The 57,671-nt window shown below is 35.1% G+C and carries 42 protein-coding genes and 1 tRNA gene (1 of these 43 only partly in view); 17 read left to right on the top strand and 26 right to left on the bottom strand.

The features are described 5' to 3' along the window. Nucleotides 1-39 precede the first annotated feature (39 nt). The 4 genes from ACTB0X_RS11255 to ACTB0X_RS11240 all read left to right on the top strand — a co-directional run bounded on the left by ACTB0X_RS11255 (nucleotide 40) and on the right by ACTB0X_RS11240 (nucleotide 8,163). Nucleotides 40-4,047 (top strand): T9SS type A sorting domain-containing protein, encoded by a 4,008-nt coding sequence (locus tag ACTB0X_RS11255; protein ID WP_463025121.1) that lies wholly within the window; start codon nucleotides 40-42, stop codon nucleotides 4,045-4,047. Next, nucleotides 4,048-5,844, top strand: coding sequence for a T9SS type B sorting domain-containing protein (locus tag ACTB0X_RS11250; RefSeq protein WP_463025120.1), 1,797 nt, complete (start codon nucleotides 4,048-4,050; stop codon nucleotides 5,842-5,844). Nucleotides 5,845-6,189: 345 nt separating this feature from the next. After that, nucleotides 6,190-6,369 carry a T9SS type A sorting domain-containing protein gene (locus tag ACTB0X_RS11245; protein WP_463025119.1) on the top strand — a complete coding sequence of 60 codons (180 nt, stop codon included), beginning with the start codon at nucleotides 6,190-6,192 and terminating at the stop codon, nucleotides 6,367-6,369. Further along, nucleotides 6,370-8,163, top strand: coding sequence for a T9SS type B sorting domain-containing protein (locus ACTB0X_RS11240; RefSeq protein WP_463025118.1), 1,794 nt, complete (start codon nucleotides 6,370-6,372; stop codon nucleotides 8,161-8,163). A gap of 130 nt (nucleotides 8,164-8,293) precedes the next feature. Here ACTB0X_RS11240 and ACTB0X_RS11235 read toward each other — a convergent pair whose 3' ends face one another. After that, nucleotides 8,294-9,823 carry a SulP family inorganic anion transporter gene (locus ACTB0X_RS11235; protein WP_463025117.1) on the bottom strand — a complete coding sequence of 510 codons (1,530 nt, stop codon included), beginning with the start codon at nucleotides 9,821-9,823 and terminating at the stop codon, nucleotides 8,294-8,296. 266 nt (nucleotides 9,824-10,089) lie between these two features. Here ACTB0X_RS11235 and ACTB0X_RS11230 point away from each other — a divergent pair, with 266 nt between their 5' ends. Both ACTB0X_RS11230 and smpB read left to right on the top strand, forming a co-directional pair. Beyond that, the gene (locus ACTB0X_RS11230) at nucleotides 10,090-11,280 is read left to right on the top strand and encodes an aspartate aminotransferase family protein (protein WP_463025116.1); all 1,191 of its coding nucleotides are present in this window, start codon (nucleotides 10,090-10,092) and stop codon (nucleotides 11,278-11,280) included. 21 nt (nucleotides 11,281-11,301) lie between these two features. Next, the gene (gene smpB, locus ACTB0X_RS11225; RefSeq protein WP_463025115.1) at nucleotides 11,302-11,766 is read left to right on the top strand and encodes an SsrA-binding protein SmpB; all 465 of its coding nucleotides are present in this window, start codon (nucleotides 11,302-11,304) and stop codon (nucleotides 11,764-11,766) included. A gap of 252 nt (nucleotides 11,767-12,018) precedes the next feature. On the opposite strand, the gene alaS is transcribed toward smpB, so the two are convergent. Next, nucleotides 12,019-14,628 (bottom strand): alanine--tRNA ligase, encoded by a 2,610-nt coding sequence (gene alaS / locus ACTB0X_RS11220; protein ID WP_463025114.1) that lies wholly within the window; start codon nucleotides 14,626-14,628, stop codon nucleotides 12,019-12,021. 148 nt (nucleotides 14,629-14,776) lie between these two features. On the opposite strand from alaS, the gene ACTB0X_RS11215 reads away from it, so the two are divergent. Then, on the top strand, nucleotides 14,777-15,748 hold the full coding sequence (locus ACTB0X_RS11215; protein WP_463025113.1) for a peptidoglycan DD-metalloendopeptidase family protein: 972 nt from the start codon (nucleotides 14,777-14,779) through the stop codon (nucleotides 15,746-15,748). A 10-nt stretch (nucleotides 15,749-15,758) separates the two neighbouring features. Beyond that, nucleotides 15,759-16,091: a MerR family transcriptional regulator gene (locus ACTB0X_RS11210; RefSeq protein ID WP_463025112.1), complete on the top strand. Its 333-nt coding sequence runs from the start codon at nucleotides 15,759-15,761 to the stop codon at nucleotides 16,089-16,091. An 80-nt stretch (nucleotides 16,092-16,171) separates the two neighbouring features. On the opposite strand, the gene ACTB0X_RS11205 is transcribed toward ACTB0X_RS11210, so the two are convergent. The 13 genes from ACTB0X_RS11205 to ACTB0X_RS11145 form a co-directional block, all read right to left on the bottom strand. Continuing rightward, entirely contained in the window at nucleotides 16,172-17,908 is a 1,737-nt protein-coding gene (locus ACTB0X_RS11205) for a hypothetical protein (protein WP_463025111.1), read from the bottom strand. Nucleotides 17,909-17,911: 3 nt separating this feature from the next. Beyond that, complete coding sequence (gene rfaD / locus ACTB0X_RS11200) at nucleotides 17,912-18,877, bottom strand: ADP-glyceromanno-heptose 6-epimerase (RefSeq protein ID WP_463025110.1); 966 nt, start codon at nucleotides 18,875-18,877, stop codon at nucleotides 17,912-17,914. 1 nt (nucleotide 18,878) lies between these two features. After that, nucleotides 18,879-19,724 carry a menaquinone biosynthesis family protein gene (locus ACTB0X_RS11195; protein WP_463025109.1) on the bottom strand — a complete coding sequence of 282 codons (846 nt, stop codon included), beginning with the start codon at nucleotides 19,722-19,724 and terminating at the stop codon, nucleotides 18,879-18,881. After that, nucleotides 19,724-20,380, bottom strand: coding sequence for a futalosine hydrolase (mqnB, locus tag ACTB0X_RS11190; protein WP_463025108.1), 657 nt, complete (start codon nucleotides 20,378-20,380; stop codon nucleotides 19,724-19,726). Before mqnB ends, ACTB0X_RS11195 begins: the two co-directional genes overlap by 1 nt. After that, nucleotides 20,377-21,177: a DUF2797 domain-containing protein gene (locus tag ACTB0X_RS11185; RefSeq protein ID WP_463025107.1), complete on the bottom strand. Its 801-nt coding sequence runs from the start codon at nucleotides 21,175-21,177 to the stop codon at nucleotides 20,377-20,379. The genes mqnB and ACTB0X_RS11185 overlap by 4 nt, the downstream gene beginning before the upstream one ends. 170 nt (nucleotides 21,178-21,347) lie before the next feature. After that, nucleotides 21,348-21,421 (bottom strand) — tRNA-Asp (locus ACTB0X_RS11180). Nucleotides 21,422-21,513: 92 nt separating this feature from the next. Then, the gene (locus ACTB0X_RS11175; protein ID WP_463025106.1) at nucleotides 21,514-22,440 is read right to left on the bottom strand and encodes a DUF58 domain-containing protein; all 927 of its coding nucleotides are present in this window, start codon (nucleotides 22,438-22,440) and stop codon (nucleotides 21,514-21,516) included. Between the two features lie 167 nt (nucleotides 22,441-22,607). Beyond that, a complete protein-coding gene (gene trxA, locus ACTB0X_RS11170; protein WP_463025105.1) occupies nucleotides 22,608-22,925 on the bottom strand; it encodes a thioredoxin in 318 nt (105 codons plus the stop codon). 94 nt (nucleotides 22,926-23,019) lie between these two features. Beyond that, nucleotides 23,020-26,565 carry a DNA polymerase III subunit alpha gene (dnaE, locus tag ACTB0X_RS11165; RefSeq protein WP_463025104.1) on the bottom strand — a complete coding sequence of 1,182 codons (3,546 nt, stop codon included), beginning with the start codon at nucleotides 26,563-26,565 and terminating at the stop codon, nucleotides 23,020-23,022. A 240-nt stretch (nucleotides 26,566-26,805) separates the two neighbouring features. Further along, complete coding sequence (locus tag ACTB0X_RS11160) at nucleotides 26,806-28,398, bottom strand: fused MFS/spermidine synthase (RefSeq protein ID WP_463025103.1); 1,593 nt, start codon at nucleotides 28,396-28,398, stop codon at nucleotides 26,806-26,808. Nucleotides 28,399-28,555: 157 nt separating this feature from the next. Beyond that, nucleotides 28,556-29,659: a T9SS type A sorting domain-containing protein gene (locus ACTB0X_RS11155; RefSeq protein WP_463025102.1), complete on the bottom strand. Its 1,104-nt coding sequence runs from the start codon at nucleotides 29,657-29,659 to the stop codon at nucleotides 28,556-28,558. A gap of 47 nt (nucleotides 29,660-29,706) precedes the next feature. Continuing rightward, nucleotides 29,707-30,285 carry a non-canonical purine NTP diphosphatase gene (locus ACTB0X_RS11150; RefSeq protein WP_463025101.1) on the bottom strand — a complete coding sequence of 193 codons (579 nt, stop codon included), beginning with the start codon at nucleotides 30,283-30,285 and terminating at the stop codon, nucleotides 29,707-29,709. A 9-nt stretch (nucleotides 30,286-30,294) separates the two neighbouring features. Continuing rightward, entirely contained in the window at nucleotides 30,295-33,726 is a 3,432-nt protein-coding gene (locus tag ACTB0X_RS11145; protein WP_463025100.1) for a PKD domain-containing protein, read from the bottom strand. A gap of 142 nt (nucleotides 33,727-33,868) precedes the next feature. Between ACTB0X_RS11145 and ACTB0X_RS11140 the strand changes: the two genes are divergently transcribed. Beyond that, nucleotides 33,869-35,329, top strand: coding sequence for a lipopolysaccharide biosynthesis protein (locus ACTB0X_RS11140; RefSeq protein WP_463025099.1), 1,461 nt, complete (start codon nucleotides 33,869-33,871; stop codon nucleotides 35,327-35,329). Here ACTB0X_RS11140 and ACTB0X_RS11135 read toward each other — a convergent pair. Further along, a complete protein-coding gene (locus ACTB0X_RS11135; protein ID WP_463025098.1) occupies nucleotides 35,319-36,236 on the bottom strand; it encodes a class I SAM-dependent methyltransferase in 918 nt (305 codons plus the stop codon). The genes ACTB0X_RS11140 and ACTB0X_RS11135 overlap by 11 nt on opposite strands. A 116-nt stretch (nucleotides 36,237-36,352) precedes the next feature. On the opposite strand from ACTB0X_RS11135, the gene ACTB0X_RS11130 reads away from it, so the two are divergent. The 3 genes from ACTB0X_RS11130 (at nucleotide 36,353) to ACTB0X_RS11120 (ending at nucleotide 39,874) form a co-directional block, all read left to right on the top strand. Beyond that, nucleotides 36,353-37,504 (top strand): glycosyltransferase family 4 protein, encoded by a 1,152-nt coding sequence (locus tag ACTB0X_RS11130; RefSeq protein ID WP_463025097.1) that lies wholly within the window; start codon nucleotides 36,353-36,355, stop codon nucleotides 37,502-37,504. A gap of 157 nt (nucleotides 37,505-37,661) precedes the next feature. Continuing rightward, complete coding sequence (locus tag ACTB0X_RS11125) at nucleotides 37,662-38,750, top strand: glycosyltransferase family 4 protein (RefSeq protein ID WP_463025096.1); 1,089 nt, start codon at nucleotides 37,662-37,664, stop codon at nucleotides 38,748-38,750. A 200-nt stretch (nucleotides 38,751-38,950) separates the two neighbouring features. After that, nucleotides 38,951-39,874 (top strand): glycosyltransferase, encoded by a 924-nt coding sequence (locus ACTB0X_RS11120; protein ID WP_463025095.1) that lies wholly within the window; start codon nucleotides 38,951-38,953, stop codon nucleotides 39,872-39,874. A 72-nt stretch (nucleotides 39,875-39,946) separates the two neighbouring features. Here the strand turns inward: ACTB0X_RS11120 and asnB are convergent, their stop codons facing one another. The 6 genes from asnB to ACTB0X_RS11090 all read right to left on the bottom strand — a co-directional run bounded on the left by asnB (nucleotide 39,947) and on the right by ACTB0X_RS11090 (nucleotide 48,385). Beyond that, nucleotides 39,947-41,800 carry an asparagine synthase (glutamine-hydrolyzing) gene (asnB, locus tag ACTB0X_RS11115; RefSeq protein ID WP_463025094.1) on the bottom strand — a complete coding sequence of 618 codons (1,854 nt, stop codon included), beginning with the start codon at nucleotides 41,798-41,800 and terminating at the stop codon, nucleotides 39,947-39,949. 1 nt (nucleotide 41,801) lies between these two features. Continuing rightward, the gene (locus tag ACTB0X_RS11110) at nucleotides 41,802-42,668 is read right to left on the bottom strand and encodes a glycosyltransferase family 2 protein (protein ID WP_463025093.1); all 867 of its coding nucleotides are present in this window, start codon (nucleotides 42,666-42,668) and stop codon (nucleotides 41,802-41,804) included. After that, entirely contained in the window at nucleotides 42,665-43,402 is a 738-nt protein-coding gene (locus ACTB0X_RS11105) for a class I SAM-dependent methyltransferase (protein WP_463025092.1), read from the bottom strand. The genes ACTB0X_RS11110 and ACTB0X_RS11105 overlap by 4 nt, the downstream gene beginning before the upstream one ends. A gap of 267 nt (nucleotides 43,403-43,669) precedes the next feature. Then, on the bottom strand, nucleotides 43,670-45,904 hold the full coding sequence (locus tag ACTB0X_RS11100) for a sulfatase-like hydrolase/transferase (protein WP_463025091.1): 2,235 nt from the start codon (nucleotides 45,902-45,904) through the stop codon (nucleotides 43,670-43,672). An 82-nt stretch (nucleotides 45,905-45,986) separates the two neighbouring features. Continuing rightward, on the bottom strand, nucleotides 45,987-47,060 hold the full coding sequence (locus ACTB0X_RS11095; RefSeq protein WP_463025090.1) for an acyltransferase family protein: 1,074 nt from the start codon (nucleotides 47,058-47,060) through the stop codon (nucleotides 45,987-45,989). Then, complete coding sequence (locus ACTB0X_RS11090; protein ID WP_463025089.1) at nucleotides 47,060-48,385, bottom strand: hypothetical protein; 1,326 nt, start codon at nucleotides 48,383-48,385, stop codon at nucleotides 47,060-47,062. Before ACTB0X_RS11090 ends, ACTB0X_RS11095 begins: the two co-directional genes overlap by 1 nt. A 244-nt stretch (nucleotides 48,386-48,629) precedes the next feature. Here ACTB0X_RS11090 and pckA point away from each other — a divergent pair, with 244 nt between their 5' ends. Then, nucleotides 48,630-50,243 (top strand): phosphoenolpyruvate carboxykinase (ATP), encoded by a 1,614-nt coding sequence (gene pckA / locus ACTB0X_RS11085; protein ID WP_463025088.1) that lies wholly within the window; start codon nucleotides 48,630-48,632, stop codon nucleotides 50,241-50,243. A gap of 91 nt (nucleotides 50,244-50,334) precedes the next feature. On the opposite strand, the gene ACTB0X_RS11080 is transcribed toward pckA, so the two are convergent. The 4 genes from ACTB0X_RS11080 to ACTB0X_RS11065 all read right to left on the bottom strand — a co-directional run bounded on the left by ACTB0X_RS11080 (nucleotide 50,335) and on the right by ACTB0X_RS11065 (nucleotide 53,697). Next, nucleotides 50,335-51,123, bottom strand: a complete 789-nt coding sequence (locus ACTB0X_RS11080) for an acyltransferase (protein WP_463025086.1) — start codon at nucleotides 51,121-51,123, stop codon at nucleotides 50,335-50,337. A 1-nt stretch (nucleotide 51,124) separates the two neighbouring features. Continuing rightward, the gene (locus ACTB0X_RS11075; RefSeq protein ID WP_463025085.1) at nucleotides 51,125-52,042 is read right to left on the bottom strand and encodes a glycosyltransferase family 2 protein; all 918 of its coding nucleotides are present in this window, start codon (nucleotides 52,040-52,042) and stop codon (nucleotides 51,125-51,127) included. After that, entirely contained in the window at nucleotides 52,039-53,181 is a 1,143-nt protein-coding gene (gene rffA / locus ACTB0X_RS11070; protein WP_463025084.1) for a dTDP-4-amino-4,6-dideoxygalactose transaminase, read from the bottom strand. The genes ACTB0X_RS11075 and rffA overlap by 4 nt, the downstream gene beginning before the upstream one ends. Nucleotides 53,182-53,271: 90 nt before the next feature. Beyond that, entirely contained in the window at nucleotides 53,272-53,697 is a 426-nt protein-coding gene (locus tag ACTB0X_RS11065) for a GNAT family N-acetyltransferase (protein WP_463025083.1), read from the bottom strand. A 133-nt stretch (nucleotides 53,698-53,830) separates the two neighbouring features. Between ACTB0X_RS11065 and ACTB0X_RS11060 the strand changes: the two genes are divergently transcribed. The 4 genes from ACTB0X_RS11060 to ACTB0X_RS11045 form a co-directional block, all read left to right on the top strand. Continuing rightward, entirely contained in the window at nucleotides 53,831-54,868 is a 1,038-nt protein-coding gene (locus ACTB0X_RS11060) for an AAA family ATPase (RefSeq protein WP_463025082.1), read from the top strand. Nucleotides 54,869-55,050: 182 nt separating this feature from the next. Then, nucleotides 55,051-55,929, top strand: a complete 879-nt coding sequence (locus ACTB0X_RS11055) for a DUF58 domain-containing protein (protein WP_463025081.1) — start codon at nucleotides 55,051-55,053, stop codon at nucleotides 55,927-55,929. After that, the gene (locus ACTB0X_RS11050; RefSeq protein ID WP_463025080.1) at nucleotides 55,929-56,888 is read left to right on the top strand and encodes a hypothetical protein; all 960 of its coding nucleotides are present in this window, start codon (nucleotides 55,929-55,931) and stop codon (nucleotides 56,886-56,888) included. The genes ACTB0X_RS11055 and ACTB0X_RS11050 overlap by 1 nt, the downstream gene beginning before the upstream one ends. Further along, on the top strand, nucleotides 56,885-57,671 hold the 5' portion of the coding sequence (locus tag ACTB0X_RS11045) for a vWA domain-containing protein (RefSeq protein ID WP_463025079.1). It continues 221 nt past the right edge of the window; only the first 787 of its 1,008 coding nucleotides appear in the window; its start codon is at nucleotides 56,885-56,887; its stop codon lies off the right edge, out of view. Before ACTB0X_RS11050 ends, ACTB0X_RS11045 begins: the two co-directional genes overlap by 4 nt.

The following is a 57,671-nucleotide window of genomic DNA, read 5'->3' as shown; positions in this document are numbered from 1 at the left end:
CTCTTTTGATATTATTAAATAGAACCAATACCTTAAAACATGAAAAACAAAATACTACTAAACATCTTGTTATTACTAACGAGTTCGTTTAGTCTCTTTGCTTCTAATACAGGCGAAGAATGTGATAACCCTTATTATTATGGAGAAGAAGAAATAGAAGCACAATTTCAAGAAGATCAACAAAATTTATTCATGCAATTTTCCGCCAGTAGCGACTCTATGCTCATTGAATTTTTCTCAACTGGAGACCCATTGGAATTTGAGAAAGTATACCTCTATCAATTTGAAGATTGCGGCAATTTGTCATTAGTTGATTCTGTCATTAGCACAAATGGCTTTCCTGCGGCATATTTACTTTCTGAAAATTTAAGCATAGGTGTAGATTATATGATTGAAATCATAAGATTTGCAGACAAAACGCCACAATTGGACTTTATTGCAAAAGTTGTAATGGCGGTTCCAAATCCCTGCCCAACCAGCTATAACAACTGCATGGAGTTAGTAAAAAACGGAAATTTTAGTTTCGCAAGTATTGCTTCACCTGATGCACTTAATGCCTTCTCACTAGGTGAGGTTTGTGAATGGAAAAGTTACTCAACTCCTACTTGGTATGTTTATAGAGGAACCGATATCCATTATAATAATCAGTTACCTAATAACAATCCTTTTGCGGAGCTTTATGATGTATATGTTAGTGATCCACTAGTACAATCGACATATCATGACGGTGGTTCAATAGGAATTGATTTAGATATAAAAAGTGGCAAAGAGTATTTTCTTTCGTTTTCGTTGCAACGAACTTCTTGGACTGCATACTCTAAATTTGAAACTTTTAAAGCTTGGTTTATTAATGAAGCCACTTTGTTAGCTTGTCCTAGCAATATGATACTTCTCGATTATTTATTAACGTTAAGCCCTTCAGATTATCAAGAAGTAGGTATAATAACTGCAAGTCAATATAGTGCGACCAAATCAACTTTTAAATTTTGTCGAACTGCGAATAATAATTTTGACCGATTGATATTTATGGGATATTCGTCTACAGCAGGCAGTGGGACAATTGCAAACGAAGGCGCTGCAAACCTAGACGATGTAAGTTTATTGCATTTAGATGCAGGTCCTGATGTAACTCCTAGCTATTGCAAAAGTACTGTAATTGGGCCTAGTTGCACGTTACCCGGAGCTACCTATTCTTGGAGCCCAACAACAGGGTTGGACAATCCTAATGCTGCAAGAACTGCTGTCAACACCTTTAATGTTGCTACTACATACACCTTAACCATGACCATTCCTAATTCTGGAGGTTGTACCGTTTCGGATCAAGTGGTAGTAAATTCTGGAATACCTGATATTAAAATTACAAATGAAAATATTACGACTGTAAAGAGTAATAATGTGTTTGATTGGACTATTATAAGTGATGCTCCTTGGCTACCTTTTTATACTGCTCCGATAACAAAAAGCTTTACCCTTTTTGAGAATAAGCTTATTGAAATAAATGGAACTTTAACAATAAATGAAAATGTCATTTTTAGAGATTGTCTTATTATGATGGGCGAGAATGCTAAGATTGATGTTGTTGGTGGGCACTTAACCATAGATGGACATAATAACCAATCTACACCGCTTGGTCCTACTTTCATACGTACAATTAGAACATGTGATCCTTCTAAATTTTGGGATGGTATTTATGTTAATGGTCAAAACCCAAATTCAGCTTTGACAATTTATTCCGATCCTGATTTTTTTGGTACAGGTTCAAATTTTTCCAATAGTTTCAATGGTATTGTAGGTTTAAATGATCCAATAATTTATGTTGATAATGTAACCTTTGACCGTAACAATCGAGTATTTACTGCGAAATCATACACAGCAAATTCCAATGCTTCAAAATTCACCCATATATATGTAAAGTGTACAACTCCATTAATATCTGCCTCAATTGGCGAATATTATCCTGAAACTGCAATACTCATCGAGGATTTAAAAGATGCAGGTTTATATAGTCCATTAACAACTACATTATGTAATTTCTATGGAAGCGGTGGAAAAGTTAAAATAATAAATTCTGATTACATTTCAGACACTGATGTTTTTAAAGACTTTTATAATCATCCCTTTTTTACAACATTTCCTGTTTCAGAAGTTGCTATAGATATCTTGGGTTCTAAGGATGTTACCCCTAAAGAAGTAGTTATTGATGATGCTAAATTTATATCTAATAAATTTAGTATTAATTCTGAAGATGATGTAAATCTCACAATTAATGGTGGTGCTGTTAATCATTTTGCATCATTAAATACTTATTACCCTTTAATTCCTGAGTCTAAGTTTTTGAAAGTCATAGACAACCTGTATTTTGTTCATGTTGTTTCAACTAAAATCTACAACGTTCAAACTGGTATACAATTTCTTGATTGTATAAATGCAACTGTAGAAGGAGTAGAAATGGATTTAGAATATCAAGGAGATGGAGTGAATAGTTTTACAACTAAAACCAATACTAACAGTTGCGGGATTACAATGAATAACTATAGTATAGAGATGTACTACATTCCTTATGCTTCAAAGTTTGTAAATAACACCATCAAACATGCAAAGTATGGTATACTTGCTTATAATGGTCAAGTGGATATTACGGACAATACCATATTGGATTTGAATGACAATACAGCAGGGAATCCGTTTTGTTTCCCATTTCCTTGTCCTGCAACTCCAAGTTGGGGGATAAGAACCGATAACGTTCAAACCAAAATTACAGGTAATAAGGTATATAACGACCCGAACAACTATTTAACTACACCACGAACCAATACCTTAGTTACAGGAATTGAAGTAGTAAATGGCGGATTCGGATTGCCTAAAGTTAATTGCAACAATGTAGAAAATACTGGGAATGGATTAACTTTCAGAGGATATAACGGTGGTGCTCAAGTCTATAATAACGACATGAAAGACCACACTTTTGGTTTTGTGTTATCATACAATGGTGTGATAGGTGCAGTTGGTGATTTGCTCAATAGCGATGTAGACACCGCCTCTGAAAATAGGTGGATTGGTGATTTTAGCACTGGAAGCCATACCATGTCCATTAGCTCTAATGGAGGCGCTTCTAAATTGTTTGTTATGAATGGAACGGAGACTAATCCTACCATACTTAATTCACATAGGTCAGGTAGTGGTGCCACAATTTTAGCAAAGGACAATTCATTGAATCAAAACTTGTATCCAGCGTTTTGCACCACTAGAACCAGAATTAGAAACAATGCAACTGCTTCAGCAGCTCCTGGTTTGGGCAACTTTAGAATGGGAAAAAGTACTAGAGGCAACCAACCTCATATGGTGCATGCCATTGACAGTGCCAGCCAATTTAACGAACAGCTGTTGTTTTTCAATTTGTCGAAAGATTCTGCTTTGATGAATAGCGCCACTTGGAAGCAATTTTCTGATTCCATGCGAACTACACCCATCGGAAAAGCAGTGGGCAAACCATTGAATACCGCAGGAAGAAGTGCAATATCAGTAGGAACTCCTACTAATTTTGATGCCAACCTAGCGTTAATAAATCCCATTGCGGAACACTATAAAAACGGAGTGGCATTGACTAAATTGGAAATGTCTCAATTGCAAACGATGGCAGCTAAATGTCCAGATTACGATGGACTAGCAGTGTATCAAGCAAGGGCCATCACCACTGCTTTGGGCGGAAACGAAGTGTTCAACACTTGCGAAATGGTAAACTATACCCCTGCATCATCAATAGGAGGAGCTAGTAAACGATTGAAGGACGAAAGTACTCAACAATTTCCTTTTGCCATTTATCCAAACCCAGCGAAGGAAATGATTTTCCTTAACTTTGAAGTGGGTGACCAAGAAAACGTTATATTTGAGTTGTACGATGTGTTGGGCAAGCAGCAGTTAATCAAACGACTGAATGCAACCAACAGTCATCAAATAAAATTAAATGCCGTGCAACCAGGCATCTATTTTTATCGTATAGTTTCTAATGATGCTTCAATGGAAGCTGGTAAATTAATTATAGAATAAGTGAAATTAAGTTTAACCATTATTATTTTGTTTTGGGCGGTGCAATGCACCGCCCAAAATTTAATCCCCAATCCGTCTTTTGAGGATACGGCCAAAATAGTAAATGGTTATGATTGGCCAGACAAATGGCAAATGGCTGGCGGGATAAACACTGGTCCAGAATATTACAATCCATTTCAAGATACATTATGGACTGTCCCTCAGAGCTTTTTTGGTTATCAGTATGCTCAAGAAGGGAATGGATATTTAGGGATGGCTATGTATATTTTAGTTGAGTTTGCAAAGCCACAAAGAGATTATCTACAATGTAGTTTAAGCCGGCCATTAATTGCGGATACCACTTATTGTTTTCGGATTCATGTGAATCTACCTGACTCAGTAACACATGCTTCTCGCAACCAATTGGGCATTTATTTATCCAACAATCGAGTATCTTCTAATTCTAATTTAAATTTACCCTATATTCCTCAAATAATAGTTTCACCTACGGAATACATTGCTGAAAAAAAGAATTGGTTGGCTTTTAATCATACCTATAAAGCAGTGGGGGGAGAAAAGGTACTGACGATGGGAAACTTCAATGATACTACAGGTATTGATACTTTCTTTACTGGCGTAAAGTCGAAAGAACTAAATTATTACGGTACTTACTATTTTATCGACAACCTGTATTTAGGGAGTTGTGCCACTTTGCCATTGAGTTATGATGGCGGCCTTGTTTCTGTGCAGTTTGATAGCGCCTTGTGTTATACGAGCCCTGTAGATGCCACGCTCAACTACACCAATACAGGAGAAGAATGGTTGGATTTTACGCAAGATACCTTGCACATTACGACTACAGTTAAACGCAATGGATTTGTGGTGCAAACCATAAATCAAGAAGTCAGTTCTAATATATATAACCCCATTCCTACTGAAGCATTGTTTGGAGGTAGCACGGCAAAAATTCCAATCCAAGGGTTGGATTTTACTACTTTAGGTGCCAATTATGAGTTGATTGTAACCGCTACTTTTAATCGGGATGAAGTGAGCGCTAACAATCAATGGGACACTACTTTTGTGCCCAATCATTCGGTGGGTTCTGTTGCTGTTTCAGCAGATACCATTTGCAAAGGAGAAAGTGTGAATTTGTATAGCAGCAATTCCAACGGCACCACTCAATGGCAATACAGCAGTAATCAAACCATTTGGGATAACATTACAACAGGAGATTCTGCCAATCATATTCCTACAGCTAGTCCGATGTATTATCGGTTGAGCGTGTGCAATGCCTTGTTTTCAGATACATTTGAAGTGGTTCAAAACATTCCTCCGAAACTAAAAGATTCTATAGTTAGTTTCTGTCAAAACACCACACAAACCATTGTTCCTCAGTTTTTAGAGCCCATTACTGCATTGAATTGGTACAATTCTCCAACAGCAACTATCCCATTTTTTCAAGGGCTTACTTATTCCTTTAAAGTTAAAAACAACCAAACGTTCTTTTTAGAAACGGAAGTAGATAGCTGTGTTGCGCAACAAAAAAGAAGTAAAATAGAAGTACTAGTAGAACCGTGTGCGCTAATCATTCCCAACATTTTCACCCCCAACGGCGATGGAAATAATGATACTTGGGAATTGGGCAATACCAAAGGTTTGCCATTAGACATTACTGTTTTTAATATATGGGGCATAAAAGTCGCACATTGGAAAAACAGTCCGTCATGGGACGGCGATAACTTAGCCACTGCAGTGTATTTCTACATCATCAAACACGATGGAGAAACGTATAAAGGGACTTTGAGTTTGTATAGGTAGGGAATAGTTTAATTGTCTTAGACTTCACTTCGGCAAATGCTCAGTGAGCTCTAAAGCCTGTTTTGAGCCAAGCTATAACCGAAATGCTCATTCTGACAAAGAAATGAGCACATATAATAAGCGAAGGAAAATGGATTAAACAATCAAATGTCCATCGTGAATTTGTCCTTGAGAAAAATGAATTCTTGATCAAAATGAAACTTTAGAGAGGCGGAGAAGTTCCGATTTTAAGAGGAAATCACTTCGCCGAAGTTAAGTTTTGTAAAGAGGAAGAATTTATTTTTCTCAAAGACTTGACTTTTTGTTTCATTTTGGGTCAAGCCAAAAGAAAAAGGATTAAAAAAGATGAAAGATAACGTTACATTTGAGCTATACGATGTATTGGGCAAGCAGCAAGTGTTTAGCCGTTTGAATACTACCAATACTCATCAAATTAAATTGAATAACATACAACCAGGCATTTATTTTTACCGTCTGGTTAATAACGATGCTTCAATGGAAGCAGGTAAATTAATTATAGAATAAGTGAAATTAAGTTTAACCATTATTATTTTGTTTTGGGCGGTGCGGTGCACCGCCCAAAATTTAATCCCCAATCCTTCTTTTGAAGATACTGCCAAAATAATTAATGGGTTTGATTGGCCGGATAAATGGCGATTAGCTGGGGGCGGAAATACCCAACCAGAATACTATAATGAATTTCATGATACTTTATGGACAATTCCGAAAAATTATTCAGGTTTTCAGTATCCACAAAATGGAAGTAATTATTTAGGAATGAGAATGTATCTTTTGTATCAATTTTTTAAATCAACTCGTGACTACATCCAATGTGATTTAAAACAAGTATTAATTGCCGATACGACCTATTGTTTTCAGATTCATGTTAATTTAGCAGATTCCTTTTCTCATGCCTCTCGCAACCAATTGGGCATCTATTTGTCCAATGGTCAGGTGTCTTCAACTTCTAATGAGAATTTACCTTATACGCCTCAAATTATAGTTTCTCCCACAGAATACATTTCGGAAACTAAAAATTGGACTGTGTACAATCACACCTACAAAGCTGTGGGTGGAGAAAAGGTACTCACGATGGGAAATTTTAACGATACCACAGCAATTGACACCTTTTACATGGGTTACAATAGGAATAATTTCGAATACTTCGGCACGTACTATTTTATCGACAACCTTTATTTGGGGAGTTGTGCTACTTTGCCGTTGAGTTATGATGGTAATCTTGTTTCCGTGCAGTTTGATAGTGCTTTGTGCTATACGAGCCCAGTAAATGCCACTATTAACTATACAAATAGCGGCGAAGAATGGTTGGATTTTACACAAGATACGATGCGCATTACAGCTACGGTTAAACGAAATGGATTTGTGGTGCAAACCATAAATCAAGCAATCAGTTCCAATAGTTATAATCCCATTCCTACGGAATCATTGTTTGGAGGCAGCACGGCAAAAATTCCAATCCAAGGGTTGGATTTTACCACTTTGGGCGCCAATTATGAGTTGATTGTAACCGCTACTTTTAATCGTGATGAAGTGAGCGCTAACAATCAATGGGACACTACTTTTGTGCCCAATCATGCTGTGGGTTCTGTTGCTGTTTCAGCAGATACCATTTGCAAAGGAGAAAGTGTGAATTTGTATAGCAGCAATTCCAACGGCACCACTCAATGGCAATACAGTACGAATAACACCATTTGGGACAATATCACCGCAGGAGATTCAGCCAATCATATTCCTACAGCTAGTCCGATGTATTATCGGTTGAGCGTTTGCAATGCCTTGTATTCAGATACATTTGAAGTGGTTCAAAACATTCCACCCAGATTAAAAGATTCTGTAGTGAGTTTTTGTCAAAACACTACCCAAACCATTGCGCCCAATTTTTCAGAACGCATTTCTGCATTGAATTGGTACAATTCTCCAACGGCAACCAATCCGTTTTTTCAAGGATTTGGGTATTCCTTTAAAGTAAAAAATAACCAAACCTTTTATTTAGAAACAGAAATAGAAAATTGTGTTGCAGAGGAGAGAAGCAAAATAATGGTGCAAGTAGAGCCTTGTGCGTTAATTATTCCCAACATTTTTACCCCCAATGGCGATGGCAATAATGATACCTGGGAGCTAGGCAATACCAAAGGCTTGCCATTAGACATTACTGTTTTTAATGTATGGGGCATGAAAGTCGCCCATTGGAAAAACAGTCCGTCATGGGATGGCGATAACTTAGCCACTGCAGTGTATTTCTACATCATCAAACACGATGGAGAAACGTACAAAGGGACGTTGAGTTTGTTGAGGTAAAGAACATTCAGTTTGCGATTAACTCTCGAAGGGTTAGTAAGCTATTAAATACTAACCCTCCGAGAGTTCGCTTTACTTTTCAGCATACTGAATTAAACATTTTGAAGATTATCAATCTATTCTTAAAAGGTTAAACTTTATCCACCGCCAATTTATAAGTTGGATCTTCCAATACATTGACATCAATAATTTCATCTGCATTTTCCAATAAAACTCTGCAGTCGGCACTTAAGTGTTTCAAATGAACCTTCTTCCCTACTTTGAGGTAGCGCTCTGTAATTTTATTCAAAGCTTCTATAGCAGACATGTCTACAATTCTACTTTCAGCAAAATCAATGATAATCTCATCAGGGTCATTTAAAATATCAAACTTTTCTCCGAAGGCGGCTGTAGAACCAAAAAACAGTGGTCCATAGATCTCGTAGTGTTTTACCCCATTCTCATCGATATGCTTTCTTGCCCGAATTCGTTTGGCGTTGTCCCATGCAAAAACCAAAGCAGCGATGATAACACCAATCAATACTGCTAATGCTAAATTATGCAATATGGCTGTCACTAACGTCACCAATACCATTACAAAAATATCTGATTTGGGCATTCGTTTGAAGGTCTTTAAACTCGCCCATTCGAACGTTCCAATAGAAACCATAATCATCAAACCAGTTAATGCAGCCATTGGCAGCATTTCAATCAATCCTGCTCCAAACATGATAAACACCAACAACATCACTGCTGCGACTATCCCTGAAAGACGTGCTCTAGCACCTGAAGAAATATTGATTAAACTCTGCCCAATCATGGCGCATCCACCCATTCCTGAGAACACGCCTGAAAGTACGTTTGCCAATCCTTGAGCAACTGCTTCTTTATTTCCTCTCCCTCTCGTTTCCGTGATTTCATCGATGATATTCAACGTCAATAAACTTTCAATTAGTCCTACACCAGCCATGATGGCAGCATAAGGAAAAATAACATATAAAGTCTCTAACGTAAATGGAACTTCAGGAAAGTGAAACGGTGGAAATCCACCAGAAATAGAAGCCATATCGCCCACTGTTTTGGTGTCCACTCCAAAAGCGACAACGATTCCGAAAACACTTAAAATAGCTACTAAAGAGGCCGGAACCACCTTTGTCAACTTCGGCAATCCCCAAATAATCAACATCGTAACCAACACCAATCCCAACATTATAAACAATGGCGTTCCAGTCAACCATGCTCCAGAAGCATCTTTAAACTGTGCCATTTGCGACATGAAAATAATGATCGCTAGGCCATTTACAAATCCGAAAATAACAGGATGTGGCACCAATCGCATCAACTTTCCCAATTTCAAAAAGCCGGCTGACATTTGTAATAATCCGGCTAAAACTACCGTCGCAAAAATATATTCAATGCCATGTGTTTTAGCTAAAACCACTAAAACTACAGCCACAGCACCTGTAGCTCCGGAAATCATTCCTGGTCGTCCACCTAAAATAGAAGTCACTAAACCCATCATAAATGCGGCATACAAACCTGTCAATGGTGGCAACCCTGCAATTAATGCAAAAGCCACTGCTTCAGGAATTAAAGCCATGGCCACAGTTAATCCAGAAAGCACTTCAGTTTTGTAATTGACTTTCATCGAAAGGTCGAAAAGGTTCAAATATTTCTTCATTTATTACTCTTGAAAATGGTTGATTTTTATTTTGAGGGTGCAAAAGTAAGGATTTACTGGGGAAGTCAATCGGTCAATCAGTGAATCAGTTAATTTGTGAATCAGTCAATCAATGAATAGGTGAATCAGTGAATTGATTAATCAGTTCAAACATAGTGATACTGATTAATTATTAAATTAACTTAATGATTCATTGTTAAATTGATCCATTGACTTATTGATACATTGATCCATTGTTATAATGAAGTATTGATTAATTTTGCCTCATGTCAAAAAGCACCGATATTTTTTACCAGAACTTAGCCCAAACTACCCCATTTGCATTGGGTTATGAAATTAGTCATGCATCAGGCTCCACCATTTATACCACTGACGGAAGAGCCATTTTAGACTTTATATCAGGGATTGGAGTCAGTAGTTTAGGCCACGGTCATCCTGCCATCAAAAAAGCTGTCATTGATCAGGTAGAAAAACACATGCATGTAATGGTTTATGGCGAATTTATTCAAGAATCTCAATCTCGTTTGGGCGAGGAGTTGCGATTGGCATTACCAAAAGAGTTGGATAGTTACTACTTTGTAAATTCAGGAACAGAGGCCATCGAGGGCGCATTAAAATTAGCAAAAAGAGCCACTGGAAGACAGCAGATCATTGCATTTGAAAAGGCATATCACGGAAGTACACACGGAGCTTTAAGTGTGAGTGGCAATAAAATCAAACAAGCACCTTTCCTTCCATTGCTACCCAACATCGATCGTATTCAGTTAAATAACCTTTCGGATTTAGATAAAATCACCACCCAAACGGCTTGTGTTATTTTAGAAACAATTCAAGGAGATGCTGGTGTCCGGATTCCTGATTACGATTACATGCAAGCCCTTCGGACTAAATGTTCGGCTGTTGGCGCATTATTAATTTTGGACGAAATTCAGAGTGGCATCGGACGTACAGGAAAATTCATGGCGTTTGAGCACTTTGATATTGTACCAGATATTTTAACCATGGGAAAAGCACTGGGCGGCGGTATGCCAATTGGTTGTTTTGCTTCTCGAAAAGAGCTGATGGAACAATTAAGCGACAACCCAATGTTGGGACACATCACCACTTTTGGAGGTCATCCTGTGGTTTGTGCGGCAGCGGCAGCAGGACTCAAGGTTATTCGTGACGAAAACCTAATTGAAGGAGTTCAAGCTAAAGCAGATAAAATAGCCTCTCTTTTGGTGCATCCGTTTATTAATGAGGTGCGTTATAAAGGGCTGATGATTGCTGTAGATTTAGACTCTGAGGATAGAGTGCAGAAAGTGGTTGAAGATTGTTTAGCCAATGGGCTATTGACTTTTTGGTTTTTATCTACCCCTCATTCCTTCCGTTTGGCACCACCATTAAATATTTCTGATGAAGACATTGAGAAAGGCTGTGCAATAATTTTGGCGTCAATTGAGAAAACTGCAACCTAGAATAGTTAATTTCGCTGATGTATGGCTAAGGAAACAAAACAACCAAACGTAACTATTAAGAACAAAAAAGCAACTTTTGAGTATGAATTTATTGATACTTATGAAGCTGGCATGCAATTGATGGGCACCGAAATCAAATCGATTCGTGACTCCAAAGCCAGTATTAAAGAAGGCTACTGTGTTTTTAAAAAAGGTGAATTGTACGTTAAAAACATACACATTTCAGAGTACAAAGAAGGGAGCTACAACAATCACGAACCCAAAAGAGATCGAAAACTATTGCTCCACAAGCGTGAATTGGAAAAACTCTCTAAAAAGAAAATTGATGTTGGTTTGACGATTATTCCTGTAAAGATGTACATCAACTCTAAAGGATTGGCAAAAATGCAAATTACACTAGCCAAAGGTAAAAAGATGCACGACAAACGTGAGAGCCTAAAAGCCAAAGACGATAAGCGAGCAATGGATCGGGCGATGAAGATCTAGGTTTAGTAATTAATGGTGGTTTACTTCCCAGAATGACATTAAACCTATCGATTAAATATTTACTTGCATTTTCAAATACAGTTCCCTCAAAACTTAAAGGTTGAGTATTCAACTTCTTATTTAACTTTGAAGGTTTTGACAGCCCAACGGAATATATACTGAAAAATCAAACCACTTCAACACTCAACAATTCAGCAAAAAAAAATCCCCTTGACACCGCCAAGAGGATTCTATAATAATTTCAAATAAATTCTATTTCAAATACGCTTTTGCTTTTTCCAAAGCTGAAGCCATTCCATTTGGGTTTTTCCCTCCTGCTGTGGCAAAAAACGGTTGGCCACCGCCACCGCCGCCGATTTCTTTGGCCAAGTCTCTAACCATATTCCCTGCGTGTAAATCGTGCGTTTTTACCAATTCCTCAGCCACCAATATCGTTAAGGTTACTTTGCCGTCCACATTTGAAGCCAATACCAAGAATAAATTCTCTATTTCTGCTTTCAACTGAAACGCTAAATCTTTGATCGAACCAGCATCCAAATCCACCTCTTCGATAATCGCATTGATTCCTCCAATGGTTTGAACTTTACCTTTCAATTCTCCTTTTACACTTCCTGCTGCAGCTCGCTTAAATTCTTCTACTTGCTTCTGCAATTCTGAGTTTTGCTTTTGCAATGCTGTAATCGATTGCATCACATCTTTTGGATGTTTCAACGCTTCATTTATTGCATCCAACAACGTCAATTTATCTTCAAAATATTGATCTGCTTTTTCAGCAGTTATGGCTTCAATTCTTCTTACTCCTGCCGCCACAGCCGATTCACTCAAAATCTTAAATTGTCCAATTCTAGCTGTCGAAGAAACATGCGTTCCCCCACACAATTCAATGGAATCGCCAAACTTGATTAAACGTACTACATCGCCGTACTTCTCCCCAAACAACGCCATAGCGCCCATTTCTTTGGCTTCGTTAATTGGTATTGCTCGTCGCTCATCCAATTGAATATTCTCTCTAATATTCTGATTCACGATGGTTTCTATTTGCTTGATTTCTTCGTCGGTTACTTTATGAAAATGAGAAAAGTCAAATCGCAAATGATCCGCATTTACCAATGATCCTTTCTGCTCTACGTGCTCGCCCAAAACGGTGCGCAATGCATGGTGCATCAAATGAGTGGCTGAATGGTTATTTTCTGATAACGTTCGTTTCTTTTGATTGACTACCGCTTGAAATTTCAAGTGGATATTTTCTGGCAACCGGTCGGTATAATGAACAATTAGGTTGTTTTCCTTCTTAGTATCAGTGATAAAATAGTCTTTTCCGTTGGCAGATATCTTCCCAGTATCACCCACTTGTCCACCACCTTCAGGGTAAAATGGAGTCATGTTAAACACCAACTGATACAATTCTTTTCCTTTAGCATTCAGCTTTCTATAACGAGTTATTGAAACTTCTGCTTCCCTGTAATCATATCCGATGAACTCTTCAACTTCGTCTTCTTTTACAATTTCCCAATCTCCGGCATCAATCTTAGTTGCTTTTCTAGAACGTGTTTTTTGAGCTTCTAACGCCAATTGAAATTCTTTCATATCGACTTCCAAACTAGCTTCTGATCCCATCAAATGCGTCAAGTCAATTGGAAAACCAAAGGTATCATACAATTCAAAAGCAAATTTTCCATCAATTACCTTTCCACTCAAAGTAGAAGTGTACTCTTCAAATCGCTGAATTCCTTTCTCTAGCGTTCTTAAGAAAGTATTTTCTTCTTCAAAAATCACTTGAGTGATTAATTTTTGCTGAGATTTCAATTCTCCAAACTGATCACCCATTTGATCCACCAACACTTCCACCAATTGGTTTAAGAATGGTTCTTTTAAATTCAAGAAGCTATATCCATAACGAACAGCTCTTCTTAAAATACGACGAATCACATAACCTGCTCCAGTATTTGATGGCAATTGCCCATCAGAAATAGCAAATGAAATCGCACGAATGTGATCAGCAATCACCCGAATCGCAATGTCTTTCTTTTCTTGTGTCGCCGTATATTTTTGGCCACTAACGGCTGAAATTTTATTGATCAATGGCATGAATACATCCGTATCGTAATTGGACTGTTTGCCTTGCAAAGCCATGCACAAACGCTCAAAACCCATTCCGGTATCCACATGTTGATTTGGCAATTTCACCAAACTACTGTCCGCCATTCGATTGAATTCCATGAACACCAAGTTCCATATTTCAACCACTTGCGGATGATCGGCATTCACTAAAGTTTTCCCTGAAACAGCTGCTTTATCTTCCTGAGAACGAATATCCACATGAATTTCAGAACAAGGACCACAAGGACCTACATCGCCCATTTCCCAAAAGTTGTCCTTTTTAGAGGCTTTGATGATTCGATCTTCAGCTATAATTTCTTTCCAGATGTCATACGCTTCTGTATCTTCTCCCAATTTGTCGCCTTCATCGCCACCAAAAACAGTTACGTATAAACTGTCTTTGTCTAATTTATAGACTTCGGTTAACAATTCCCACGCCCACTCTATCGCTTCTTTTTTGAAGTAGTTTCCAAACGACCAGTTTCCGAGCATTTCAAACATGGTATGGTGATAAGTATCCACACCAACTTCCTCTAGGTCATTATGCTTACCTGAAACTCGCAAACACTTTTGTGTGTCTACAATTCGCGGATATTTCACAGGGGCATTGCCCAAGAATAAGTCCTTAAATTGATTCATCCCTGCATTGGTAAACATCAATGTGGGATCGTCTTTGATCACCATCGGTGCTGACTCAACTATCTGATGATCTTTACTTTTGAAAAATTCTAAAAACTGCTGACGGATTTCTTTTGAAGTCATTTTTGTTGAAAACTTTAATCGATTATGGCTCAAATCCTAACAATTTTTAACTCCTTTGTAAAGTTGAATTCAAAAGAATATATGGTTAAATTTGCGCCGTAAATTGGGTGCAAATTTAGCTATTTATACCACATAAACAATTCTCAAAATGTCAAAAATAAAGTATCGTTTTAATAACAGAACCCTTAGCTACGAGCGCGTAAAGCTGTCTGCTAAGGCTAAGGTTTTGAGGATACTTTCCTTTGTAGTAGTCAGTGCTATTTTCGGGATTTTATTCTTTTTTTTAGTCAATAATTACATTGATTCCCCAAAAGAGAAAATGCTCAAACGTGAGCGAAATCAATTAATCGCACAATACGAATTATTGGATCGAAGAATGGATCAAGTGAATGAAGTATTGGAAGACATTCAGCGAAGAGACGATGAAATTTATAGAATTGTATTTGAAGCTGAACCGATTGCAGACAACATTCGAAAAGCAGGATTTGGTGGAGTAAACCGATACAAGCAATTGGAAGGCTTTAAAAATTCAGAGTTGATTGTAGAATCAGCGAAGAAATTAGATAAGATTTCCAAGCAGTTATACATTCAAACCAAATCATACGACGAAGTTTATAAAATGGCGATGAACAAGGAAAAGATGCTGGCGTCTATTCCGGCAATTCAACCAGTTGCCAATAAAGACTTAAAAAGAATGGCTTCGGGTTATGGAATGAGAATGCACCCGATTTATAAGCGTAGAAAAATGCATACTGGTATGGACTTCTCTGCAGAAAAGGGAACTGAAATATATGCTACAGGTGACGGGCAAGTGGATGAAGTCGAAAGTAGCAGACGCGGATATGGAAATCATGTGGTGCTAAATCATGGTTACGGATACAAAACGCTTTATGGCCATATGACACAATACATTGTGCGAAGAGGTGAAAAAGTGAAACGAGGACAAGTGATTGGTTATGTCGGAAATACAGGAACTTCCGTAGCGCCTCACTTGCATTATGAAGTAATCAAAAATGGGGAGAAAGTAAATCCGGTAAACTTCTATTTCAACGATTTAACTCCTGAAGAGTACGAGCGAATGATCGAATTTGCAGCCACTCCTTCTCAATCTTTCGATTAACAGACTCGCTATGGAACAAACAGATAAAAGCACTAAGTTATATTATACCATTGGTGAGGTCAGTAAACGATTTGATGTAAATGCGTCATTGATTCGTTTTTGGGAAAAGGAATTTGATATTCTACAACCTAAAAAGAATAAGAAAGGAAATCGACTATTTACTCAGAAAGATGTCGATAATTTGCACATTATCTACCACTTGGTAAAAGAAAGAGGGTATAAATTAGATGGTGCCAAGAAGAAGTTAAAAGAAAACAAAGAGGATGCACTGAACGAAATGGAAATGATTGCTTCATTGAAGAAGGTTCGTTCGTTTTTGGTGGCATTGAAAGATGAATTGTAGTTTAGGCTTTTTGTTCTAACCACCAAGCCATACCTGCGGCAGGCAGGTTCACAAAGGGATTGCGCTAAGGGCGCTAAAAACTAATCAACTTTCAATTTGAACGAAACCGGTTTCTCAAACCAAGCTTCTCCTTCTTTTACTAGATCAATTTCTATTTTATACTCTCCTTCTTGGTTGGGAACTTTCACTTCAATTCGTTGCTCAAAATTGTATTTGAAATCCATATCAACAAAATTTCGAAGTCCATCCCACTCTATTAAATTTCCCGCCATATCATAAACATGATAAGATATGTAGAATTGATAGGTTGCATTTGATGGAAACACTAAACCACTGTCGATACTCAATTTCAATAAAGGATAAACAATTTCAGAAGGTTCTGCCTTTCCAAGAGATTCAAGAATTTCCATACTGGTATTTGTAATGATTCGATTCAAATTGCCATCGTATTCGGCTGCATTCAAATAGACATATTCTCCTTTATTTATCTTAAAGTAATCCGCATTATAAAAAGAGATATCTTCAATGTAATCCTCCCACATCAGCACTTTGTTGGGTTTTAAAGCCTCTTTGACGCTATCGTACTTCATCATTTTATTCTCCGCCATTACGATGGTATTTTCATTGCCAAACTCGGAAGATGTCATCAGAGAGAAATACGGCAAATGCATGTCCACAACAGAAAATCCTTTTTCTAAATTTCCATCGTCAATCCTAAACTTGGATCCATTCGGATAAAGGTCTTTTGCTTCTGAACAAACATTCTGCATTTGAGTGTATCTCATTTTCAAAGAATTTGCAGTCGAATGAATGGAAAACAAATTCATTATCAATAATAAGGCTAAAAATGGTAACCCATATTTATTGATGCCATGTCTTTCTTTAGTGGAAAATACAAACACAACCGGTACTATTAAAAGTAATAATGCTGGTACGCTTAATACATCATTATACCATCTATAATCTGAATAGTTGGTATTGTAAACCACCAATGAAATCAAACCTAAATACCCAAAAAAAGATAAAATCGCATAACTGTATTTACGCTGATAAACGAGTAATGAGATCGTCCCAATTAAGAATAAAAGAATTGATTTAGAATGTTCTATAAAAACTTGGATGAAATTCTTATACAATTCGACATACTCGTTTAGCTCAGAATGGGAGGTTGTAGAATATCGACTTGCTTCGTAAGGATTTACAGTTAATATTTTTATAAATAATGCGGAACAAAAAAACAACACTAATTTTTTAAGCTGTGGCGAAAACTTTCGATTATCAATGAATAAAATCACCATGTAAAACAGGAAAGCCCCCATCACTAATGGATGTGAAAAGAGTGCTAACCACAATGTGATATAATATCCAATGGCATACTTTTCAAAATGTTGCTGATTATTATTGGCAGAAACAAATAAAATCAAAAAGGCGCACCCATAAAATACTTCTAAAAAAGGAGCAAAATAGGCTAAATAATGAGCGGTCAACAAGAAAGTTAACAAATAAGCAGCCTTGAAATCTTTTATCATATGCACCAGCCAAATAACGATTCCATAAAACGTCAAACAATTCCAAAGTGAATTGATGACAATAATTTTATGTAATCCGATGTCAGCAATTGTGGCAATTAAAGCAGCTACTTGAGAGAGGGCTAAAACTGATCGAGAATGCTGAACATCAAAACTGATTTGATTAATTACTTTAAAAAGATAAACCGTTGCATCAGCATAGGTTCTTTCTTGGGCATATATTATACTAAAGAAAATTAAAAAAATCCAAAATAAGTGTATGAATAAGGTAGTTATTTTGGACTGCATCGCCTAATATATAGTATTCGTCATCAAATAATTAGTCACATAATCTGAAACACCTTCTTCCAAAGTCATAAACGGTTGGGTGTATCCAACAGACCTTAACTTGGTCATGTCTGCCTCTGTGAAATACTGGTATTTATCTCGAATGTCTTCTGGAGTTGGAACAAACGAAATGTCAGCAGTTTTTCCCATCGCTTTGAACGTGTTTTTTGCTAAATCCAAGAAAGTCCGAGCCGTACCAGTTCCTAAATTAAACAAGGCCGATTTTGGTTTATTTTCCATCAACCATTGGCACACATTGACCACATCTTTTACATAAACAAAATCTCTAATCTGCTCTCCATCTTTATAATCCGGATTATGCGATTGAAATAACTTCATTTTTTCAGTCGCCTTGATTTGATTGTAAGCATGAAAAATAACCGACGCCATTCGTCCTTTGTGGTATTCATTTGGACCATAAACGTTGAAGAATTTTAAACCTGCCCAGAATGGTGGTTGTTTCTCTTGTTTCAATGCCCAGATGTCAAAATTATTCTTTGATTCTCCATAAGGATTCAATGGTTTTAATTTTCCCACAATGCTATGATCATCTGAATACCCATATTCTCCTAGACCATAAGTTGCACCTGAAGAAGCATAAACCAAAGGGATAGAGGCATCTGAACAAATTTTCCAAATATCCTTTGTGTAGTTAACATTCAATTCATCAAAAATTGAAGCATCAAATTCAGTGGTATCTGTACGTGCACCAATGTGGTAAATCCCATCAACTTGATCGGCGTTCTTTTTAAACCAATCGATAAAAACCGAACGTTCTATTTTCTGCTTAAACTTGGTATTTTCCCAATTTCTGCTTTTATCGAACTTGGTGAAATCATCTACTAAAATAAGGTTAGTTTTTCCATCATGATTCAATTTGGAAACCAAGCAACTACCTATAAAACCTGCTGCACCTGTTACTACTATCATGTTAGTCTACTGTATTATTGATAAATATGGATGTTTGTATGGTAGGAATGATGCCTTTTTGAACAGCTAAGTTAAACAAGCTTTCTACAGCATATCTTCCTTTGGCTCCCAAATTTAATGAATATTCATTGACGTATAGCCCGATGTGCTGCCGCATCACCGACTCTTCCATTTCTTGTGCATGTTGCTTCACATAATCCATACACGACTCTGGATGATCAAATGCAAACTGAATACTTTTGCGCAACACTCGATCTAGTTTTTCTTGTGTTTCTTGATTAAACTTTCGGTTAATTACAATTCCTCCCAATGGAATCAAAGCTTGAGTTTCTTGTTCCCAAAACTCCCCCATGTCCATTATTTTATGCAACCCTCTTTGGTGATAAGTAAACCGATTTTCATGAATGATTAATCCGGCATCCACATCTCCATTGATTACGGCTTTTTCAATGTCTGAAAATAGTAATTCAACCTTATTCGTCGCTTCTGGAAATGCGATGGACAACAAAAAATTAGCAGTGGTGAACTTTCCGGGGATTGCAATTTTCAATTGATTGACTTCATTCGCACTGTATTTATTCTTAGAAATCAACAAAGGTCCTACTCCACTTCCTAAAGCACTTCCTGAATTCAACAAGGCATAATCCTCAATCAAAAAACCAAATGCATGGTAACTCAATTTGGTGATGTCCAACTCCTTTTTAAAAGCTTTGTGATTCAGTTCTTCAACATCTGCCAAAGTGACTTCAAACTCCAGTCCTTCGGTGTCTATTTTTTGATGCACCATGGCATCAAAAATGAATGTATCGTTGGGGCAAGGGGAATATCCTAGAGTCAATTTATCCATTAGATTTCGTTTGTGATGGCAATCAAAGTTTTATTCAAATTCGTTATTGCCAATGCAATGTTCCAATTAGCCTTATTTCTAGGTTCTACACGATTTGATATTGTTCGGATTTCAATGAAGTTGACCTTTTCCATTTTACTTACAAACATGGCAGCGCCTCCTTCCATGCTTTCTATATCGGCATTAAACTGAGTTTCCACCTCAACAATGGAGTCAGCAATTCCATGTACTTTATTGACAGTAATCCCAATTCCTTTGGGCAACGTATGCAAATGTTGAATTGGGAAAGCATTGGTTGACAATACTCTATTTGTTTCATTCATCCCCATTCCATCAATTGGAATAAACCCCTTTGGGCTTTCTGCTCCTAATTCTGAAAAGTATTCTTGCAGCACTTGTAAGGTTGTCCCTATAGGATGTTTTGCTTTAAACGAACCTGCAATTCCTGCATTGATGATCAAGTCATATTTCTTGGTCGCCAATTGTTTTCCCAATTGGTAAGCTGTAGCTACCATTCCAACGCCTGTAATCAACACTTCCAGCTCATTATTTGCCTTGGTTTTAAAAGCAGACAATCTATTTTTTTCCAATTGACCAAAGTAGGCCAACAGCGGACTAATTTCCTGAAAAGTGGCTACTACAATTAATATTCTCATGCTGAAATTTCAATGTGGTAACCTGAGTATTTTCTCAAATTGATAACAATTCCACCTTTAAAGATTAAATATTGCCCTTTTATACCCATTAACTCTCCTGTTAATGAAGGTTCTTTATCTAAATTATGACTTTTAACTTTCGTTGGAAATTCTAGTACAGGATAGTTGATTTCAACTATTTCATTGTCTTCACAATGGAATTCATTGAATTTGTCATTCATTATTTTGAGCAATTCTTCTTTGGTTTCCAATATATTCAAATCTTCAGCTAACTCATTTTTTAGCATTTTCATCCAATGCGTTTTATCAGAAACGTGTTGCTTCATGTCCATTTCTATCACACCTGCTTGGTAACGATTTGGAGTTCTTGCCAAGCGCACTGCTTTCCAAGCTCCTTGATCAATCCATCGAGTAGGAATTTGAGTTTCACGAGTTACCCCAACTTTTATCCCGGCTCCAACTGCCATATAAACAATGTGTGGCTGGTTATGGTTTCTTTCTTCCCATTCAGGATCTCTACCTTCACCTAAATGCGCTCTGCATAACTCTGGACGAATAATGCACTCCGCATTCTGAGGTGCATTCATAAAGCATGGATAACAAAATCCTTGACCAAATGACTTTTTGGTCACTCTTCCACAGTTTACACAATTGATAACCCCGTTAAACTCTAAGGTCACTTGTCTACCAATAAGTGCATTAATATCAACTTGATTGTCTTCTGAAAACTGCAATGTATATTGAACTGGATTAGTTAATTCAACTCGCATTTTACTTAAATTCCCTTCTGCCGTCATGAGTGTATTTTAAGGTTACGAAGGTAAGTATTCTAACAAAAAGAGAGCAATTTTAGTGAATCAATGACATGAGTTGTGTGTTAATTAAAACATACAATAATAGAACTTACAAAGAAGTTATATCAAAGTCTATAAACGAAAAAAGCCCTTCATTTCTGAAGAGCTTTTCGCGGTCTGGACGAGACTCGAACTCGCGACCCCCTGCGTGACAGGCAGGTATTCTAACCAACTGAACTACCAGACCGTTTATCTTTGGTATGTTTCATTTGCGTTGGGACGACAAAAGTAGCAATACTTTTCATTTTGAAAACACTTTTTCCAAAAAAAAAAAGAAATTTATTTCATCTTGCTTCTTTTGACCAAATAGGGAAATAGTATCTGATTGAACCCCTTGTTTATATCGGCTTCAACATAAGAAATTCCATATTGAGCGCATTTCAGTTTTAAGGCTTTTTCCCGCTTTCCCACCTCTTCTTTATAGCGTTCTTTCACTTCTGTGGAATTTAACTTCACTTCTTCTCCACTTTCTAAGTCCACAAATCGATAGGGACGGTTGTCAAAATCGAATTCCAATTCTTTATTTCGATCTACCACATGAAATAATATTACTTCATGCTTGTTGTGCTTTAAATGCTGTAATGAATTAAACAATTGTTCTTCTTGATCAGCATCATCTATCATATCACTAAAAATGATGATTAATGACCGTTTGTGCACCATTTCTGCAATTTGATGAAGTGCGCTCACCGTTGCAGTTTTTACATTCTTAGTGGGTTCGTTTAACAGCCGTTCTAATTCTGAAATAATCAGCCGTTGATGTCTTGTATTTGATTTGTTGCCGGTGTGAAAGTCTAATTTTTCATTGAACGTACTCACTCCAAATGCATCGCGTTGTTTTTTCAATAACTCCATTAATGCAGCTACAGCATAAATCGAGAATTTGATCTTGTTGAATGAATCTTCATCTACTTTTTCTGGAAAGTACATTGAAGAACTGGTATCAATGACCATTTGGCAGCGTAAGTTGGTTTCTTCTTCATATCGCTTTACAAACAACTTATCCGTTTTTCCAAACAACTTCCAGTCGATGTGTTTGGTAGATTCTCCGCTATTGTATAATCGATGTTCGGCAAATTCTACTGAAAAGCCATGAAATGGACTTTTGTGCAAACCAGTAATAAAGCCTTCTACCACTTGCTTCGCCAATAACTCTAGGTGGGTGTATTGCTGTAGTTGTGCTCGATTAATTGTCTCTATGGCCATTTTGATAATTTGAATTTAAAAGTAAGTATTTTTTAAAGTTTTAATCATTTAAAAGACCTGTTCATTTGTCCTAAATTTCCTTTCATAGTAACTAAAGAAAAATCGCTCTAAAAATAAAAAGCCTTATACTCAATTGAGTATAAGGCTTTCATTATCTTAAATTGGATTTAAACCAATGCATTCAATTTGTCCGCATAAGCTGATTTTGCTGCTGCTCCTACTTGCTTATCCACAACTTCACCGTTCTTAAAGAACAATACTGTTGGAATATTTCTAATTCCGAATTTTGCTGAAATTCCAGGATTGTCATCTACGTTTACTTTTCCAACGATTGCTTTACCATCGTATTCTGTATGTAACTCGTCAACAACTGGTCCAACCATTCTACAAGGCCCGCACCATTCAGCCCAAAAGTCTACCAAAACTGGCTTATCTGATTTTTCTACTAATTCTTCGAAATTTGCGTCTGTCAATTCTACTGCCATCTCTCTATTTATTTTAATGTATAATTTGTTTTAATCTTCATATTTAGGTTTGCAAAGTCTTTACCAAAATCAAATCTCCGACAAATTGGCACCTTTATGCCACCGAATATTCGACTCCTTGCATTTTATCAAACGTATTAAGCACCTCATCAGTCAAGGAAATTTTCTTACTTCTTGAGGTTAAAACCACTGCATTTTTCTCCTTTCTGTCAATTAAATTAAGAGAAAATTTACAATTACCATTACTGGAATTCACAATGGCTTCAATTTGCTCAATAAAGTCGTCACTTATTTCATCAATATTTACTTCTAAGGTAATTGATTTGGTCATTTTGTCTTTGATTTCTGCCAACAACTCCACTCGATTGAACTTAAACTCCAACTTGGTTTTGTCCCATTTACCAGGTTCAATACTTCCCACCAAATAAAGAAACCAACCCATATTTAAGTAGCCTTTGAACTTAACATACTCATCGCCAAACATAAAAAACTTAAATGCATCTTGATAATCCTCAATAGTTAAGATTCCAAACGGTTTGCCTGTTTTTGTCATTCGATGCGCCACTTCCGTAACTATTCCTGCTATTTTAATTTCTTTCCTTCCTTTCAACGCTTCGAAATTGTGAAGCTCTTTCACCTTGGCATTGCAAAACTGTTCAATTTCAAATTTAAAATCATCCAATGGGTGTCCCGAAAGATAAATCCCAACCACTTCCTTCTCTTTAGAAAGTTTTTCCATGGTACCCCATTCTGTGGCTCTTGGCACTTCTGGTTCTGGCATATCCACTTCAGAAGCTTCTCCAAACAAAGAAACTTGAGAAGAATTTAGTGCCTCTTGATGTGTAGATCCAAACTTCAATGCTTTTTCCATAAAGGTCATTCCATCACCCGTATCAGAGAAATAAACTGCTCGATGCAATCCTTCAAAAGAATCGAACGCACCGGCTAAAGCCATATTTTCAAATGTTCGTTTATTGGCTGCTCTTAAATCTACCCGCTTAGTAACATCAAAAATATTGGTATAATTTCCATTTTCTTTTCGCTCATTCACAATGGCTTCTACCGCTCCTTCTCCAACTCCCTTCACTGCTCCTAACCCAAAGCGGATCTCGTGGTTTTTATTGACGGCAAATTTAAAGGTACTTTCATTCACATCAGGTCCTAAAACTGGTGTTCCCATTCGACGACATTCTTCCATAAAGAAAGTAATTTTCTTAATGTCGTTCATGTTATTGGTCATTACCGCTGCCATGTATTCTGCAGGGTAATTTGCTTTTAAATAGCCAGTTTGGAAAGCCACTACTGAATAGGCCGCTGAGTGAGAACGGTTAAATCCGTATTCGGCAAACTTCATCATGATGTCAAACACATCCGATGATTTTTTCTTTTCTACTTGATGAATTTTAAATGCTCCTTCAACAAACTTTTCTTTTTGTTGCTGCATTACATCCATCTTCTTTTTCCCCATTGCTCTTCGAAGCAAATCTGCTTCTCCCAATGAGTAGCCTGCCATAATTTGTGCCGCTTGCATAATCTGTTCTTGGTACACCATAATTCCGTTGGTGTCCTTCAGAATATCTTTCAGCAATTCATGGGGGTATTCTATCTCAACATCTCCCCGCTTTCGCTGAATAAACAATTCAATAAACTGCATCGGACCTGGTCGGTACAAGGCGTTCATTGCAATCAAATCTTCAATATCTGTAGGTTTCAAGTCTTTTAAATGCTTCTGCATTCCACCCGACTCAAACTGAAAAGTACCATTGGTTTCTCCCCGCTGATACATTTCATAAGTCTTCACATCATCCAAAGGAATCTCATCCGGATCAATAGTTATCCCATAATTCTCTTTAATCAATGCAATCGCATCCCGAATAATGGTCAAAGTTTTTAACCCCAAGAAATCCATCTTCAGCAAACCAGCATCTTCCACTACTTTGTTATCAAACTGAGTCACCAATAATTCTGCATCCTTAGAAGTACATACAGGAATATAATTGGTAATATCATCGGGCGAAATAATAATTCCACAAGCATGAATACCAGTATTTCGAACTGACCCTTCTAGCTTTTTGGCATGCTGCAAAGTTTCTGCAAAAATATCATTCCCAGCAATAATTGTCCGCAATTGGTTAGCTTGCTCTTGCTGTTCTACATTCAGCATTTTCTTCAGCATGGCCTCGTCTGAATTAAACACTCTTGCCAAAGAAATATCTGGAACCATCTTCGTCAATTTCTCCACATCTGGCAACGGAATATCAAGTACTCTCCCCACATCCTTTATGGAAGACTTAGCCGCCATAGAACCATAAGTAATAATTTGAGCAACTTGATTTCGACCGTATTTCTTTACTACGTAATCAATAATCTTAGATCGCCCATCGTCATCAAAATCGATATCAATATCGGGCATGGACACCCTTTCAGGATTCAAGAATCGTTCAAAAAGTAATTTATACTTAATCGGATCAATATTGGTGATTCCTACACAAAATGCTACCGCAGAACCTGCAGCAGAACCTCTACCTGGCCCTACCGAAACTCCAATATCTCGTGCAATCGTGGTAAAATCTTGTACAATCAAGAAATAGCCTGGAAAACCCATCTCTTTAATAATCTTCAACTCAAAGTCTAATCGCTCTTGAATCTCGGCTGTTATCTCTCCATAGCGTTTCCGGGCCCCAATAAAAGTCAAGTGCTTGAGGTAATCATCTTGATTCAAAAAGCCTTCTGGAAGAGTATAATTCGGTAATAAAATGTCTCGTTTAAGTTCAGGAGGAGTAATGGAATCAACAATTCGGTTCGTATTGTCAATTGCCTCAGGAATATCTTTAAACAATGCCTTCATCTCGGCAGTCGTCTTGAAATAGAATTCGTGATTTGGAAACCCAAAACGAAATCCTTTACCATACCCTCTTGGTGTAGTAATCTTATCTCCAGTGTTTACGCACAACAAGATATCATGAGCCAACCAGTCTTCTTCCTCAATATAATGGGAATCGTTTGTTGCAATTAAAGGCACCCCATATTTCTTTGACCATTTGATTAAGATTTGATTCACGTCTTCTTGAGTCATCCCTGTGTTGTCAATCTCTCCTAAATCATGTCGCTGAATCTCGATGTAATAATCATCCCCAAAGATCTCAAACCATTCCTTAAAAACTTCTTCTCCTCTCTCTTCGCCTTCATTTAATATGGTTTGCTGTACCTCTGATGCAATGCAGCAAGTGGTAGCAATTAATCCTTCTTTATACTGACTCAATAGCTGCTTATCGATCCGTGGATATTTCCCATACAATCCTTCTAAAAATCCTAAAGAACATAGCTTGGCTAAATTCTGATAGCCTGCTTGATCTTTTGCCAATAACAATTGGTGGTATCTTTTATCTTTATTCCCTTTGGTAAATTCACGCTTGAATCGATCTTCTACCAAGTAAAACTCACATCCTACCACTGGTTTGATTCCTACTTTGGCGGCTTCAGCAACAAACTGAAAAGCACCAAACATATTCCCGTGATCGGTCAAAGCAATCCCTGGCATACCATCCGCCTTCGCCTTTGCCATCATTCCTGGAATGGAAGCGGCTCCATCTAGTAGTGAAAATTGAGAATGGCAATGAAGGTGGGAAAATTGACACATAACTGAAGAGGATTTGAGATTTTGCTATCTCTCAAAAATACACCTACTCCCTCAAATATGATAGTGATGTTGATAATTATGGAAAACTAAATGATCGATAGTTGTTGGTTAATTACTAATGGATAACGAACGCTTTAATTCATAAAGTAATCTTACGAGTGGATTATTACAACCACATTCACAAAGACTAAGAGATTCTTTATGAGAATTATTATGTTATTGGTTAACTAGCAAGCTACACTATCGAACAAGTGGCAAATGAGCACTATTGTTCATACTTACAAATTGATCGTAACAAAACTTTCTCCATTCTAGACTTACCTCCCTCATTAAATAGTCCAACTGTTGTTTATCATCAGTTAATATAGGAGCTTCCGCTGTTTCTAAAATGGAAGGATCAATCGTGAATTGATCCATCGTGCCATCAAAACCACTCGCATAAGTCAAGTTTTTAACCTCCAATTGACTCATGTTTGAAAATCGTTGAAATTCACTTTCTGAAGAAAAAAATAATAAACTCCGCATTTCATCTGCATTTGTATTGCTCACTAGTAATTTACTTTCGAAGCCTATACTTTGCAAGGTTTTGTATACTGCTGCAGTTCCTTGTCCTTTTTCAGCATCAGTAAAACCATGAAAATTACTAATCAAAATACCCTGCTTATTCAATAACGTTTTCATTTCAACCAACGATTCCTGTGTAAAAATGTGCGAAGGGATTGACTCCCCATGAAAGGTATCAATAAAGATCACGTCATATTTTTGATTTGAATGTTTAACAAATCGTCTCGCATCTTCTATGATAACGTTTACATTATTGGATAGTCCAAAGAATTGCTGTGCTAAACCTTCAATACGCGGATCTAATTCTACCACATCTACGTCACATCCATTATTAACGAACAAGTTCGCAATTACTCCACCTCCTAATCCCAAGATTAAGACTTTCTTTTCTTTGAAATACTCCGAAATAATAGGCTCTAAGATTCTATTAAACTGCAGGTAATCTACAGATGGATTGTTGGCATCCACAATGGCTTGTAAAGTATTATTCACCATCATCATTCTAAAAGTCAAATCATCTCCATTTCTCTGCTGTGTGGACACATCCATTACTCTTAATTGGCTCAGCATGTTTTCGTTTTCATACTTGAGTTGAATCGCATTGTACCGATAAAGGTGAGTATTAAAGGTCAGTTGATTAATACAAATTGCTATTAATATTAGTGTAGTTGTAATTGCGATTGGTTTGCGGTTGACTGACTGAAAAACTACAATCAAACCCACTATAATACTCAATATTATTGCCGCTGTATACATACTGTTAACGATTCCCAACTGTGGAATAAGGTAAAATCCAGTAACGAAAGCTCCAGCAATTCCTCCAAAAGTAGAAATACTAAAAACAATTCCCGTGGCTTTTCCAGCTTTCCCATTAATAACGGATAACCGATCAGACAAAAAAGGGGATACTGCCCCCAATAACGTCAAAGGAACAAAAAGCGAGGAAACAAGTGATAGGATTAATCCCAACTCATAATTCAAATTAGAAAAATAGACCAAGATGGATTCTGAGAAAAATGTAAAGGTTGCCGTATAAAGAGCTGCACTTCCTATTAAATAAACAAGCGTATTTTTATTGCCAAAATTTAATCGAGATCCAAGAAAATAGCCTGCGGCAAGACCTAACAAAGTAATTCCTAAAACTCCTGCCCATACTTGAAGCGCCGTTCCAAAAATTGGAGCGACTATTCTACCGCTAGCTAATTCTATTAATATTACACAAAACCCTTCTAAAAAGGCGATGGTAAGTATGGAGGATTTTTTAAGCATAGCACATATTTATTTCATGACGTAAAGTCAAGCAATTCAGTTGCGTTAAAATATGGACATTCGGTTTCTATTCTTAAACTAAAGCGGGAAAAACTGACTTCTAACAAAGTAGATTATATGCTGCTTCTCTTTCATTACAATTTTTCTGCTTATTAACTTACTGAACAATTACCTTTTTCGATAAAAGCACTTCTTTCGTCTCTTGATTGATCAATCTTAGAATATAGGTCCCTATAATTAAATCACCACTTTCTAATTGCATCTGATGATCAACATACTGCTTCTGAGAAAGCACCACTTTTCCTTGAAGATCAAATAAAGTAACTTCTACTCTATTGGCAATTGGCTCTTTAAAATTCACAAATAGTTGATCTGAAAATGGCATTGGAAACAAACTTACTTCCTTACTTAACATAGATTCGGAAATACCAACTAATGCAGGAGCTTCACTTATGTCAATTCCACTTATCACAAAACTGACAGTATCAATAATCGTTTGAATATTATTACCACTTAGGTCTGACTTTAAAACCTGACTCTTAATAGTACCATTGGTCACCCAAAACAATTGGTTGGATTGTGCACTTAACTTCAGCGTACCAATTCTTGCTCCCGCTGATACTACTGTCTGTAAGTTAGCGCCATTCGTATCGATAGTTTGAATTAAATCCCCTGTCCGATTTGAAAAATATAGTAACCCTGTTACTGGGTTAATATCTAAATCGAACAATAAATTAGAAGTATTAAAAATTGTAGTCACGTTTGATCCATCTAATCTAGCTTTCTTGATATCTCCGTTGTTATATTCTGTCCAATAAATTGCATTATGAGTTGCATCGACAGCAATTCCTTGTACATTATTTACCTGACTAATTAACACCTGACTATTGGTTCCATTTAAAGAACAAACTCTTATACTAGCATTACCACTTGTTGAATAATATAATTTACCATTTATCGCGTCAACTTTAAGGTTATTTATGTCTGAAGCATTCAACAAGACATCTTGATTATTAGCACCAGAATAATCAGATCGAACAATCTTATTTAAACTCCCAACTGCCCAATATATTTTCTTATTCAAAGTGTCTGTGCTCAACCTCCTAACTAAAGAAATACCAGTTTGAATAGCTTTTACATTATTGTTTAAAAGGTCTACTTTATAAACGCTCGAAGTTTGTTGTGAGCCAAAAAATAGATATTCTTGAGCTTGGGAAGAATAAATAAATAAAGTGAATATGGATAATATTAAACTTCTCATATCGATTAATTTGTAATTTAAATAGATGGTAATATTAAGTATAAAAACTAACTTTTTCTCAGAAATTGTATTAGCTTTTTTACCGCCAAACCTCTATGACTGATGACATTCTTTTCTTCTAAGGTCATTTGGGCAAAACTTCTATCGTACCCCTTCGGTTGAAAAATAGGGTCATATCCAAATCCATCGTTGCCAGTTTTTGAGTAAAGAATTTCGCCTTCACAAATCCCTTCAAAAGTATATTCTTTATTATTCAAGATTAGTGCAACTACTGTTCTAAACCGGGCTTTTCGGCTTGATTTATCTTTTAAATTAGTTAATAACAAATCCATATTATCATTGGAATCACAGGATTCTCCTGCATATCTAGCAGAATAAACACCGGGAGCACCATCTAAAGCTTCCACTTCAAGGCCTGTATCGTCAGCAAAACAATTCAACCCAATTTTTTTTTGATGAATTGCTCTCACTTTTAGTAAAGCATTTCCCTCCAATGTATCCTCTGTTTCTGGTATCTCATCGTGAAAATCAATTTCAGAAAGACTTTTGACTTGAAAGCCTTCGCCCAGTTGATTCTTTATTTCTTTGACTTTGTTTGGGTTGTGTGTGGAAAAAATAAGGTCCATAGAAATTGGTTATTTTTTAATGAAAGGTAACTTGTAACTTGCTCCTTTGTATTCAACAATTAAGTAATACACTCCACTACCTAAAATGGAACTCTGCACCTCAAATCGGTAAAACCCTTCAGAACGTTCCTCATCAAAAAGGAGGAATTGTTCTCGACCCAAATTATCAAATACTTTAGCTGTCAAAACGCCTTCATTTGGAACCACCATTTCTATGGTCATATCTTGTTCCGTTGGATTCGGATATCCTTTTAGAAACAACCGAGGACTAGTTCCTTTTACACAGATTTCATCCTTTATCAGGTTTAAATCGTCAAAATCATTGACCGCTAAAATTTCAACACAAGTAAAGTCGTTAATCCCTGACGAACCAAGCGAAACACTCGATGTAAATTCGGTATAGACAAAATCATTGGGGAACAACTGTCCGGTCCATGTTTCCTCAATACGGTAATTGGAATTAAAATTAGCACTCATTCGCACCGAATTGATTTCATTGTTTCCGGTATTTATCAGCACCACCCCTACTCTTACTAAATTATTTTTCTGATCTACGACAATCGTATCGAAAAACAAATTTAGATTTGGAACATTCACATCCACTGTTCGTTTCATAGAATCTACGCAGCCATACTGATTGCTTAACAGCAATTTAATTGGATAAACTCCTGTATCTTGATATGTGTATTTAGGTCGATAAACAAAAGCTGAATCGCCATTTCCAAACGACCAAACATGATTGGTTGAAGGCGAAATCGAATCAAACTTTACGACAAATGGCGTGGCTCCTGTATTAGTCTGCAGGTTAAAGAATGCTTTTGGATTATTTCGAACCATAATTACCTTGCTTGTAGTGTCTTTACAACCTTTAAGCGAGGTCACCATTTGAGTTAACTCAAAATCATTCAAGCTGCGTAAAGTAAAAATAGGATTCTGAACGATTGACGAATCTTGATAGCCACCCAACTGATTCAACTTGTAATTCCAATTACTCAAAGTCGTTCTTGTTACTGAACTTAAATCAGTCACTTGCCCCTGGTTATTCAAACAAAATTCCGTGGTTTTAAAATCAGCAATTGGCTTATCGTTCATTTCAAACTGACGCTGGATAGTAGCTTTACAACCACTACTTGCTTCGGTTTCTAGCGTTACTAAATAAAACTTAGGTATTGGATAAAAGATAGTTGGATTTACTTTATTGGAAGTAGTATTGTTCCCAAATCTCCAAATAGTATTTTTTAAAGTAGTCCCTTGTGGCAAAACAGTAGAATTAACAAATCGAGTAGAGTCACCCAAACAACTTCCTGAAACTGTATAGTTAGGAACAGGCAAATCATTCACTTTTAAATTCTGAACAACAGTATCCTTACAACCTAGATCTGACTCTATGATTAATTGGATAGGATAATTCTGAGCAACACTAAAAACAGCAGCCGGATTTTGCAAACTACTTGTATCCGGATTTTGATTCAGATCGTTGTACTTCCATCTCCAATATTGAATAGTTCCGGCAGAGACAGAAGAAGTATCAGTAAAAAAGATACTGTCTCCTTTACAGGCCAAACTATTCTTAAACCCTGCTATCGGTTTTGGATTGATAGTAACTGTTTTGGTTATAGAATCTGAGCATTGGGCATCTGTTTCAATATAAAGAGATACTGTGTAGGTTTTAACAGAGTCGTACAAAACAGTTGGATTTTGTTGAGCACTGCTTTGCGTATTTCCAAAATTCCAACGCCATTGATTTATCAACCCTAAGGTTGGATTGGTAGAAACATCTATAAAATTAATACTGTCGCCAAAACAAGCATCATTCGAAATAAAGTCTGCGGTGGGTGCATCACCACGAATAGTGACAAAAATACTATCTCGCTCTGTACAACCATTTGCAGTTACTTCCAACCAATAAATTCCAGTCGCCTGCGGAACTATCCTAGGTATGGTTTGATTGGTGCTCCATAAATAAGAAGTAATTCCAGCTGGTGGATTTTGCAAGCCTATTTCATACCCCAAACAAATCGCAGTATCGGGACCCAATGAGATATTTGCTAATGTAGAATCATAACTTATTGTGATAGTATCAGAATCAAAGTAGCAATTATTAGTATCTGTAATCCGAACATAGTAATCTCCAGCTTGACTGATCGTCAAAGCAGAATCAGTTGTTAAATTACTCCATAAAAAATCATACTCGGAATTGGAAAACTCAGTATCCCAGGTGTAGGTTTCTCCCAAACACAATACCGCTCCATTTTTTGGTTTAACCACAGTGCTGACATAAATCTCATCGGTATAACTGCACCCAAATTTATTCGTTGCTGTGAGTTTATAGGCTCTACCAGGTGTTAAAAGGGAAGCGCTTGTAGTGTCTCCACTACTCCACCGATATGAGGTAAAGTTTGTATCTACTTGCACCAAAGTATCACAAAAACCATATGGGACATTGATATCAGCACCCAATGAAAGCGTGATTGAGTATTTTTGACAAAAGTATTTGTTAATGATGTTACGAAGGGAATCGTTGAGGGGCGCTGCGGAAAAAATTATTTCTGAAACATCACCATCCCAATATCTACTTAAGTTAGCGCGATCTCTTCCAATTATCATGTCGGATCTGTTGACACTAGAGCTCCCTTTAAATGCTATTAACTTTGAAACATTGAGAGGAGAGAAGTTATTGGTAACAATTTGATTAATCGAAAAAGCGGATGATGTCGTTAAAAATTGTTTGCCTCCACTCGTTGGGTCTGCAACAATTAAATAGTAGTTGGTTTTACCAGACAATAACCCATTGTAGTTGGGGAAACCAGATTGACTACCTGTCCAATTTGCGACTATAAAATAATCTGACATATTAAAGTTTGAATTAACCTCCAGCATGTCATCTATTCCATCCAAATGTATTGCAGGACTGGTATTAATGCCGTTAGAAGTAACTATCAAACTTGGTCGTGCTGAACTAACAAATTGTTCTGCACTTCTGGAAGTATCAGCTAAATTAATCCATTTTTTCACCTTATTATTTGCATCTAGCAAAACGCCAGAATCAGCTTGAAGTATCAAGCTCAATCCATTTACTTTAAATATATCTTGGTAAGAAAAATTAAATATAGGTGTAGTTGAGACAATTGAGGTTCCTTTTTTTAATTCGACTTTCCAATAGTATTTCCCTGGTATTCTAACCGTAACCGTATCATTTCGAGTCAGTAATCCCAAACTTGAATACACTATAGTACCGAAAGAAGAATCTCTGGATACTTTTAAATCATAGGAAGTTAAAGGATCTTCTTGAATGTTTTCATTCCAACTGATAACCACGTTTGAGTCAAAAACCATTTCATTAACAGAAGGCTCAATACCCGTTATCTGTTTTTGAGAATAAACAAGAGAAGTATTAAAAAAAAATATGATTAAGGATAAAACTAAATGAAGTCTAAACATCTAACAGATTGAGTTCATTAATATAACTGAGAACAAAAATAATAAATAATAAAGGTTTTTTATCCCAATTGTAGAGGCTGTCATTTATATTATGAAGTTTAACGAATAATATTACTTTTGAACAGTACAATTAAAGATCAACTTGGCTAAAGATATTTTAAAAAACACAGCAGTATACACCATTCTAGGATTTCTCCCGCTTACTTTTGCTGTTTTATTTACGCCAATATATCTTACCTACTTAGGAAAGACTGAATACGGAATTCTTAATTTATTCCTACTCTACAGTGGTTTAATCGCGCAGATATATAGTCTTGGAGTAAGCTCTGCTAGTGGCTTTTTCTATTGGGATGTATACAAGGACAGATTAGAATTAAAAAAATTAATGTCCTCGACCATAACACTATTAATACTCATTCAATTATTTTTTATGCTAGTTGGTTTCTTTTTTGGAAAACCAATTTTATCGCTACTAGTAAAGGATGAAGAAGCGTTTAGCTACTCCCCTTTCTTTCTTCTCTCATTGGTTTATTCAGGGTTTATGGTCTTTTATGAATTCTTTTTGTATTATTTCAGAAACGAGGGTAAATTAGGTCGATACGCTACATTGAGTATTTCTACATTAATCCTATTTACAGTGGCCAGTATTTTGGGAGTGATAGTTTTTGATCTAAAAGCTTTGGGAGCAATACTTGGCAGAACTTTTGGTTATGGAATTGTTGTTTTAGTTTTCTTGGTGCTATTCATAAAAGAGTTTGGTTTTTCTTTCGAATTTAAACAGGCTAAAAGAATTCTAATTTTCAGTTTACCCTTAGCAGTTAATACTATTATTGGGGCTTTAGGCTATAGTCTAGATCGGTTGCTTGTTGAAAGGTTTGACACGATCGAATCTTTGGGAGTTTATGGGTTCGCAATAGTAGTAGTTTCTGTGGTTGAAATATGGTTCAATTCATTAAACAATGCACTCTCCCCTACACTATATAAAATTATTAATGAATCAGTTGATTCAAAAAGAAAAGAAATACAAGCTTTAACTCACCTAATTTCAATAGCAGTTATTGTTGCTGTTGTAGTTTTAATTGCCATTTTATTTCCAATATTAGATTTATTGATTCCCGAAAATTTCCATATCGCTGCAAAATATATTCCGCTCCTAGGAGTCAGTTTAATTTGGAGAGTTTTTACTACAATAACCTCTTACGCTTTGTATAGTAAGAAAAAAACGAAATTTATGTTAATCAATCAGAGTACGAATATGATTGTATTAATAATACTTGGATACCTTTTTTACAATTTATGGGGGATAATGGGAATTGTATTTGCCGTTTATCTGGTTAAAGTCATTGAGTTTTGTCTAATGAAATTGATATCTGATAAAGTAATGAAATTACCTTTAAAGCTTTCTAGATTAATTCTACTAACAATATTGATAACATTTTCTGCAATAGTAGCCACCTATGGGTCTGACATTATACCTAACAATTACATAAGATATCTGTTGCCGGCTCTCACTGCACTAGTTTTCATCCCCATACTACTTTCAAAAGAAATTAAAAACCTCCTTTTTTGCCTGAGGAATAGAGAAGTGTTATTTAATTCTTAGTAAAATATACATTAATTGAATGTCCTATTACATTCTGTTTATTTCTTAGTACTAGAGGCTTAAATAGTTTTGTAATTCCTATTTTCCATAACACTTTTACAATGAAGTCAGACTTAAAGACCTGATAAAATCTATGCATTAAATAGGTTTCATAAAATTGAGGTTGCAAAGGCTCTAAGTCCTTACCAATGAATTTAATTTCAAAAATATTTTGAAGGTTATTCAGTGACTCTTCAGTCCAAAGGCCTAAATGGTGAGGTGGCATGTTCATCACTCTACTTGACAATCGATTTTCAGCTATAAATGTATCATTATTAGGCACTCCGATTATTAAAACCCCTCCTGGTTTTAACGTATCAATCATTGATTTTATAAAAGATTTTACTTCTGAGACATGCTCTAAAACTTGAAAAGAACAAACTACGTCAAACTCATTTAAATGTGATTTTGAAAATGATTGAATCGGTTCGTTTAAAAGAGTTACATTGTTTAACCTCGAATACTCTTCAACGTTAGGATTCAACTCTAAACCAACAACTTCAGCATTCTTTTCCACTTTAATTCTCTTAATGAAATCTCCCTTCGCGGCTCCTACTTCCAAAACCTTATCTCCATTTTTGATGTATTCAGCAGCGGCAATATGCTCCCATTTCCATGGACTATAATACCAATCAAGTTTACTCAGTTTATCATAATAGTTTTTATCCCCACATAAATCTAGCGGCCAATAAAAAGTATACTGTGTATCCTTACATGTATATACTTCAACAGTTTTACGATCCTTAAAAATATAAGATGGGTCTATTTCGGGATATAAGCTTTTATAATTTTCTAGTATCTCAGAAACCTTAATTGATTTAATAAATTCAACATTTTCACTATTTGTTAAGGGACTTTTTACCATCATTTATTTATTGCTAAATTGCTGCAAATATATAGGTTTAAATACACTTTTTTATCTGTTTTGCTAGATTTATAATGTGTAATAATACATTACTTTTACACTTCCGTTAGAGTTCCAGAATGAAAATAAAAATAGTCTTTGTTACAGATAATTTAGCAGTAGGTGGAGTTTCTTCAGTATTAATCGGGTTATGTAATAATTTAGACAAATCTGTTTATGATGTTCATCTCATTATTTTATCCAGTAGTAATAATGAAATGGAGAAAAACTTACCAATTAATTCAGCTATTACAAAATACTACTTTGATTTCAAATATGATAGTAGCTACAATTTAAAATCATATTTATTAAATTCCATCATCCTAAAAAGAACAAGAAACAAGTCGATAAAAATTCTACAATTACTTGATAACATAAAACCTGACATACTTCATTTTCATACTTTACCAAGACAGCTTACAATAGGTATCATCGCTAAAAAGAAAAACAATAAGTTAAAACTAGTTTATACAGACCATTCAAAGAGAATTGGTGATCAAGAGTATAGTTTCCATCAAAGAACCCTACTATCATTTGCCTATAGGCTCCTCTACAAAAGGTATAATATTATTGCCGTTTCAAGATCTGTTGAGTCATATATCAAAGAACATAATTTGTTCAACCAGAAAAAACTTTTTAAAACCTTAGAAAACAGTATAGACTTAAAAAACTATACCCTTAACTCTAAATTAAATGATTCAATAAATTGTATTTACATATCACGATTGAATCCACACAAAGGTATTGACACACTTATTAAAGCTTGGCAGTTGTGCAAAAAGGAAACAGATACAAAATTATTTATAATTGGTCCTGATGAAACAGGTGGAGAAATCATAAAGTTGGCTTCAGAAGATCCTTCAATTGTTTTCACAGGAGGCATATCCAATGTAAAGACATATTTGTCTGATTCAACAATTGGCATTTTTCCCTCTCAGAAAGAGGGACTTCCAATCGCTTTATTAGAAATGATGGCTTTCAATTTACCAATAATTGTCTCAAACATTCCTGAATTAACTAGTATAATTAGAAACGAAGTTGAAGGACTGCATTTCAAACTAGATGATGTGCTGGATTTAAAAAACAAAATGGAGCAATTATTAAGTAATGAAAACCTAGTTAAACAATTGGGAATTAATTCTAGAAAACGCGTTGAAGAAATTTGTACCCGAAACGAACCAATCAGTTTTCATAAAGAGTTCTATAATCATATTTTAAATCGCAATGAATAATGATTAATCAAACTTAAAATACTGCAATGTAATTGAATCATTTCCTTTTTCTTTTACTACTTTCCTAGTTAAGTAATCAATTATAAAACAAATCATAAACTTTAAATAAAACACAATAGATCAACAAATGGCGTTACTGAAAAACGATTTACATTCTATGAAAAAATCTAAAACCTTGAAAGTTGCTTTTGTTCATGGTAGGCCATCTGCTCATCCCACTCATATAAAGTATGCACTTGCTGTTAATAGTACCTTTTTGTTCGAAGATGAATACGTTAGGTGGCACGATTTAAAATCTAATAAATTAACTAGATATACAAGTTGGATAATAAATGCGCTTTTTTTCAAAAACCTAAAAGGTTGGGATGTCATCCTGACTGAAGGCGTTAGAATTCCTCAATTAATTCAGAAAAAAATTGGTCTGATTAATAAAAATCAGAAACTGATTGCATTAATGAGTGATGAATCTCTTTATTTCGTTGTTTCAAAAAAAATGCCCCGCATCACGCAGATTATGATGATTCAATTCTGGAAATCGTGCGATGCTTTGATTTGTGTAGGAGATTTTCAAACTGAATTAGCCAAACAACTTTTGCCAATAGACCATCATCCTAAAATTTATACCATTTTCAATGGAATCTCAAAAAAGAAGTTGAAAAGTTTAAATTTAAATTCTCCCACACTTGATTCAAAAAATATACTGTTTATTGGAAATGCTTCATCTTTGTGGAGAACTGAATATAAAGGTTTAGACATTATGATAGAGGCAATAGCAGAGTGTCTAAAAGAAACTGAATTAACATTTCAGATTGCAGGCGAAATCCCAGATAATATTCAAACACATCTTTTAAGAAACTTTCCGATTAGTAAAAAGAATAAAATCCAATTTTTAGGTAAAGTAGAAACTATTGAACCTTTATTTAAGAATGTAAGTCTATACTTGCATATGGCACGTGGAGAAGCTTGGGGAATTTCAATTAATGAATCATTAGCCGCAGGAATACCAGCAATGGTATCTGATAAAACTGGTTCAAAAGAAATTGTAAATCAAGTCTCCGGTTATTTTATTATCCCATTAAAAAAAGAAGCAATTAAACAACAAATTCTAACCTATTTCTCACTTTCTTTAGCGGAGAAAGAAAGACTATCAATAAAATGCAAAGAGATCTCAAGTAAATTTACTGAAGAAGAAGCGGTTGCTAAATTTAAAGAGAAATTTGATCAAATAACTAGTAAACACAATTAATGAAAAGGATACTTTTTTACTACCCCTCAAACAAAAGATCAATTCAAATTGAAACGACTATATTTAAGTTAATTGAATTGGGCCATCAGGTTACCTTACTTACTACCTGCGAAAAGGGTAGTTTGCACAATAGTCTAAAAAAATCAGGCGTAAAATGCTACACGAATGTAGAAAAGTCAAATTTCGCGCTAATTTACTATTTGAAAAATATTCAATTCTTAATTCAATTTTGCAGAAAAAATGAAATAGAATATCTTTTTTCTCATTTACAACCAGTGAATATTATTGCTGTTTTTGCTCAGTTTTTCATACCGACCGAAGTTATTATTTTTAGGCATCACTTTCAATTCCACAAAGGTCACTTCGGGATTAAACTTAAGGTGAATAAGAATGAAGTTATTTTTGATAGAATCATAAATAGTCTCGCAAAAAAAATCGTAGTCCCATCTTTTGGAGTGTATGATGGCATCGTAAAATATGAGAGTATTAAAAAAGAAAAACTTGAGGTAATACCTTACTTCTATGACTTTTCTTATTATGATAAACCTAATTTAGAAACGGTTAAAACAATAAAAAAGACATTTAAGGCTAAATTAAATGTAATCATGATTGCTAGGCTAACTCCATTTAAAAGGCATTTGTTGATTTTTCCAGTGATTAAAAAGTTAATTCAAGAAGGGTATGATTTACAACTTTTAGTATTAGATGAAGGTCCAGATAAAAGTACTTTAGAAAAGTATATATCATCCAATAACCTTGCTAATAAAGTGCATTTATTGGGTTATAAAAAAAATGTTGTTGACTATATGATGGCTTCAGATCTTATTATTCATCCCTCTATCTCGGAAGCTAGTAACAATGTAATTAAAGAAATAGGACTCATGAAAAAAGCGGTTGCTGTTTGTCAGGGTGTAGGTGACTTTGATGCTTATATTGTTTCAAACAAAAATGGGTTTCTAATGGATATTGAGAAACCTGAAGTTGATGCAGAAAATATAATAAAGAACATATACAATAATCCAAATCTTATTGCACAATTAGGAAGTGAATTAAGAAAAACTATTTTAGATAAATTTGGCGATCAATCAAATAATATTGAGGCCTATACAGCATTATTAAAGTAAAATCTAAATAGAGGTATTATTTTAAACAGTTGTCTTCTTCATTTTAGAGTAGGAAGAATAGTAAAAAATCAACTACTTTCTCAGTAGGATGAAATGATGAATCTGTATCAAAATCCAGATTCTATTGTATAAATGATCTTCTCCTTTCCTAAAACGTGTAACTAATTCAATTACAGAATTCCATTTAACAATGTTTGACTTCTTAATTACCTCCTCATTCAAATAATTATCTATTAAATAACTCAAATCAGACTTCAACCATTTCGCCAATGGAATAGAAAATCCTTTTTTAGGTCGATCAAACAGCCCTTTAGGGAGATAATCGTACAAAACCTCTTTAAGGATATACTTACTTACGCCATTTTTGTACTTTAAGCCTTCGTCAATATTTAAACTATACTCGACTAGCTTATGATTTAAAAGTGGCACTCTTACTTCTAATGAATGTTGCATAGAAGCCCGATCAACTTTCACCAATAAATCTTCCTTCAGGTAATACTTTAGGTCAAAGAAAGCTTGAGCTTCCATTGGTTTTAATTTTCTAGCTAGTATCCAATTCTCTTGTAATTCATTTCCCTTATCTGGGTCAACAAGAATTTCTTGAATCTCTTTTTGAGAAAATAAATACTGTTCTTGAGAAAAAATATGACTCCGTTTTGTATTCGCATTCGGATAGTTCATCACCAAATTACCGCGCTTTAACCGATCGTTTCCGAAAGTATTAATTAATGAAATCAGTGGCTTTCTTACTGCCTTTAATAAAGTATAATCCAACCGTTTTGACCACAGATGCATTCCATAGCCAAGAAACTGCTCGTCTCCTCCATCTCCAGATAAAACTACAGTTATAACTTTCTTTGCCATCTGTGAAACCAATAAAGTTGGAATAGCTGAAGAATCACCAAATGGTTCATCATAAATTGAAAGTAATTTCTCCACTTGATCTATTGCATCTTTCTCAGATAGAACATACTCGGTGTGATTTGTACCTAGGTATTCTGATATCTCTTTCGCATATTTACTTTCATCTGAAGAAGACTCTTTAAATCCGATTGTAAAGGTATTTATAGGTTTATTTGAGACACTTTGAGCGATAGAGGTTACTAGACTAGAATCGATACCACCACTCAGAAAACATCCCAATGGAACATCAGAAACCATCTGCGATTTAACAGACTCAATCAATAAACTCTTTAATTCCTTTTTTACAACTTTCTCGTCCGTTTTAGACTTCGACTCTATCGCATTGTTTAAACTCCAAAATTCTTTTAACTCTATCTTTCTATTCAAATCTATTGTTAAAGAATACCCAGAGGGAACTTTTCTTATCTCATTATAAATCGTTGACTCTTGAGGAGTATAGCCGTAATGCAGGATATCTGTGATAGAAGATCGATTAATCGAGACTTCCTGCTTATCAATTATAGATAAAATGCCTTTCATCTCAGAACAAAATGCAAACCTTCCCTCAGCTATATAATAATATATGGGTTTGATTCCCAATCGATCTCTGAATAACACCAATTGTTTTAAAGTCTTATCCCAAATAGCAATTGCAAACATTCCATTGAGTTTATCAATAAAAGATTCGCCCCAGTAGGCATATGCTTCAATAATAACTTCAGTATCAGACGATGTCGTTGGCGAAAAATTAGACTCTTTTGAAAGTTCTATTGCTATTTCACCAAAATTATAAACTTCTCCATTATACACCATTACAAACCGGCCACACTTGCTATTGAATGGTTGGTTAGCACTTTCAGTAACATCTAAAATACTCAATCGTCTGTGCGCTAAGCCTACTCCTATGTTTGATTCATAAAAAACTCCTTTTGCATCTGGACCTCTATGGGCAATTGCATCATTCATTTGCTGCAATTGGATTTCACCCCAACTAGTATTTATGAATCCTGATATACCGCACATATTATAAAAGTTTTAAGAAATAAAATGGAGACGATATAAATCCTCTTAATAGATACGGGATGGCTTTGACTGTTTTACCTAGTTTAAAATAAGCTCCACCAATGATATAAAATCCTTTAGCAATTGATTTAGATTTTAGATCGTTAGGTATAAAACCATTCCGAATTAACTCCAAATAGTAGCGCTCAGCGTCATTTACTAAAGAAATTGATAATTGATGTGACATGCTATTCTCTAGCACCCGATAAAGTAAATGATTCTCATCCGGTTTTACATAAATACCTTTCAATTCATATTTCTTTAATTGCAATAAGAAATATCGATCGGCATGACTTGCAATTTGTTGGTTAAATGAAATAGAATACTTCATTAAATCTGTCCTTCTAATCATATAATTAGAGGGGCAAGTGCTCACTGAAGGATCGTAAAACAAAATCTCCTCGGCAAGATTATTCCCTGCACCACGGATATGGTCTATTTGATCATTTCTATCTAATCCTTTGAATGAAACAACATCCGAAAATGTGTAACTCATACTATCATTTTCACTCAGTAATTCCACTCTACTTTTTAAGAAATTAGGAGTCATTAAGTCATCTGCATCAAAAAATACAATATACTTCCCAGTAGCCTTTTTGAAACCATTGTTTCTAGCATTAGAAACACCTGAATTTATTTGATTCAAAATTTTGATTCGATGGTCTAAAAAGGACTCTAAAATTGCTAAAGAATTATCTTTTGAACCATCATTCACTAAAATGATCTCAAAATCTTGCTCAGTTTGAATTAGAATGGATTCTATTGTTTCCCTAATAAACGGAGCAGCATTATAACAAGGAATAATAATACTTACTAACGGATCTCTCATACCTCCACTCTAACAAAGAATGTTTTGCATTGTAATATTTCACTTTGATCTAAAACCATATCGTAATCTTTTTCAGTTGGATACATAGATGGCTGACCGAAAGCATTCATGATATTATCTTGGATTTTCATTGGAATCTTTCTAATTCCACGCATATAAAGTACATTTTCTACCTTCTCTGCTAAACTACTATTATTATACCGAGTATATTTTTGACCAAACAACTGATAAGTATCAAAATGAACTTCTAATAATTCGACAAACTCTTTATAATACCATTCTTGAGTATGATAAGGATTAGTTACAATTCCTGAAGGGCTGTTAATTAATTTATTAGGCGTTGAAATAAAGAGCTTCCCTCCTTTCTTGGTTACGCGTTTAAACTCAGTAATCATTTCATTAAAAGCGGTGGTATGTTCTATAGTCTCAAATGATACCAATACATCAAAAGTGTTGTCATCAAAATTCAATTGAGTCCCGTCCATTGCTTGAAAAGATAGATTACTTGCGTTCCACGAATCCTTGCAAAGTTCAATTGTTTCAGAGGATAGGTCTCCTCCGATTACATTCCCATTTATCTTTGAAGCTAATAGATTAGATCCAAAACCAGTACCACAAGCAATATCCAATATATCCTCTTTCCCTTTTAATTGTTTAATCACTTCATTATAGCGATGAACATGCTCGCCCCACCATGGACTAACCTCATTTAACTCTTGACGCTCTGATGACATAATTTTTGATCTAATTTTATATGATTCTGAACCTATTTATCAGCTAAAAATACATGAAAACCTTTAATTCCACCTCTGACTAATAATTGCTTCATCTGGCTATTTTTTTAAACTCCAATAAATCTCAAAAATAGCAATTGAACAACAAAAAGGCACTAAAATAATCTTGAATAAATTAATTTGAAATACCTACATAAGAAATTCATGTAACTATTTTATAATTAGGTTTCTATAAAGTATTTCCAGCATTTGAAAATAGCTTTACATTTAAAATTGCCATTTATCAGCATAGATTCCATAAATATAATCCATTTCAAATCTTACTACATAATCTTCATCTATCCCAGCATCAAAATTTAAATGAAAAGCATATACTTTAATGTCATTTGATTTTAATTCTTCTAAAAATGTGTGATTTGATCTAATAAATCTTCTCGATATGGCTACATGCTTTATTTTATTATCTATCAGCCATTTTAATTTACGTTTACCCATTGGCTCAAAAACTCCTTGAGAGGGCATTGCGGAAAGAATTCCTGCTTTCTGCCCTTGCAATACTGCTTTTTCAGTGAATAGCTCCATCATCAATCGATTCTTATCAATAAATTTTTTAGAAAAGTCTAAAGGATCATTTACTTTGTCAGTAATTAATTTGCAATCAGGATGATTGAGAAACCATTTATTTATTTCAACCATACCGATTGGAGTAAATAAACCTTGTATTTTGTGTTTCATAAACTCATTTAAACTAACTGGAACTTCACCTTTATAATTTGTGAACCTCTTCCAAGACTCCCAATCGTGAGCCGCAACATAACTTCCGTCTGAAGTTTTAATAATATCCAGTTCAAAAAGTCGAAATCCTTTACTATAACTCAAGTTCAATGCTTCTAATGAATTTGTATAATCAAAACCATCTATCAATCCGCCGCCATGTGCGATAAATCGATTCGTATCTTCACTATATTCCACGTAATTCTTACTTACGGTTGGAATTTCAAAACTCTCATATACTAACCGTTGAAATCCAGAAAGATTTAAGGCCGTTAACAAATTTAAATTTTCTTCAATAAATTTATTTTTATCTTCTAATAAATACTCTGACAAAAAATGAGCATTATGTTCGACAGCTGCCCCACTCAAGATCATTTTTGGTAAGTCAATTTGATTAATCGTCTTTGTACTCTCAATATTCAAACTTTCAGCTGATGCATTGGTAATTAAATAAAGTTCTCTTTCACCAGTTTCATTAAAAATTGAAGGGTTCCCCATTTTTAAATGATCGGGAAATATGTAAATGATTGTATTTTCTAACAATCCATTTTGCTCTAAATAATCGATAAACTCACCCAAACTATGATCTACGGCTGAAACCATAAATTCCATATTCGATTCCCTTTCAGGTAAAATATTCTCAAATCGATCATCATAAATTCCATCAGGAAAATGAGTATCAAGCGTTGAAATAAAAAGTGCAAAAGGTTCTTTTTTTGTATTTTTTTCGAATACTATATGTTTTGCTTTCTCAAACAGATCTTTATCTCTGATTTTTTCTTTTAACTGCGACTTATCTATGACAAAATTTATATTAAAAGCATTTAACATATCTTCGGTTCCGGAAAACTGAGCGTCGGCTGAAAGAAAAGTTGTTTCATAATTTGCAACATTAAAAACCTCAACCAGACTAGTTACTTCTGAATGATAAGCCCCTTGAAATATATCATTCGCATCTGCGCCAAAAAGCGCTGGAAAACCTGTCATATATGCATATAAAGAGCCACTAGTCCAACCTGCACCAGTATTTTGTTTCATCGAATAAAAATTCCATGTAGACTTCAATTTATTGAGGTTTGGTGTTAAATCTTTTTTAGATTCATGTAAAAAACCTTTTTCTATAGACTCTAGTGAGATTATTATTACATTTTTACCTCCTGTCGATTGCAAAGAGGCAGGTTTAGTATAATTAGTAATCCCTAAATTGTGTAAATTTTCATCGAAGTTAGAATCTACTTCACGGAGCATAGAAAACAATTCATAGTTCCTTTTAAAAACTCCATTACTAACTGTCAGCGCATTAATACATACAATTACAGTTAATACCCCAAGAACATATTTAACAGACTTATTTTTTAATTGAGAAATTTTCTTACTTAAGATTTCGAATAAATCTGAAGATTTATAAAAAAAGAAACAAAATAGTCCGATCAAAATTGCAAATAGGATAATTTGTAACGAATACAGTTCTAACATGCTAAAAACATCCCTTGTATTGAGGTGAGTGTAAAACCCATAACCAATAAATTTTTTCACAAAATACAATGAGGTCAGTTGAAGTATCAAATAAACCGAACACAAGAGAGAAATAAAAAGTCTGATCAACTTATTTATGATAAATACATTCAAAAATATTAATAACAGTAACAAAAATACTAATTGAGAATATTCAAACTTTGAACCAAAAAGATGAAAATAATCTTTGAAAAAGTTAATTATGAATGCCATTGAAGTTTGTAAATTATTTTGGTTTTCAAATTAGAACCGTATTAGATATTGGCAAAAGTATTAAAAGTTTAAAGTAAAAAATTTAAAGATTTGAGTATCGTAAATCTTTGATTCTTAAAAAAAATGACTCCAAATAATGATATGAAATCCAAGAAACAATAATACTCAACAATACTACTAAGCTATAAACAATTAAGTAATTAATTAATAAGAATTCTTCAAAGTTTATAACGCTACTTAAAAAGTAAATTAAAACTGGATGATATACATAAAGTCCAAATGAGATCTTTCCAATAAAATTTGCCCACTTTTTCTCGAGATTAATAAAACTACTTTTTGTAACCTGACCAATAATAATGAAAACAGTAACAATTGAAATAATCTCATTATCAAGAAAAGATGCGATATGAAATTGATTAAGCATGGCTAATAAATAGACCAACCATGAAATGATTTGAGTTATCTTGTTTGATGAAAAATTTATAAAAAATGCATTTTTATTGTAAAACAAAATTGATCCTGCGGCTCCCATAAGCATGCAATGAAATCTATTAATATGCAATAGTTCTTCAAAAAAAGAACCGGGAACAAAAACATGAAGTACTGTTTTCAAACCTACTAAAACAATAATTCCCACAATTGAAATCCTAAACAGCAAAGAATTTTTTACTCGACAAATAATTGGCCAAAAAATATAGAATTGTTCTTCAACACCTAAAGACCAGTAATGCCCAAGAAAGGGTATGGTATGTCCAAAAGCAAACCCAAAGTTAGCACTTAGAAAAATATAGAATGAAAGATCAGGGTAATTATATTCAATATTGAATAAGGCTAGAGTTAATAGAACAATTATTATGTAGAAATAATATAATGGCCATATCCTAAGGATCCTTCTGAAGTAGAACTTTTTTAAATCAACTCCATTTTTTTGCTTTTCCTTGAGCAGTAGGTATGTAATTAAGAATCCACTTAGGACAAAAAAAATAGTGACTCCGTACCCCGCAAAATCCAAGGTACGCATTTCCCCGTTTTCAAGATATCCAAAAATGTCCTTTTTCAATCCGAAAGCTTCTAATCTTAATGTAGTATGAGCCAATATTACAGTGACTGCAGCTATCGCTCTCAAACCATTCAGTCCTGACAAATAATTTTTCACTACGTAACTTTATTGAGTTTACTGGCGCTCAGCCATATTAAAAAAAATGGCAACGCTTGTATTTTAAATCTAGCCAATGCACCATAATTATAGGATGTAATGCCAACAAGTGCACCAAAAACAAGGGTATAAATTATTGCAAACTTTAAGATATTGTTGTTGGCAATAGGAAAAAATAATTTCCACTTTCTTTTTGTGATAAACCTTAAAAATAGAAAAAAGTAGAAATAGCTTTCTATTGCTGTAAAGAGCATAACAGGAGATTTGATTTCCCAAGGAAAAGGTCCAAAATAGGTAACTAAAATAGCTAATGGAGCTTTACTAAAGATACCAAAAAAGGTATATTCAGTAATTCCCAAACTATAACTAGAACCTCCTAAAATGGTATGCCAAGAATGAAAGCCTTGAATCGTTGTAATGGTTTCTTTTTGTGCAATTAATATTTCTTTTTGAAAAGACTGAAAGCCAAGTACCATTATCCCAAAAACTATAGATAATAAAATGAAATTAATAAAATAGCCCACTACCTTTTTTTGCTTAGCTAGCGGAATCTTAGTAATCTCATTGAAATAAGTAACCACTAAAGATAATATTAAACTATAGAAGACATAGCCTTTCAACTTGACCATGAAAGAGCTAAATACTATTCCTAAAATAAGCATTATCAACCACGTAATATTGAGTTTTCTTTTTGCTTTTGTAAACAGAGTAACAAAAAAGTTGAAAATAAATACAAAGAAAATAAATACAAATGTATCTTTTAATATACCTGTTCCCCAGAATAATAAAGATGGAATAAATAAAATATAATACAATTTTGGAGCATAAACTCCTGAATTATAAAGTGATGAATTAATAACCTTAAACAAACTCCAATTGGCAACAAAACTTAGTGCCGCAAGTATAATACTAGCTCCTAAAAATGAATTTCCTCCAAAAAAGCAAAAAATTGCACTTAATTTCATGGTTAGAAAAGTATCCTCACCGTTTTCTTCACCTAACCAACTCACAATATATTTTAGTTCATAAGGTACTTCACTTATGTTGAGAGGAATTATTTTAAATGTATCAATTGGATATGAATACAACATTTCAATAATACTTCTACCTCCCCTGAAGTAATAATATGAGTCACCTCCTCCATAATAAAAACCATAAACCAAACAGAAACAAATGGAACCTATGATATGGGCGAGTAATGAAGGAAAATAAAATCGATAATTGGCATATCCTTTCGCAAGCTGATTGTTTTTATACAACCATCCCGCTCCCAATAGAAGAAGCGAATAAAATAATCCTAAAATTCCATCAAAAAGGGTTAACATAGTGCTTTTTTATGATTGGCAAATGTGCAAAAATATAACTGAATATTTGAATTTTATATGACTTTATCACCACCACCCAGTTAATATCTAGTGGCTAAAAAGTAGAAAAAAACCTTCTTATTTCTAAAAACTTGGATTACTTTTGCAGTGTTAAATATCTTTTATTTTTAAAGCGAAACAATTAACAGAAACTTAAACTTAGAAATACGTCTCTGTTATTCTTAGAAATCAAAACATAAATTTTATGACTGAATTTGGATTAAAAGCCAAAAATGCTTCCATTGCTTCTTTGGGATTAAAAAATGTATCTGCTGCATTTTGGAACTTGGAGCCTGCTCAATTAATTGAAGATACTATTATCAGAGGGGAAGGCGCTATGGCTTCTACGGGAGCACTAGCTGTTGATACCGGTGAATTCACTGGACGTTCTCCAAAAGATCGTTTTATCGTAATGGATGAGATCACAAAAGATGCCGTTTGGTGGGGAGATATCAATATCAAATTTGATGCTGATAAGTTCGATAGTCTTTACAACAGAGTAACTTCGTATTTAGCTAATCGTGAAGTGTATGTAAGAGATGCCTATGCGTGTGCAAGTGACAAGTATAAAATGAATTTAAGAGTAGTAACCGAGTTTCCTTGGTCTAATCTATTCGCTAGCAATATGTTCTTGAGACCAACTCAAGAAGAAATAATGAATTTTGATCCGGAATGGTCAATTATTTGTGCTCCAGGATTTATGGCAGACCCAGAAATCGATGGTACAAGACAACACAATTTTGCCATTATGAATTTTGGCAAAAAGATTCTTTTAATTGGTGGAACTGGTTATACTGGTGAAATCAAAAAAGGCGTTTTCTCAGCATTGAACTTTATTTTACCTCACCAAAAGAACGTGCTTTCTATGCACTGTTCAGCTAATGTTGGAAAAGATGGCGATACTGCTGTTTTCTTTGGACTTTCAGGTACCGGAAAAACTACTTTATCATCTGATCCAAATAGACGATTAATTGGTGATGATGAGCATGGTTGGGACGATGATTCAGTTTTCAACTTTGAAGGTGGATGTTATGCAAAATGCATCGACTTAAAAAGAGAAAATGAGCCTCAAATATTTGACGCTATTAAATTTGGAGCACTTCTAGAAAATATCAATTTTATTGATGGCACTTCTGAAGTTGACTTTATGGATTCAGAAAAAACTGAAAATACAAGAGTTTCCTACCCTATCAACCACATTGACAACATTCAAGAAGGTTCAGCCGGACCTGCGCCTAAGAATATCTTCTTTTTAACTTGTGATGCTTACGGTGTTTTACCTCCGATCTCAAAGTTAACTCCTGGTCAAGCAATGTACCATTTCATTTCAGGTTACACTGCAAAAGTAGCAGGAACTGAAGCAGGTATTACTGAGCCAACAACTGCATTTTCTGCTTGTTTTGGAGCTCCATTTATGCCTTTGCATCCAACTAAGTATGCTGAGATGTTAGGTAACAAAATGCGTGAGAACAATGTAAAGGTTTGGTTGATTAACACCGGATGGTCAGGTGGTGCATACGGTACTGGAAAACGTTTGAGTTTAAAGTACACAAGAGCAATGATTACTGCTGCATTAGAAGGCGAGTTAAACAATGTGAATTATACTACTCACGAAGTTTTTGGTTTAGCGATGCCAACGGAATGCCCGAATGTTCCAAGTGAAATATTAAGTCCAAAAAATACGTGGTCTGATAAAGAAGCTTATGACAAAAAAGCAAATATACTAGCAGATTCATTTGCAAAGAACTTTACTAAATATGAAGAATACGCTAATGAAGAGATAATGGCAGGATCGCCAAAATCTATTGTTAGTCAGTAGACTCTAATAATGATACAAAAAAGGGTAAATCTGAATTCAGATTTACCCTTTTTTATTTTATGTAAATTAACTTTAATTGCTAACTATCAAACTACAAGGGAGTAAATTTCGCCTTTTCAGGCAGTAGAAATTTCATGAATGCTATCTCTTCCTTAGATTGTCTCTTAGTGTATTCTCTCGTGGAAACAATGAAATAAGAAATATTATCTCCTAAAATGGCCTCACTTCTTTCTTTCACTATTTTGATCTTGGATGAATCCACGCCAGACAACGAAAAATATTCTTTCATCTTTAGAAACTTATCCTCTATAGATACGGAGTCAAACTGAAAACCCATTTTATCGGATACCGATTTTGCAGGAGAACCAGCATAAATCGTATTGTATTCCATGTCTTTTGTAATTACTGAACCCACAAGGGCAATCGATTTATCCTGAGCGGTTATTGGAGAGACAATACTATGTCCTACAAACCAAACATCATTGCCTATAACAAGTTGTTTCTCTCCTAAAAAACGACATCCTTCTAAGGTATCTCCAAATTTAATATGCGACCATAACTGCGAATGAGCTCCAATTCCACAATTATTTCCAATGGCTACCCCTCCAACAGAATCTAATAAACAATACTGTCCCATCCATAAGTTGTGTCCTATTCTACAAGGTTTATTCCCATGAATGTTAGAATCATGATGAATTTTCCCATAATCTCCCATTACAAAATCATCACATATGATTTGAACATTCTCTCCTATATAGACATTATCACCAATGACAATTCTTTTTGCATTTCCATTGATTCCTCGAATAATTGCTGACGGTTCTATGATAGTGTTAATTCCGATTTCAATATGATCTGCAAAAATGTTAGTTGAATCCATTTTAGTTTAGCTTTTCTTTAATGATGTAGGTTGGTCGATCTTTAGCAGCATCAAATACTTTTCCTAAATAAATCCCTAAAATTCCTAAAAACAAAACAATCAGTCCTGACAAAAACCAGATCGAAATGATAATACTCGCGAATCCAGAAATAAGAATTTCACCGGAGAGGTATGAAAACATATAATAAATTCCAATAACAAATGATAGAATTGAAATTACGACTCCCACTCTTACCATCATGATAAGTGGTTTATTTGAAAAAGAAATTATTATGTCAAAAGCTAATGCAAATAAGGTTTTGTAGGTATACGAAGATTCGCCATGCTCTCTTTTATTGTGAACAACATCAATGCTTGTACTTTTAAATCCAACCCATTGAATTAAAATTGGGAATACTCGAATTTTATCCTTCATCTCTATCAATGCATGAATAACTTTTCGATGATAGATTCCAAAGTTAGCGACAGTATTGTCATACTTGGTATTGGTTAAGTAACCAAACAGCCAATAAAACACCTTAGAAAACAACTTCTTAAAGTAGGAATCCTTTCTCAATATTCTTTTTGCAGTTACTAAATCATACCCTTCTTGGCTTTTCTTATATAAATTCGCTATTTCTTCAGGACGATCTTGCAAATCTCCATCCATCACCACCATCCATTCACCTTTTGCCATCTCGAGTCCGGCAGAGATAGCATAGTGTTGCCCAAAGTTTCGACTAAAATTTATGCCTTTAACACGAGTATCGTTGTTAGCCAGTTCGCTTATTATTTCCCAGTCATTTTCAGGACTACAATCATTTACTAGAATGATTTCAAAATCCGTTGAAATTGGTTCCAAAGCATTAACTAAACGATTCTTTAATTCTAAAAGAGTGTCGCTACTTCTATAACATGGTATGATAATGGAAAATTTCACCGGTTCGCTTTTATAAAGTTTTCAATTAATTCAATCACCTTATCTTGATCCTTTTCAGCCAATTCATAAAACAAGGGTAACCTCAATAAACAATCAGAATATTGATCACTATTTATCAACTCTCGACCGTCATGTTTATCTGCGTAGAAAGCACTTTTATGCAATGACAAATAATGAAAAACTGCAAATATATCTTGTTCTTGAAATTTTTCTATCAACTTCAATCGCTCTAACTTAGAATTGCAATTGATGTAAAAAATATGGTAATTATTGGTTGCGTAATTAGGCACGGTTGGCGAAATAAAATATTTTTTCAATAGCGTTTCGTACCTCTCCCAAATTTCTTTTCGCCTCTTTTGGATGGATTCCATATTCTCCAATTGTGCCCACAAAAATGCAGCGATCACCTCTGAGGGAAGGAATGAAGAACCTATATCTACCCAACCGTATTTGTCAATATCCCCTCTAAAAAAGGCTGAACGGTTTGTCCCTTTTTCCCAGATTATTTCAGCACGATCAATGAATTGTTCATCATTTATGGCCAACAAACCACCTTCTCCAGAAACAATATTCTTTGTCTCATGAAAAGAGAATGCAGCTAAATGTCCAATACTTCCCAAAGCTTTAGTTGTTCCGTCAGAAAAAGTATAATAACTATCTATTGCCTGAGCAGCATCTTCCACCACAAATAAGTTATGCCTAACCGCTATATCCATAATCTTTTCCATGTCACAAGCTACACCTGCATAATGAACTGGAACAATAGCAACTGTTTTTTCTGAAATTAATGCTTCCATCGCATTTTCGTCTATGCCGGGATGGTCTTTTCGGCTATCACAAAAAACAATCTTCGCTCCTCTTAATACAAATGCATTGGCTGTTGAAACAAACGTATATGAAGGCATGATAACTTCATCGCCTGCTTTTACATTGAGCAGAATTGCTGCCATTTCTAGAGCATCAGTGCAGGAAGTAGTCAATAAAGCTTTTCGGATTCCAAATTGATCTTCAAAAAACTGATGGCATTTTTTTGTAAACGATCCGTTCCCAGAAATATGACCAGACTTTACCGCTTCTTCTATATACTTGGTTTCATTTCCAGTAAAGTAGGGTTTGTTAAATGGAATACGTTCTGACATCTGTTTTTAAGATAAATCTCTAATCAAGCATTATGCTTTGCTAAAGATATTTAAATTCAAATAATGGGCAAGGTTTATAGTGAGTTGACTTTACTTTTTTAGCACCATCTTAAAATGCTCTATTTCACATTCAGTAAACTGATCGCCTACTTTCTGAAAACCAATGCGCTCATAAAAAGGAATGGCTTTTAGCTGTGCATGAAGGTAAACGGTGTCTGATTTATCCTTCACATCATTAATGACTTCTTTTAACAATGCACTGCCATAGCCTTTATTCCTATACGCTGATAGTAAGGCAAATCGCTCACATTTTATTCTATCTCCGATGAATCTCCAACGAGCAGTTGCAATTGGATTCCCTTCCACTTTTAGTAAATAATGGTGTGAGTCTTCTTCGAATTCATCAAATTCATCGGCTTCACTTACTTGTTGCTCTTCTACAAAAACTATTTTACGAATTGCAAAAGCGATTTCTAATTCTACTGTATTTCCTTTATCCAATCTTAAAATTTGCATTTTTTCACTCATTTGTGGGTTAACCATAATTAATGTTAAGTCGAGTAAGGTGTTAACAATATTTAACAGCCCGTAGTCAGTGGTTTGTAGGGTCATTATATAATTTAGTCCTCATCAAAAATAAGTGGATAATATGGAAGAATCAAACACTACAGAAACAACTACTGCACCTATTAATCAAGTTGCAGACATTAAGTCTATTAATGAGAAAATCCAGAAGGAAAGTGCATTTGTAGATTTATTAACCATGGAGATGAACAAGGTCATTGTGGGCCAAAAGTACATGGTAGAGCGGCTTCTTGTTGGGTTACTTGCAGATGGTCACATCTTATTAGAAGGTGTTCCGGGGTTAGCAAAAACACTAGCTATTAATACATTGGCTACTTGTGTGGATGCACAATTTAGTCGTATTCAATTTACTCCTGACCTATTGCCAGCCGATTTAATTGGAACCATGATTTATAGTCAGAAGAAAGAAGAGTTCTCTATCAAGAAGGGACCAATTTTCGCCAACTTCGTATTGGCTGATGAAATCAACAGGGCTCCTGCAAAAGTGCAAAGTGCTTTGTTGGAAGCGATGCAAGAGAAACAAATCACCATTGGTGAAGAAACGTTTAAGCTTCCAAAGCCATTTTTAGTTTTGGCGACACAAAACCCGGTAGAGCAAGAAGGAACTTATCCATTGCCTGAAGCACAAGTCGATCGATTTATGCTGAAAGTGGTTTTGGATTACCCAAAGAAAGAAGAAGAAAAACTAATCGTAAGAAGCAACTTAGCACAAGCAGGAATGCCGAAAGCGAGTAAAGTAATTAGTCCTGATGACATTATTAGAGCAAGAGCTGCTGTACGAGAGGTGTATATGGATGAAAAAATCGAGCAATATATTATTGACATTGTATTTGCAACTCGATTTCCTCAAGATTATGGCTTAGAACGTTTCAAAGATCTAATCAGTTTTGGTGGTTCACCAAGAGCGAGCATTAGTTTAGCATTGGCTTCAAAAGCTTACGCTTTCATCAAGCGAAGAGGATATGTAATCCCAGAAGATGTACGTGCCATCTGTAAAGATGTATTGTGCCACAGAATTGGATTAACCTACGAGGCAGAAGCGGAAGAAATTAGCCGTGAAGACATCGTAAACGAAATATTAAATGCAGTAGAAGTGCCCTAGTAGTTAGAAAGAAAACTAATTCTACCAATTAGATTTTTAAAAGACGTAATCAAAATAAATGAATACATTTTAAAAATTATAATTGGTGAATGCCGAACAGTTAGATAAGGAGCATACGAAGAGTGAGTAGGCGACATTAGATAACTAAATCGGTATTATTAATTCATCAATTTACAGCATTAATGACCGATACAAAAACTCTTTTAAAGCGAGTTAGAAAGATTGAGATAAAAACCAAAGGTCTTTCTAATCAGATATTTTCTGGCGAATACCATTCCGCTTTCAAGGGAAGAGGTATGGCTTTTAGCGAAGTGAGGGAGTATCAGCCAGGCGATGAAATTAAAACCATCGACTGGAATGTAACCGCTCGTTTCAATAAGCCTTACATCAAAGTCTTTGAAGAAGAACGAGAGATGACAGTGATGTTAATTGTCGATGTCAGTGGCTCAGGAGAATTCGGAACTCAAGAGAAAACCAAACAAGAACAAATCATAGAAATATGTGCAGTATTGGCTTTTTCAGCCATTCAGAACAACGATAAAGTTGGAGTCATTTTCTTTAGTGATCAAATAGAAAAATTCATACCTCCCAAAAAGGGAAAGAGCCACATTTTAATGATTATTAGAGAATTATTAGAATTCAAACCAGTCAGTAAGGGAACAAGTATCAAAGAAGCATTGGGTTACTTTAATCGAGTGATTAAACGGAAATGTACGGCTTTTTTGATTTCAGACTTTATCGACAATCAGTTTGAAGACAGTTTGAAAATGGCCAACAATAAACACGATTTAATCGCATTAAATATTTTTGACATTCGTGAAGAAGAGTTACCTGATGTAGGCTTAATTCAATTGAGAGATGCAGAAACTGGTCAGCAAAAATGGGTAAACAGTAGTGATAAAGAAGTTCGATTAGATTTCAAAAAAGAAGTCCTCCGACGTAAAAAACTACTGGAACAAACCTTTAGAAAAAGTGGTGTTGATGTGGCAAATATATCAGCACACGAATCTTATGTTGGCCCTTTAATGAACCTATTTAAAAGAAGAGAATTCAGAAGATAATGAGAAAACACGTTTTAATATTCTTTTCCTTTTTGTTGTTGAGCGCTATCAGTTATGCGCAATCGAGCATTAGCGACGTTTTAGCAACAATTGATACCAGTAAGATTCAAGTTGGAGAGCAAACAGACATCTATTTAGAAGCTACCTTTCTATCAGGTTCAGACATCATATTTCCTGCTTTAAAGGATACACTTTATGGTGGAATTGAAATTGTAGACATTAAAGAAATAGATACGGCTTATGAAGCTGATGTGAAGTACAAAAAACTTTCTCAACGATTAACAATCACTGCGTGGGATAGCGGCTTCTACCCTATTCCGCCATTTGAGTTTATCATCAATGGAGAAACATTTAAAACGAAAGCATTGATGTTGGAAGTTTCAAATGTTACAATTGAAGCAGAGGCAGATATTAAGGACATTAAAAGCATTAATGAAACAGCATTCTCATTCAAGGAGTTTTTCAAAATCTATTGGCCGTATTTTGTTGCTGGATTAGTACTTATCGGTTTGATTGTATTCTTGATTTATTACTTCAAAAACAAGCCGAAGGTAGAGAAAATCAAGGAAATTATTAAGCCTAGCATTCCTCCACATATTACAGCTATAGAAGCATTGAAGCAATTGGAGGTTAAAAAATTATGGCAACAGGACAAAACGAAAGAGTATTACTCAGAGTTGACTCATATCTTACGTCAATATCTAGAGCACCGTTTTGAGATTCATGCATTAGAGCAAACGTCTGATGAAATTATAACCGCATTGCGATACACAGAAATTGACGAAGCAGAAAAGCGTAGATTAATTAAAGTATTGATGATCGCTGACATGGTGAAGTTTGCCAAAGAAAAACCCGTAGCTTCTGAAAATGAAATGGTGATTAAAGAGGCTCAAATTATCATTGAAAATACAAAATTGATCGAGGCAGAACAGAAGAAAGAAGAGGAGGATAAGTCATGACAGAGTGGATTAATAATATTCAGTTTGCCAACCCAAGTTTTTTCTTGCTGTTTGCCTTATTGCCAATCGTTTTATTGTGGTATTTTTTGCAATTGAAACGTAAAAATGCAGATTTGAAATTCTCTAGCTTGAGCTGGATAAATTCAGTTAATAAATCCATGAAAGTGATGTTGAGACATACTCCTTTCATATTGGAGATCATTACGCTGACTGCAACCATCTTTGTATTGGCTCGTCCTCAATCTTCTTTGAGTTATCAAAATGTGGTGACCGAAGGAATTGACATTATGATTGCTTTCGACATTTCAGGCTCCATGTTGGCGGAAGATTTAAAACCGAATAGAATCGAAGCTTCCAAGGAAGTAGCCATCAACTTCATCAAAGAACGACCACAAGATCGTATTGGTTTGGTGGTTTATAGTGGCGAGAGTTTTACTCAATGTCCGTTAACAACTGATCACTCTGTGGTGGTTAATTTGTTTAAAGATGTAAAAAATGGAATGATTGAAGATGGAACCGCCATTGGTTTAGGTTTAGCGACAGCAGTCAATCGATTGAGAGAAAGTGATGCGAAAAGCAGGGTCATCATTTTATTAACTGATGGTAGTAATACCGCAGGAAGTATTCCTCCATTGACAGCTGCTGAGATTGCGAGGGAGTTCGGAGTTCGCGTCTACACGATTGGTGTTGGTACTAATGGAAAGGCCCCTTTTCCTGTTACGGATGCTTTTGGAAGAAGTCGATATGAAATGGTGGATGTGAAGATCGATGAAAAGACGTTGA

The organism is Acidiluteibacter sp., assembly GCF_055129545.1.
Note: the sequence above shows the minus strand (reverse complement) of the source record. Positions and strands in the feature narration are given on the sequence as shown.

What these genes read in the sequence shown, in the direction of transcription:
- ACTB0X_RS11205 (WP_463025111.1), bottom strand. Translation starts at nt 17,908, where the DNA reads ATGCAGTCCAAAATAACTACCTTATTCATACACTTATTTTGGATTTTT.
- ACTB0X_RS11210 (WP_463025112.1), top strand. Translation starts at nt 15,759, where the DNA reads ATGGAACAAACAGATAAAAGCACTAAGTTATATTATACCATTGGTGAG.
- ACTB0X_RS11235 (WP_463025117.1), bottom strand. Translation starts at nt 9,823, where the DNA reads ATGAAGAAATATTTGAACCTTTTCGACCTTTCGATGAAAGTCAATTAC.
- ACTB0X_RS11150 (WP_463025101.1), bottom strand. Translation starts at nt 30,285, where the DNA reads ATGGACCTTATTTTTTCCACACACAACCCAAACAAAGTCAAAGAAATA.
- ACTB0X_RS11175 (WP_463025106.1), bottom strand. Translation starts at nt 22,440, where the DNA reads ATGGCCATAGAGACAATTAATCGAGCACAACTACAGCAATACACCCAC.
- trxA (WP_463025105.1), bottom strand. Translation starts at nt 22,925, where the DNA reads ATGGCAGTAGAATTGACAGACGCAAATTTCGAAGAATTAGTAGAAAAA.
- ACTB0X_RS11110 (WP_463025093.1), bottom strand. Translation starts at nt 42,668, where the DNA reads ATGAGAGATCCGTTAGTAAGTATTATTATTCCTTGTTATAATGCTGCT.
- mqnB (WP_463025108.1), bottom strand. Translation starts at nt 20,380, where the DNA reads ATGAGAATATTAATTGTAGTAGCCACTTTTCAGGAAATTAGTCCGCTG.
- ACTB0X_RS11135 (WP_463025098.1), bottom strand. Translation starts at nt 36,236, where the DNA reads ATGATGGTAAAAAGTCCCTTAACAAATAGTGAAAATGTTGAATTTATT.
- alaS (WP_463025114.1), bottom strand. Translation starts at nt 14,628, where the DNA reads ATGACTTCAAAAGAAATCCGTCAGCAGTTTTTAGAATTTTTCAAAAGT.
- ACTB0X_RS11130 (WP_463025097.1), top strand. Translation starts at nt 36,353, where the DNA reads ATGAAAATAAAAATAGTCTTTGTTACAGATAATTTAGCAGTAGGTGGA.
- ACTB0X_RS11155 (WP_463025102.1), bottom strand. Translation starts at nt 29,659, where the DNA reads ATGAGAAGTTTAATATTATCCATATTCACTTTATTTATTTATTCTTCC.
- ACTB0X_RS11105 (WP_463025092.1), bottom strand. Translation starts at nt 43,402, where the DNA reads ATGTCATCAGAGCGTCAAGAGTTAAATGAGGTTAGTCCATGGTGGGGC.
- dnaE (WP_463025104.1), bottom strand. Translation starts at nt 26,565, where the DNA reads ATGTGTCAATTTTCCCACCTTCATTGCCATTCTCAATTTTCACTACTA.
- ACTB0X_RS11195 (WP_463025109.1), bottom strand. Translation starts at nt 19,724, where the DNA reads ATGGATAAATTGACTCTAGGATATTCCCCTTGCCCCAACGATACATTC.
- ACTB0X_RS11245 (WP_463025119.1), top strand. Translation starts at nt 6,190, where the DNA reads ATGAAAGATAACGTTACATTTGAGCTATACGATGTATTGGGCAAGCAG.
- ACTB0X_RS11100 (WP_463025091.1), bottom strand. Translation starts at nt 45,904, where the DNA reads ATGGCATTCATAATTAACTTTTTCAAAGATTATTTTCATCTTTTTGGT.
- ACTB0X_RS11065 (WP_463025083.1), bottom strand. Translation starts at nt 53,697, where the DNA reads ATGCAAATTTTAAGATTGGATAAAGGAAATACAGTAGAATTAGAAATC.
- pckA (WP_463025088.1), top strand. Translation starts at nt 48,630, where the DNA reads ATGACTGAATTTGGATTAAAAGCCAAAAATGCTTCCATTGCTTCTTTG.
- ACTB0X_RS11230 (WP_463025116.1), top strand. Translation starts at nt 10,090, where the DNA reads ATGTCAAAAAGCACCGATATTTTTTACCAGAACTTAGCCCAAACTACC.
- ACTB0X_RS11080 (WP_463025086.1), bottom strand. Translation starts at nt 51,123, where the DNA reads ATGGATTCAACTAACATTTTTGCAGATCATATTGAAATCGGAATTAAC.
- ACTB0X_RS11055 (WP_463025081.1), top strand. Translation starts at nt 55,051, where the DNA reads ATGACCGATACAAAAACTCTTTTAAAGCGAGTTAGAAAGATTGAGATA.
- ACTB0X_RS11185 (WP_463025107.1), bottom strand. Translation starts at nt 21,177, where the DNA reads ATGACGGCAGAAGGGAATTTAAGTAAAATGCGAGTTGAATTAACTAAT.
- ACTB0X_RS11145 (WP_463025100.1), bottom strand. Translation starts at nt 33,726, where the DNA reads ATGTTTAGACTTCATTTAGTTTTATCCTTAATCATATTTTTTTTTAAT.
- rfaD (WP_463025110.1), bottom strand. Translation starts at nt 18,877, where the DNA reads ATGATAGTAGTAACAGGTGCAGCAGGTTTTATAGGTAGTTGCTTGGTT.
- rffA (WP_463025084.1), bottom strand. Translation starts at nt 53,181, where the DNA reads ATGTCAGAACGTATTCCATTTAACAAACCCTACTTTACTGGAAATGAA.
- asnB (WP_463025094.1), bottom strand. Translation starts at nt 41,800, where the DNA reads ATGTGCGGTATATCAGGATTCATAAATACTAGTTGGGGTGAAATCCAA.
- ACTB0X_RS11255 (WP_463025121.1), top strand. Translation starts at nt 40, where the DNA reads ATGAAAAACAAAATACTACTAAACATCTTGTTATTACTAACGAGTTCG.
- ACTB0X_RS11060 (WP_463025082.1), top strand. Translation starts at nt 53,831, where the DNA reads ATGGAAGAATCAAACACTACAGAAACAACTACTGCACCTATTAATCAA.
- ACTB0X_RS11050 (WP_463025080.1), top strand. Translation starts at nt 55,929, where the DNA reads ATGAGAAAACACGTTTTAATATTCTTTTCCTTTTTGTTGTTGAGCGCT.
- smpB (WP_463025115.1), top strand. Translation starts at nt 11,302, where the DNA reads ATGGCTAAGGAAACAAAACAACCAAACGTAACTATTAAGAACAAAAAA.
- ACTB0X_RS11125 (WP_463025096.1), top strand. Translation starts at nt 37,662, where the DNA reads ATGAAAAAATCTAAAACCTTGAAAGTTGCTTTTGTTCATGGTAGGCCA.
- ACTB0X_RS11090 (WP_463025089.1), bottom strand. Translation starts at nt 48,385, where the DNA reads ATGTTAACCCTTTTTGATGGAATTTTAGGATTATTTTATTCGCTTCTT.
- ACTB0X_RS11160 (WP_463025103.1), bottom strand. Translation starts at nt 28,398, where the DNA reads ATGCTTAAAAAATCCTCCATACTTACCATCGCCTTTTTAGAAGGGTTT.
- ACTB0X_RS11215 (WP_463025113.1), top strand. Translation starts at nt 14,777, where the DNA reads ATGTCAAAAATAAAGTATCGTTTTAATAACAGAACCCTTAGCTACGAG.